The 55,037-nt window shown below is 37.8% G+C and carries 37 protein-coding genes and 1 tRNA gene; 15 read left to right on the top strand and 23 right to left on the bottom strand.

Translation table 11 applies throughout. From position 1 onward, the window contains the following. The first annotated feature begins 248 nt into the window (after positions 1–248). A complete protein-coding gene (gene lnt, locus BM141_RS17445; RefSeq protein WP_091548753.1) occupies positions 249–1,919 on the top strand; it encodes an apolipoprotein N-acyltransferase in 1,671 nt (556 codons plus the stop codon). Between the two features lie 44 nt (positions 1,920–1,963). Here the strand turns inward: lnt and BM141_RS23070 are convergent, their stop codons facing one another. Beyond that, positions 1,964–2,125 carry a hypothetical protein gene (locus BM141_RS23070; protein ID WP_177217436.1) on the bottom strand — a complete coding sequence of 54 codons (162 nt, stop codon included), beginning with the start codon at positions 2,123–2,125 and terminating at the stop codon, positions 1,964–1,966. 456 nt (positions 2,126–2,581) lie between these two features. Between BM141_RS23070 and BM141_RS17440 the strand changes: the two genes are divergently transcribed. Continuing rightward, a complete protein-coding gene (locus BM141_RS17440) occupies positions 2,582–3,646 on the top strand; it encodes an SGNH/GDSL hydrolase family protein (RefSeq protein WP_091548752.1) in 1,065 nt (354 codons plus the stop codon). A gap of 52 nt (positions 3,647–3,698) precedes the next feature. Here the strand turns inward: BM141_RS17440 and BM141_RS17435 are convergent, their stop codons facing one another. The 4 genes from BM141_RS17435 to BM141_RS17420 form a co-directional block, all read right to left on the bottom strand. Then, positions 3,699–4,928, bottom strand: a complete 1,230-nt coding sequence (locus tag BM141_RS17435; RefSeq protein WP_091548751.1) for a DHHW family protein — start codon at positions 4,926–4,928, stop codon at positions 3,699–3,701. Between the two features lie 12 nt (positions 4,929–4,940). Then, entirely contained in the window at positions 4,941–6,326 is a 1,386-nt protein-coding gene (locus BM141_RS17430; protein WP_091548750.1) for an MBOAT family O-acyltransferase, read from the bottom strand. A gap of 269 nt (positions 6,327–6,595) precedes the next feature. Continuing rightward, a complete protein-coding gene (gene hisD / locus BM141_RS17425; protein ID WP_091548749.1) occupies positions 6,596–7,900 on the bottom strand; it encodes a histidinol dehydrogenase in 1,305 nt (434 codons plus the stop codon). A 205-nt stretch (positions 7,901–8,105) separates the two neighbouring features. After that, positions 8,106–8,753 carry an MBL fold metallo-hydrolase gene (locus BM141_RS17420; protein ID WP_091548748.1) on the bottom strand — a complete coding sequence of 216 codons (648 nt, stop codon included), beginning with the start codon at positions 8,751–8,753 and terminating at the stop codon, positions 8,106–8,108. A gap of 518 nt (positions 8,754–9,271) precedes the next feature. Here BM141_RS17420 and BM141_RS17415 point away from each other — a divergent pair. Together BM141_RS17415 and BM141_RS17410 are read left to right on the top strand one after the other, a co-directional pair. Next, positions 9,272–10,471, top strand: a complete 1,200-nt coding sequence (locus BM141_RS17415; RefSeq protein ID WP_177217435.1) for a hypothetical protein — start codon at positions 9,272–9,274, stop codon at positions 10,469–10,471. Between the two features lie 234 nt (positions 10,472–10,705). Then, positions 10,706–12,961, top strand: a complete 2,256-nt coding sequence (locus BM141_RS17410; protein ID WP_091548746.1) for a TonB-dependent receptor — start codon at positions 10,706–10,708, stop codon at positions 12,959–12,961. A gap of 153 nt (positions 12,962–13,114) precedes the next feature. Here BM141_RS17410 and greA read toward each other — a convergent pair whose 3' ends face one another. Next, on the bottom strand, positions 13,115–13,585 hold the full coding sequence (greA, locus tag BM141_RS17405; RefSeq protein WP_091548745.1) for a transcription elongation factor GreA: 471 nt from the start codon (positions 13,583–13,585) through the stop codon (positions 13,115–13,117). 499 nt (positions 13,586–14,084) lie between these two features. On the opposite strand from greA, the gene BM141_RS17400 reads away from it, so the two are divergent. The 4 genes from BM141_RS17400 (at position 14,085) to BM141_RS17385 (ending at position 18,122) form a co-directional block, all read left to right on the top strand. Next, positions 14,085–15,314: a bifunctional 3,4-dihydroxy-2-butanone-4-phosphate synthase/GTP cyclohydrolase II gene (locus BM141_RS17400; protein WP_091548744.1), complete on the top strand. Its 1,230-nt coding sequence runs from the start codon at positions 14,085–14,087 to the stop codon at positions 15,312–15,314. Between the two features lie 83 nt (positions 15,315–15,397). Further along, positions 15,398–15,472 (top strand) — tRNA-Val (locus tag BM141_RS17395). A 489-nt stretch (positions 15,473–15,961) separates the two neighbouring features. Further along, positions 15,962–17,242 (top strand): adenylosuccinate synthase, encoded by a 1,281-nt coding sequence (locus BM141_RS17390; protein ID WP_091548743.1) that lies wholly within the window; start codon positions 15,962–15,964, stop codon positions 17,240–17,242. 46 nt (positions 17,243–17,288) lie between these two features. Beyond that, positions 17,289–18,122 carry a hypothetical protein gene (locus BM141_RS17385; protein ID WP_091548742.1) on the top strand — a complete coding sequence of 278 codons (834 nt, stop codon included), beginning with the start codon at positions 17,289–17,291 and terminating at the stop codon, positions 18,120–18,122. Between the two features lie 97 nt (positions 18,123–18,219). Here the strand turns inward: BM141_RS17385 and BM141_RS17380 are convergent, their stop codons facing one another. Beyond that, on the bottom strand, positions 18,220–20,673 hold the full coding sequence (locus BM141_RS17380; RefSeq protein ID WP_091548741.1) for a hypothetical protein: 2,454 nt from the start codon (positions 20,671–20,673) through the stop codon (positions 18,220–18,222). 332 nt (positions 20,674–21,005) lie between these two features. Here BM141_RS17380 and BM141_RS17375 point away from each other — a divergent pair, with 332 nt between their 5' ends. The 3 genes from BM141_RS17375 to BM141_RS17365 all read left to right on the top strand — a co-directional run bounded on the left by BM141_RS17375 (position 21,006) and on the right by BM141_RS17365 (position 27,549). After that, complete coding sequence (locus tag BM141_RS17375; RefSeq protein WP_091548756.1) at positions 21,006–23,954, top strand: SusC/RagA family TonB-linked outer membrane protein; 2,949 nt, start codon at positions 21,006–21,008, stop codon at positions 23,952–23,954. A gap of 12 nt (positions 23,955–23,966) precedes the next feature. Further along, a complete protein-coding gene (locus tag BM141_RS17370) occupies positions 23,967–25,652 on the top strand; it encodes a RagB/SusD family nutrient uptake outer membrane protein (protein ID WP_091548740.1) in 1,686 nt (561 codons plus the stop codon). 82 nt (positions 25,653–25,734) lie between these two features. Next, a complete protein-coding gene (locus BM141_RS17365; protein WP_143090974.1) occupies positions 25,735–27,549 on the top strand; it encodes an alkaline phosphatase in 1,815 nt (604 codons plus the stop codon). Positions 27,550–27,572: 23 nt separating this feature from the next. Here the strand turns inward: BM141_RS17365 and BM141_RS17360 are convergent, their stop codons facing one another. The 4 genes from BM141_RS17360 to BM141_RS17345 all read right to left on the bottom strand — a co-directional run bounded on the left by BM141_RS17360 (position 27,573) and on the right by BM141_RS17345 (position 31,333). Further along, a complete protein-coding gene (locus BM141_RS17360) occupies positions 27,573–28,925 on the bottom strand; it encodes a DUF4270 family protein (protein ID WP_177217434.1) in 1,353 nt (450 codons plus the stop codon). A gap of 120 nt (positions 28,926–29,045) precedes the next feature. Further along, a complete protein-coding gene (locus tag BM141_RS17355) occupies positions 29,046–29,864 on the bottom strand; it encodes a glycogen/starch synthase (protein WP_091548737.1) in 819 nt (272 codons plus the stop codon). A gap of 132 nt (positions 29,865–29,996) precedes the next feature. Next, complete coding sequence (locus BM141_RS17350; protein WP_091548736.1) at positions 29,997–30,488, bottom strand: hypothetical protein; 492 nt, start codon at positions 30,486–30,488, stop codon at positions 29,997–29,999. Next, on the bottom strand, positions 30,488–31,333 hold the full coding sequence (locus BM141_RS17345; protein ID WP_143090973.1) for a hypothetical protein: 846 nt from the start codon (positions 31,331–31,333) through the stop codon (positions 30,488–30,490). The genes BM141_RS17350 and BM141_RS17345 overlap by 1 nt, the downstream gene beginning before the upstream one ends. Before the next feature lie 159 nt (positions 31,334–31,492). Here BM141_RS17345 and BM141_RS17340 point away from each other — a divergent pair, with 159 nt between their 5' ends. Beyond that, the gene (locus tag BM141_RS17340) at positions 31,493–33,442 is read left to right on the top strand and encodes an ABC-F family ATP-binding cassette domain-containing protein (protein ID WP_091548734.1); all 1,950 of its coding nucleotides are present in this window, start codon (positions 31,493–31,495) and stop codon (positions 33,440–33,442) included. 52 nt (positions 33,443–33,494) lie between these two features. On the opposite strand, the gene bioD is transcribed toward BM141_RS17340, so the two are convergent. The 3 genes from bioD to BM141_RS17325 are packed head-to-tail and all read right to left on the bottom strand — an operon-like array spanning position 33,495 to position 37,221. After that, positions 33,495–34,121: a dethiobiotin synthase gene (gene bioD, locus BM141_RS17335; RefSeq protein ID WP_177217433.1), complete on the bottom strand. Its 627-nt coding sequence runs from the start codon at positions 34,119–34,121 to the stop codon at positions 33,495–33,497. 19 nt (positions 34,122–34,140) lie between these two features. Continuing rightward, positions 34,141–34,734, bottom strand: coding sequence for a hypothetical protein (locus BM141_RS17330; RefSeq protein ID WP_091548733.1), 594 nt, complete (start codon positions 34,732–34,734; stop codon positions 34,141–34,143). 30 nt (positions 34,735–34,764) lie between these two features. Further along, positions 34,765–37,221 (bottom strand): penicillin acylase family protein, encoded by a 2,457-nt coding sequence (locus BM141_RS17325; RefSeq protein ID WP_091548732.1) that lies wholly within the window; start codon positions 37,219–37,221, stop codon positions 34,765–34,767. Positions 37,222–37,603: 382 nt separating this feature from the next. On the opposite strand from BM141_RS17325, the gene BM141_RS17320 reads away from it, so the two are divergent. Next, entirely contained in the window at positions 37,604–38,053 is a 450-nt protein-coding gene (locus BM141_RS17320; protein WP_091548731.1) for a hypothetical protein, read from the top strand. On the opposite strand, the gene BM141_RS17315 is transcribed toward BM141_RS17320, so the two are convergent. After that, entirely contained in the window at positions 38,050–38,262 is a 213-nt protein-coding gene (locus BM141_RS17315) for a hypothetical protein (RefSeq protein WP_143090972.1), read from the bottom strand. The genes BM141_RS17320 and BM141_RS17315 overlap by 4 nt on opposite strands. A gap of 142 nt (positions 38,263–38,404) precedes the next feature. Here BM141_RS17315 and BM141_RS23455 point away from each other — a divergent pair, with 142 nt between their 5' ends. Then, positions 38,405–39,685: a M28 family metallopeptidase gene (locus BM141_RS23455; protein ID WP_221407703.1), complete on the top strand. Its 1,281-nt coding sequence runs from the start codon at positions 38,405–38,407 to the stop codon at positions 39,683–39,685. A 130-nt stretch (positions 39,686–39,815) separates the two neighbouring features. Then, positions 39,816–43,727, top strand: a complete 3,912-nt coding sequence (locus BM141_RS17305) for a T9SS type B sorting domain-containing protein (protein ID WP_177217432.1) — start codon at positions 39,816–39,818, stop codon at positions 43,725–43,727. A 91-nt stretch (positions 43,728–43,818) separates the two neighbouring features. On the opposite strand, the gene gcvP is transcribed toward BM141_RS17305, so the two are convergent. The 8 genes from gcvP to BM141_RS17265 form a co-directional block, all read right to left on the bottom strand. Beyond that, positions 43,819–46,719, bottom strand: a complete 2,901-nt coding sequence (gcvP, locus tag BM141_RS17300) for an aminomethyl-transferring glycine dehydrogenase (RefSeq protein WP_091548728.1) — start codon at positions 46,717–46,719, stop codon at positions 43,819–43,821. A gap of 184 nt (positions 46,720–46,903) precedes the next feature. Then, positions 46,904–48,871, bottom strand: coding sequence for a DUF3352 domain-containing protein (locus tag BM141_RS17295; protein WP_091548727.1), 1,968 nt, complete (start codon positions 48,869–48,871; stop codon positions 46,904–46,906). Positions 48,872–48,964: 93 nt separating this feature from the next. Further along, on the bottom strand, positions 48,965–49,429 hold the full coding sequence (locus BM141_RS17290; protein ID WP_177217431.1) for an acyltransferase: 465 nt from the start codon (positions 49,427–49,429) through the stop codon (positions 48,965–48,967). Between the two features lie 158 nt (positions 49,430–49,587). Next, the gene (locus BM141_RS17285) at positions 49,588–50,727 is read right to left on the bottom strand and encodes a glycosyltransferase family 4 protein (protein ID WP_091548725.1); all 1,140 of its coding nucleotides are present in this window, start codon (positions 50,725–50,727) and stop codon (positions 49,588–49,590) included. Between the two features lie 96 nt (positions 50,728–50,823). Then, positions 50,824–51,843 (bottom strand): polysaccharide pyruvyl transferase family protein, encoded by a 1,020-nt coding sequence (locus BM141_RS17280; RefSeq protein ID WP_091548724.1) that lies wholly within the window; start codon positions 51,841–51,843, stop codon positions 50,824–50,826. Between the two features lie 183 nt (positions 51,844–52,026). Further along, positions 52,027–53,058, bottom strand: a complete 1,032-nt coding sequence (locus BM141_RS17275) for a glycosyltransferase family protein (RefSeq protein ID WP_091548723.1) — start codon at positions 53,056–53,058, stop codon at positions 52,027–52,029. A gap of 26 nt (positions 53,059–53,084) precedes the next feature. After that, a complete protein-coding gene (locus BM141_RS17270; RefSeq protein ID WP_091548722.1) occupies positions 53,085–54,581 on the bottom strand; it encodes a lipopolysaccharide biosynthesis protein in 1,497 nt (498 codons plus the stop codon). 141 nt (positions 54,582–54,722) lie between these two features. After that, the coding region (locus tag BM141_RS17265) for a transposase (RefSeq protein WP_177217245.1) at positions 54,723–55,037 on the bottom strand (315 nt) is incomplete at its 5' end.

Raw genomic sequence — 55,037 nt, 5'->3', positions numbered from 1 at the left:
TGATGGTATTTTATCTACTGTTATCAATTTGATGAGAAAAGTGTTTTTTTGAATAAAAATCTGTGTTTATCAGCCAAATCCGTATTATCGGTGTTCTATTTTGGAACACTGATGAAACAGATTGTACCGATGAGAACGGATTTTTTTAAACACATAAAATTATCATACATTTGAAAGCACCACCTTGAATTAAAGCATACTTATTTATTTTATTTTTTAATTTTGCCCTGCCTAATCCAACAATCAAAATGAGAAACATTTTTGAGCATCTTTCAAATAAACCCTATTACTTACTCTTTTTATCTCTCAGCAGTGGGTTATTAGCGGGCTTGTCTTGGTACAAATATACCTTTTGGTTCATTTTTCTTGCTTTTATCCCTCTTTTAGCCTTAGAAAAACACATCTCAGAAAATAGCGAAAAGTACAAAAGACCTACTTGGAAACTATGGCAATTCACTTATCTATCTATGCTGATTTGGAATATTACCTCTACTTGGTGGATTTGGAACTCCACACAGGGAGGAAGCATTGCGGCTTTTACAGCTAATGCGGCTCTGATGACGCTTCCTATGCTATTTTTTCATTGGACAAAAAAATATTCCAAAGATAAGTTTGGTTACTTGGCATTTTTAGTATGTTGGATAGCTTTTGAATATGTGCATCTGCATTGGGCTTTGTCTTGGGTTTGGCTACTTATAGGTAATCCTTTTGGCTTTATGCCTGCATGGGTGCAGTGGTACGAATACACAGGGATTTTTGGAGGAGCAGTTTGGGTACTATTGGTTAATATTTTGATTTTTAATTTCTTTTTCAAGAAAAAAAATATTATTCCTGCCTTCATTGTTTTTTTACTGCCGATTATTTTTTCCTACGTTTTGTATTTCTCTCACAAGGAAAAAGGCGAAGAGGTAGAAATCGTAGTGGTACAGCCCAATTTAGATTGTTACGAAGAAAAATTTACTTATAATGCCAGAACAGGACAAGACAATGCCAAGACCTTTGTGCCTTATCATGAACAAGTCAATCGCTATTTCCAACTTTCTCAACCACAAATCACAGAAAAAACTGCCTTAGTTGCTTTCCCTGAAACCTCTCTGCATGAGGCATTTAATGAAGCTGACGTATTAAGAGTAGAGGCAGTGCAAAGAATGATGCAGCTGCAAAGTAGCTATCCTGCACTTTCTTTTTTATCAGGAGCAGATTCCTACGTTTTGTACGACAAACCCGATGCTACACCTACGACCAGAAACTCCAATGGCGTTTACTACGACTATTTTAACATGGCTATTTTTGTAGGCAACCAAGAAAAACTTTATCAGGAGCCTGTTTTCAAAGGAGATAACGAAAAAATAGCGCTTTATCACAAGTCAAAATTGGTGATTGGGGTGGAAACCAATCCTTTGCGAGATATTTTCAAGCTATTTGGCAGGGCTTTTATGATTAACTTAGGAGGAATAGCGGGTGATTTGGGCATACAAGAAGAAAGAGAGGCTTTTTTTAATAAAGAAGGTATTGGTTTTGCCCCTGTGATTTGCTACGAGTCTATTTATGGAGAATTTGTAACGGAATATATACAAAAGGGTGCAAATATTATCTGTATCATTACCAACGACGGATGGTGGGGCAATACCTCGGGACACGTGCAACACCTTGCTCATGCAAGTCTAAGAGCCATAGAAACGCGTAGGAGTGTAGCAAGAGCGGCAAATACAGGTATATCGGGTTTTGTTAATCAAAGGGGAGAGATTATCCAAGCCTCCAAATATGATGAGATGATAGCTTTGCGAGGAACGATAAAAGCAAACAAAGAAATGACCTTTTATGCTCAATCAGGGGACTATATCGCCAGAGTCTGTGCTTTTTTGGCATTTTTCATGTTTATAGCTGCTTTGGTGAAGGATAGGCTTCTGAAAAAGTAAAGGCAAATAAAAAATGCGTAGCTTTTTATCACCACGCATTTTGTTTAGTTTGTTGCTGCTTTTTTCTCTTCAAAAGACTTTTTAATCGCTTCTACGTCAATGTTTTTGATGACAGGTTTTGCAGTTAGTAATTTTATTTTGGCTACTCTTGCATTGGCGCGATTAGAGTTTTTTCTGTCTTTTCTTTTTAATCTCGTGATGCCCATGATGATATTTGTTAGATAATAAAAAACTAATTTAGATTTTCCTCTCAATATCTCACATTCAGACTTGTAAGTAATTGATAATAAATACAAACTTAAAAGTGGAATAGTGAGAAACTTCCTCAATAACTTTTTTGGGAGTGCAAAATTACAAATTTTAATGAAAATCCAAACTAAATCTCACTGATTATTTGCTTTACTTTCTTGCAAATGTCTTAGTCTATCTATATAGAGATTACTTGTTCTCGCAATATAAGTCGTAAATCACTTTTCTGCCTAAAAGTCATTTATTACTAAGCATTCTGTTTTTTTAGGTAAGTGTTGCTATTTTATGGTTATGTAGAATTTCATTCAAAAAACTAATTAAGAGGTATTTACTCATTTCAGAGGCTGTTTGGATTTTGAAGTATTGCTTAGGTTTTTAACTTTGTACTACCACTCATAAAATTTAAGAAAAAGATGAGAAAATATACATTTTTTTTGCTATTGTGTTTTTATTTAGAAGCTCTCGGACAGGATACACTGTGGGTAAATGCCAATACTTTGGAGATAGAAGGTAAAGGTTTCAGCAATACTGAAAATGACTACGACCGACTTCCTGCCACTGCCAAAGGCTTAGTACGCGATCCTGTATGGGAGTTAGGGCAGCACTCGGCAGGGATTTTGGTGCGTTTTTACACCAATGCTTTACAGTTTTATATACGCTGGGAGCTTACGAGTACTATGCTGGCAATGCCTCACATGCCTGCCACAGGAGTAAGCGGCGTAGATGTATATGTGCTAAATAACAAAAAAGAATACCTATTTTTAGGAACGGGTATTCCTAAGAATGTCAAAAATTTGGCGGTTTTCAATACAAATACCCAACAAAATCATTTGTCTTCGTACTTGCTCTACTTGCCGCTGTACAATGGCACAAAATTGTTGGAAATTGGTGTGCCTATGGGCTATGTTATTCAGAAAGATACTATTTTTCATGCTGTTGTGCATAAACCTATTCTGTTTTACGGCACGTCTATTTTGCAAGGGGCGTGTGCGTCGCGAGCGGGCATGGCGTACCCGTCCATTTTGGGAAGAAAACTGGGAGTACACATTATCAACTTAGGCTTCTCGGGCAATGCCAAACTCGAACCTGAGATGCAAGAACTGATAAGCGAGGTCGAAGCAGCGGTGTATGTGATTGACTGCCACCACAACACTACCAAAGATGAAACCCAAACCCGTACTGAACCCGCCATCAGAAAAATAAGAGCAAAGCGTCCCTACGCACCTATTGTGCTTATAGAAGGCTCGAACCCCAAGCGTGATTTCCCAACGGAGGAGGGGCTTATTACCCAAGAAATTGTGAAAAAATTGAAAAAAGAAGGTTTTAAAAACTTGTATTACATTAAGGGCAATGGTCTGCTTGGTCAAGATACCGAAGCCACAGTCGACTTAGTACATCATAGCGACTTGGGCATGCAGCGTCAGGCTGAGTTTCTGTATCCGATTTTTAAAAAGATACTTCGGAAAATAAAACAGTAAGTTGCAGACTTCAAACTTTGTCAGGGCTGCAAGACCTCACAAGGAGGGCATGTCATCTCAAAATTTTCTTAATTTTTTTAATGTGCGTAGGTTCGTTGGCGGCAAATATGCCACCCATAAAAATTATATCATCTACCTTGTATTGTTGAAAAATCTCTAAAAGATTTCCTTTGAAATATCGGTAGTCGACTACCCAAACTTGTTCGTAGTTAGCAGTGAGGTATAGCACAAAAGGGTTTCCGTAAGAGTTTTTGATGACCAAAGCCGTTTTTTTGTTTTTCACATTCTTTGAGAAAAGCCTCATAAGCCCCTCGTCTCCACCTAAAAATACCAAATAGCGATTTTTTTCAATATTGTTTACTTTCAGGGAGGGTGTGGGCTGCATTTCACCGTTGCTCCATTTTTGTGCTATCTCTTCAACGGGAGGTATCCAATAAAAGACGGTATCGGGTGTAGCTTTTAGCGAAGCATCGTTGGTTTTGAGAAAATGTGTTCCTAAAAATGCTCCCTCTACTGCTCGTTTGGGCATGGCTGCTAAGTCGATAGGTTGGAGTTGTGCCTGCTCGCAAAACGCTACGTAAGCGTAGTAAGCCCCTAAACCTGTCCAGTGGTGGTCGGTTCGGTAAAAAATATACTCGTTGGCGTGGCTTCGCAATATACTATCTACCTCAACTCCTTTTATTTTTCGCAATTTTTGATAAATCTCCCGAATGTTCTCGCTCTCTTTGGTAGCATAAGCGGCATACTCATCAGGCATTTTGTAACTACCGACCGTAGGTGCAATCACACAAAAAAAGCGACTACTTTTTATTTTGACGGGGTACAAGTTTAGTACTGCGGCGAAATCGGAGGCAAGGGACTGCTCGTTGGTAAACACATGAAAAGCCTGCCCTCTTGCTACTACTAGTCCTTTGGTATTGCGTACCTGTTCGGTGTCTTTAAAAGTTTGCAAGCTATCGTCTTCATCTGCAAGGGCATCTACACTGGGTAGGCTGGTGTACACTTTTTTACTTTCTTGCTGTATGCCACGCAAACTTTTGAGCGAGTCCGAAATCGTTAAAAAGAAATCTCTTGCAGGAAAGTGGTCTGCTGTAAAAGCGTCGAGGCTGTCCATGTACAGACCTGTGGCAAGCGTATTAAAATTAAAAGCAGGCAGTTGGGTTAGTATTCGCTTTTCTCTTTCGCTGATATTTTTTTTGGGTAGCCCCCATAGCAACACTCCCAAAACGGTAAGGAGCATTCCAAACAAAAAACTGTGTATCAACTGAGCATATTTTTTCATCGGTATCTGTTTTTAGAAACGAAAGTATAGAAAAGGATTGAAGGTATTACCTACTAACATGGCAGTAGCCAATAGTAAAAACACAAAACTGAGTGCCATTTCCACATAGGCAAACCTCTGCTTGAGATATTGCTTGAACCACATATAAACAGGCATAGAAAACAATATTGCGAAAAGTAGCCAAAAAACATGATTCATTAGAACGATATTGAGGTCAGGGGCGTGCCATGGGTTTGTTGAAAAACCAAACAAAATTTTCAAAAACCAGAGTGTTTTAGATAATTCAGTGAAATAGAAAAATACCCACCCCACCAGCATTGCCAAAAGCAGGTAGAAATGTCCGACAAAACGAGGCAGGTACGCCAAAACTCTCCCTAAAAATAGTCGTTCTAACATAATGAGCAAGCCCCAAAATAGTCCCCACAAAATAAAGTTCCAGCTCGCTCCATGCCACAAACCCGTTAGAAACCATACAATTAATAGGTTGCGATAAAGCCCTTGCTTATTGCCTCCCAAAGGAATATATACATAGTCGCGGAAAAAAGAGCTTAAAGAAATATGCCACCTTCGCCAAAAGTCGATGGCAGATTTGGCAGTATAAGGGTAATTGAAGTTTTCGTGATAGTGGAAACCAAACATTTTTCCCAAACCAATTGCCATGTCCGAATAACCCGAGAAATCAAAATAAATTTGAAAAGCATATACCGTAATACCAAACCAAGCCTCGGTTACTGCCAAACTTGCCATGTTGGTGTCCAGATAAGTCGTTGCAAGCTCGCCTGCTACATTGGCAATACCTACTTTTTTGAATAGACCAATACAAAAGCGACTAATACCTTGACTAAGGTCTGCTAATCGATGCTCTCTGTTGTTTATTTCGTGTGCAATGTGTGCATACCGCACAATAGGACCTGCTACCAGTTGATGGTAAAGACTTACAAACATCACAAATTTCATAAAACTCTTTTGAGCTTGTATCTCGCCTCTGTGTACATCAATTACGTACGATATGGTTTGAAAAGTGTAAAATGAAATACCAATAGGTAAACTAAACGCAGGGACGGGCAGCGAAAGTCCCGTGAGGGCATTCAAGTTTTCGGTGATAAAGCCTGAGTATTTAAAAGAACCCAAAAGCGAGAGGTTTAGCACCAGCGATGAGATAAGCGGGAGTTTTTGGTAGGGAGTCCCGAGATACTTTTCAATCAAAATACCGTGAAAATAATCAATGGTTGCCGAGAAAATAAGTAAACTAACCCATACAGGCTCGCCCCAAGCATAGAATACAAAACTCATGAGCGTAAGCACTATGTTGCGGTAGTTTTGGTTACTCCAACTGTAATAAAGCATTAAGTTGAGAGGCAGGAAAAAATACAAGAAGTTTAGGCTAGCAAATACCATTTTTATTACATGTTTAACGAACTAAAATAGGTGTTTTAATATGAATTTTCTATTGCATAGAATTTTAAAAATTTTGATGAATTTGCCTCGGCTTAACAAGTATTTCACCCTCAAACGGTTTAGCAAGAATTATCTTAGTAAATCAGCATAAGTTTTACATTTTGTTCTAAGATTAAGATAAATAAATGTTAAAGAATTTGCTTTATTTCTTTATTGGTGCTTTTTATTTATACTGCAAAGCACTAATATAAAGTAGCAAAAACTAAATCTCACTGATTATTTGCTTTACTTTCTTGCAAATGTCTTAGTCTAATAGATATGGCTTCTTTGTGGGCAATAAGCATTTCTGCTTCTGCCATTTTCTCCACTATGCCTCCTATATTTTGCAGTCCTTCCTCTGTAATGTGCTGGAAAGTTATTTTTTTCATAAAACTATCTAAAGAAACCCCCGAATAGGCTTTGGCAAAACCATTGGTAGGTAAGGTATGATTAGTCCCTGAGGCATAATCTCCTGCCGCTTCTGGGGTATAATTACCCAAAAATACAGAACCCGCATTGATGACTCTTTCTGCCAATACTTTGGCATCTTGGGTAGCGATGATTAGGTGTTCTGGTGCATATTCGTTGAGCAGGTCTAAGGCTTCTTCGTGGTTACGCACTAAAAAACAGCGACTATTGGTCATGGAAATCCTTGCCATTTCTTTTCTTGGCAATTTTTCTATTTGGGCAACCAATTCTATGGCTACTTTTTGGATAATCTCCTCGTTGGTAGTTACCAAAAGCGTTTGGCTATCTATGCCATGCTCGGCTTGCGAGAGTAGGTCTGCGGCAATGAAGGCAGGATTAGCGGTATCATCAGCCAAAATAGCCACTTCGGAAGGACCCGCAGGCATATCTATAGCTACTCCTTGCTTAGCCACTAATTGCTTGGCGGCAGTAACAAATTGATTGCCAGGTCCGAAGATTTTATATACTCTGGGGGTCTGCGAAGTGCCATACGCCAAAGCCCCAATAGCTTGCGCCCCGCCTGACTTAATGATTTTGCTCACTCCTACTAAATCTGCCGTATAGAGAATAGCAGGGTGTACTTTTCCTTCTCTATTAGGCGGCGTGGTCATAATTACCTGCTCACAACCCGCAATTTTAGCAGGGATTCCAAGCATCAGCACAGTAGAAAAAAGTGGTGCTGTACCTCCCGGTATGTAGAACCCTACACGCTGAATAGGTACGCTTTTTCTCCAACAAGTTACGCCTGTCATGGTACTGACAGGTTTAAATTTTTCTTGCTGGGCTAAGTGAAACTTCTCTATATTTTTATAAGCTTTGGCTATCGCCTGCTTCAAAGGTCTGCTGACTTGCTTTTTGGCTTCTTCTATCTCCTCTTGGCTCACCAACAAATCAGTCAAAACTGCTTTGTCAAGTTCTAAAGCATAATAGAGCAAAGCCTTATCTCCTTTCTTCTTTACTTTTTTTAAAATAGGTTTTACTTTTTTTTCAATTTCTTTGAGTCGTGCCGTGGGGCGAGTCAGTAAGTTTGCCCAAGTTTCTTTTTCAGGATATTTAATAATTTGCATAAATACTTAGTAAATAAAAATTTTGAAATTGTTTACCACAAGAACACAAATAGCACAAGTTTCTTTATTTTTTCTTGTGAACTTGTGGTAGGAATCTTGTTGGAATAAGTTTTAAGAATACCTAAAAAGTTACAAGACATAGGATTTAAAATACGAATATATCAGTAAAACAAGGTTTTTCCTTAGAAATTACCAAATTTTTTGCTCAGACTTCTATCGCACAAAATGGATTAAATTTTTTTTCTTTGCCAATAGTGGTAGGGTCGCCATGCCCACAATAGACTACAGTATCGTCCGGAAGTGCATACATCGTATTAAAAATGCTATTCATCAATATATTATAATTCCCACCGGGCAGGTCGGTTCTTCCGATACTCCCATTGAAAAGTACATCTCCATTAATACAGAACTTATCTTTCGCACTGTAAAAAGCCAAATGCCCTATAGAATGTCCAGGCACAAACAAGACTTGCAAAGAAGATTCCCCAAAATAAATTGCGTCCTTTTCGCTGATAAAATGGTCTGGCTCGGCTGGCTCATACTCTGGCATACCATAGATAGGTGCGTACACCTGCACTGAACGCAGAGGGGCTTCCTCTAAGGCATGAATCCACAGTGGTACTTTATAGGTATTTTTAATAAATTGATTACCAAGCACATGGTCTATGTGGCAATGCGTATTGAGCAATAGTTTTACTTTCAGGTCTTTTTCCTCAATAAACTTTTTCAAGCTATTTTTTTCTCTCTCAGCAAAGCAGCCTGGGTCTATGATGACACATTCTTTGGTATGGTCTGCTAAAATATAAGTATTTTCACTAAAAGCGTTGAAGGTAAAATAGTGTACTTGAATCATGTAAAATATGGTTTATATATATGTCTATCAAATATACTAATTTTAGCTAAAAGTGTTTACTACACTTCTTTCAAAATCTTGATACTGTTCAGTTGGAAATACACATTGTGCATCATTGATATTAGAATTGTTACCTATTTATAATCAATAAGTTAAATATATAGTTTTTTAGATAATAATTTTAGAACACAGATTTTGCAGATTTGGATAGATTTTCACTGATGAATTACTCAAAAAATCTGTGTTTTATTCGTAAAATTAGTATTATCCGTGTTCCATAAATAGTCAGTAGCAATTTAGATGAATGAACCATGTATGATTGGAAAAGTAGTCTATTGAAAATCAGAGAGTAAAAACTCTAATAATTTTGTAAATACTTGATTTTTAAGTAGTAGTAAGTCTATTGATTAAAAACATAAAAAATCTAAATTTTTTAACATTTAATATTTGCAACAATGTTGCGTATTGTTATAAATTTGCAACATTGTTGCATTTTTTATTTTAATCTCTTAAATGTTATGTTAAAAAAACTACTTTATGCACTTGTCTTTATAGCTTTTTTGACTGCTTGCTCAAAAAACAATGACATCGGACCTGATGACAACAAGGAATATAAATTCATCAGGGTATTAGTGAGTGATGAAAACACCAAACAAATTTCCTTAGTGAATCCTCGTAGTGGCACTACCCAGAACTTTGAAGCAAATTTCGCTAAATCTACAATTTACACCACTCAGTCAGGTCGTTGGGCGGTATTAGTACATCGAGCAGACAATATGGTAGAAACATTTGACGTGGGCTTTGAAAATCATGGCGACCATGCAGATGTAAAAGGAACCCCCAAGTTTGGAGCGATAGTGGGTGATGGTAAAATGCCTACTCACTTTAAAACTTATGGAAGTGAAATTGCTATTTTTAATGACGGGGACGGTACGCTTGACATTGCTAATGAAAATAATTTTCATGTGGTTGGCTCGAGAATGAAAAGAATCAATGCAGGAAATGTCGCACATCACGGTGCCATGGCGAAGTTTGACAATGGCAACTATGCAATCACAGAAAAAGATGGCTCTATAGCTGGCACGCTTCCCGAGAGAGTAAAAATTATAGACATTAGTGGGAAAACTATTTTTGCCTCTACTGTCCAAACCAAGGGTATTCACGGAAACGCAACAGACGGAAAAACTGCTGCTTTTGGCTCAGCAAGCGGTATTTTGGTCGTAAGTCCAAATGGTAATCAGAAACTTATTAGCCATCCTGCTGACTTTGGTACAGCTTGGTTTGGAACTATTTTAGAAGCCAAAGGTACAGGAAAGTTTGTAGGTTACACTTCTGCTAAAGGGGCTTATCTAATTGATATTACCACAGAGAAGATAACACCAATTATAGAAAATACGGATATTATGCAGTGCAAGACCGACTTCTCAGGAGAAAATTTAATAGTATTATTGCATAGTGGCGAAGTAAGTATTTACAATCTGCAAACAGGGGCATTAAAAGTAAAAGCTAACGTAATCAGCAAAGTTGAGCGTACAGAAACTCAAAAACCACAGCTTGTAGCTACTAAAAAGTATATATACATTACACAGCCCAAGTCTGGCGAAATTGTACAAGTAGAAGTAGCTAATCCAAGTAATATTACTAAAATCAAGGTCAGTGGCACTCCTTACCGCTTGACTGTATTGGGTATGGAAACAAGCAAAGGGCATGATGATTAATTGATGCAGAATCTTATCTTATTGAAAACTTAAAAAAATCAGCAGAAAATCTCAATGGGTTTTCTGCTTTTTGTTTTGATTTTAACAAAAAAGGTCATTCCTGCGGAACTTTTAATTATACAAAGTCTTTTTGCATATAGTAAAAAAATATTTTAGACTAAACTAAATTTTATTTTAAAAAATAAATATAGTTATTTAGTTTTGTATAAACATTAATCAAGAATTGCTTAAAATATGGGAAAAATTATATGTATTATTACTATCCTATTGTTTGTTAGTGTATTATCATTTGCTCAGGGAAGCATCAAAGGGAAGGTGATTTCAGAAGGGAAGCCACTACCGTTTATCAATATTGCCTTGCTCAATACCAACTTAGGCACTATTTCAGATTCTTTGGGAAATTATTGGCTTAAAAATGTTCCTTGGGGGACTTACCAAATCCAATTTTCTGGAGTAGGTTTTAAACCGTTTAAAGTAAGCGTCAGTGTAAATAAGGATAAAATCGCTACGCTCAATGCTAACTTAGAAGAAGATTTGTCAGAATTACAAGCAGTAGTAGTTACAGGGACGATGAAAGAAAGTTTTATCATTCAAAGTCCTGTGCATGTAGAGGTTTTTACCCCTCATTTTTTCAAAAAAAACCCTACCCAATGCCTTTTTGATGCTTTGCAAATAGTCAATGGAGTGCGTCCACAAATGAGCTGTAATGTGTGTAATGCGGGAGATATTTGGATAAATGGCATGCCGGGTGCTTATACGATGGTATTGATAGACGGAATGCCCATAGTCAGTGCTTTATCAACGGTTTATGGGTTGAGTGGAATCCCTAACAGCATCATAGAACGCATAGAGGTAGTCAAAGGTCCCGCCTCGACTTTGTATGGCTCAGAGGCAGTCGCAGGACTGATAAATATCATCACCAAATCTCCCACTAAAGCCCCTCAGTTCTCCTTAGATGCCTTTGGAACAGGCTACGGGGAGTACAATCTCGACTTAGCAGGGAAATTCAGCATCAACAAGACTCAATCTCTTATTAGTGCTAACTACTTCAATTTTAATCAAATATCGGATAAAAATGGTGATGGATTTACCGATGTAACTTTGCAAAATCGCATTTCTATTTTTAATAAATGGAGTGTGGAAAGAAAAAATAGTCGCTTGATGAACCTTGCTTGGCGATATATGTACGAAGACCGTTGGGGCGGGCAAACCTCTTGGGAGCGAAAGTTTAGAGGGACAGATTCTATTTATGGAGAAAGTATTTTTACAAAGCGTTTTGAACTGATAGGAAATTACCAACTACCGTTTGACAAAGAAAAAATTGTACTCAATTATTCTTTCAATAGCCATATCCAAGATTCCCAATATGGCACTACGAGCTATTTGGCTGACCAAAAAATAAGTTTTGCACAATTGCTTTGGGATAAAAAAATTGGCAAGCACGACTTGCTACTTGGCTCGACTTTGCGATATACTCATTATGATGACAATACGCCTGCCACTGCCAAAGAAAATACAGAAAATCAACCTAATAAAACTACTTTGTTTGGCATTTTTGCCCAAGATGAAATTCGTTTATTCAAAAAGCAAAAACTATTGTTAGGATTGCGCTATGACAAGCACCCCGTGCATGGCAATGTATGGTCGCCAAGAGCCAACTACCAATGGTCTATGAATGAAAATAACACATTGAGAGTAAGTTATGGAAATGGATTTAGGGTAGTGAATCTGTTTACCGAAGACCACGCCGCACTCACAGGGGCAAGAAGGGTCGAAATCCGAGAAGCATTACAACCTGAGCGTTCTTGGAATATCAATGCCAATTATCAAAAGCACATACATACGGAAATCGGGGAGTTTGACGTAGATGTGAGTGGATTTTATACTTATTTTACTAATAGAATCATTGCGGATTATTTTACCGACCCTGACAAAATTATTTATGAGAACTTGCGGGGTCATGCAGTTTCCAAAGGGCTTGCGTTGAATACTGATTTTTCTTTTCGTTTCCCTCTAAAAATCAATGCAGGCGTTACTCTAATGGACGTGTATCAGAAAGAAGACGATGGTACAGGTAGCTTAGTCAAACTTCCTCAAATCCAAACTTCTCCATTTTCAGGTACTTTTGCCCTAAGTTATACATTGAGGAAACCACAAATTACTTTGGATTGGACAGGGAATTTTTTTAGCCCCATGCACCTGCCTGTAGTGCCTAATGATTATCGTCCAGAAAAATCGCCTTGGTATAGTATCCAAAACCTGCAACTTACCAAAACTTTTGGGAATGGCTTGCAAATCTATGGAGGGGTGAAAAACTTGCTCAATTTTATGCCTAAAGGCGATGTAATTTTGCGGGCATTTGACCCTTTTGACAAAACGGCGAATGACCCTGTGAGCAACCCAAACGGTTATACTTTTGACCCTACCTATATTTACGCACCTATGCAAGGAATGAGGGCTTTTGTAGGGGTGAGGTATGCGATTTTTTAAATTAATAGTTAAAAATTTTTGTGAACGTGGTTTTGATTTTCCAAATCAGAGATGCCAGACTTGGGAAGTCAGACCTACAAGGAAACTACTTGCTGAAGATTAAGCATATAAAAGTAACCTTGATAATCTCACATCAAGGTTACTTTTCAGTACTTATCGCGAAATCTCTAAAATTTCAAAAGTCATTTTGCCTCTTGGCGTGGTGATTTCTGCCTTCTCTCCTACTTTTTTCCCAAGCAAGCCGCTACCAATTGGTGACTTTACTGAGATTTTATTTTGTTTCAAGTCAGCCTCTTCCTCAGCAACTAAGGTATAGGTTACTTCCATTTTATTGGCTGTATTTCTAATTTTCACATTAGAAAGAATAGAAACTTTGGAAATATCGATATTAGACTCATCTAAAATTCGTGCATTGGCTATTAGTTCCTCTAACTTAGAGATTTCTAATTCCAACAATCCTTGTGCATCTTTGGCGGCATCGTACTCAGCGTTCTCACTCAAATCGCCTTTATCTCTCGCTTCTGCAATTTGTCGCGCGATTTCTGCCCTGCCTTTAGTTCTTAATTCTTGGAGTTTTTCCTTTAACCGATTGAAACCCTCCTGTGTGTAATAAGATACTGCCATAGTGTTAGTAAATTATGTTTGGTTAAATAATAAATTTTACTCTCCATCCTTATTTGATATTTCTTACAGATTCATTATAAGTTTTATAAAGAAAGAAAAAACTTGCAAAGTCATTTGTTTCGCAACAAATATCTTCACTTACTTATTAAAATCTTAGAATTAATTTGAAGAATAGAATCTTAAAAAAGGACTTCCTAAAAAACAGCAAAAAATAACGGCTTACGTACTGGTGTAAACCGTTGTTTTTTATTTGTAATGAGTATAACTACAAATTAACACAAAATGTTCCAAAACTCCAAGTTTTATGGTGCTTATTTTCCTATTTCTACCTGATTTAGCAAAGGTAAACTATTTTTCTTATTCATTAGTTTTTAATATAAAGACAAAACAAAATTGATTAGTTTTGTAAAAAATTTAATAAAATATTTTAAGCAGTGAAATAACTTATTTATTATCAATAAGTTTGTTGAATTAATCGCTGTTTATCCCATCCAAAATTATGTTAGAAATTAATCATGCTAATCCAATTAGATTAGACACTATAGAGGAGGCAATTGAGGCGATACGCCAAGGAGAAGTGGTCATTGTAGTAGATGACGAAGACCGAGAAAACGAAGGTGATTTTATTTGTTCTGCGGAATTACTCACTACTGAAAAACTTAATTTTATCTTAAAAGGCAGGGGAACGCTTTGCGTAGCATTGACAGAAGCACGCTGCGAAGAGCTTGAACTTGACATGATGGTTAATAACAATACAGCGACTTTTGAAACTCCTTTTACGGTTACAGTGGATTTAATAGGGCAGGGCGTAACTACAGGAATTTCTGTATCAGACCGTTGGAAAACTATTAGAGCCTTAGTCCATGCAGAAACTAAACCTGAGGATTTAGCTCGTCCGGGTCATATCAATCCGCTTAAAGCTAAAAATGGAGGCGTACTAAGACGTACAGGACATACAGAGGCAAGCGTGGACTTGGCAAGATTAGCAGGTCTGTACCCAGCAGGAGTGCTGATAGAGGTGCTAAACGAACACGGAGAAGCAGCAAGACTTCCTGAACTTCGCAAAATCGCAGATGAAAACGGGCTTAAACTTGTATCTATCAAAGACCTAATAGCCTATCGCTTGAGAAAAGAATCTTTGATAAAAAGAGAAGAAACTGTACAAATGCCTACTACTTATGGCGATTTCCAATTGGTGGCTTATCAGCAAACCAATACAGGCGATTTACACTTAGCTTTGGTCAAGGGAGAATGGAAAAAAGATGAGCCTATCATGGTACGCGTTCATTCTTCTTGTATGACGGGCGATATTTTTGGTTCGTGTCGTTGTGATTGTGGCAATCAGTTACATAATGCTATGCGTATGGTAGAGAATGAGGGAAAGGGTGTAGTGCTTTACATGAACCAAGAAGGTAGGGGAATAGGCTTACTTAATAAGTTGAAAGCCTATAAGTTACAAGAGCAAGGATACGATACAGTAGAAGCAAATCTTGCATTAGGCTTTCAAATGGACGAGAGGGATTATGGGGTAGGAGCGCAGATTCTAAGGGACTTAGGAGTAAGCAAAATTCGCTTGATTTCTAATAACCCAAAGAAAAGAGCAGGATTGATAGGCTATGGATTGGAGATAGTAGAAACTTTGCCCATAGAAATAGCCCCTAATCCGCACAATGAGAAATACTTACAAACTAAAAGAGATAAGTTAGGGCATTTGATTTTGCAAAGATAAAATCAAGTTTAGCTGGTTTTAGCTTAGAAAGTTTTGGAAGTTTGCAAGTTGTTTATTAATTTTGCTATCCTTTCAGTCAAAACGGAACATTAGCTCAGTTGGTTTAGAGCATCGCCTTGACAGGGCGGGGGTCGTGGGTTCGAATCCCTCATGTTCCATTTTTTTCTATCTTATTTATTTTCATTTATTTAAGAGAATATATTTTTATGCTCTACGAAAGAATTAATTGCTCTCCTTTGAAACTTTCCCTTGCATATAAGATGACAATATTTTTTGCTTTTTCAAATATTAATTTTTATAATAATCCATAGCCATAAATAAAATAAATGCCTTCGGGCATGGGGTATTGATAGAAAATAAGTGATACCATACCCCAAAACCTCGAGATGGTAATGTATTTCGCTCCTACGGTGCTTTTTTAAATTTACTTCTACGCTAAAAAGTCAGAAGAACCTCCCATCAGAGAAAGGAACTTTAGTATTAGGGTTTTTTGAAAGCCATTTTTATTTCACAATACTTCTACTGAACAAAATTAAATTTTTCCTCAATTTTTGAAAGTACCTAAATAGTTGCGTAATTTGTGAGTTTGGAGTTGCTGTTTAATGACTAAATAGACTCCATAAACTTTTATGTGATTAATTTTTCATTTGAATATGGATATATTACTTGGTTTGCAATGGGGAGATGAAGGCAAGGGCAAGATTGTAGATTTTTTAGCACCAAAATATGAGGTGGTTGCGCGTTTTCAAGGGGGACCTAATGCGGGGCATACTCTCAACTTTGATGGTATTAAACACGTACTTCATCAGATTCCTTCAGGTATTTTTCACCCAACAATCAAAAATATCATTGGGAATGGTGTAGTGTTAGACTTAGTTACTTTGAAAAGAGAGCTACTTGCCTTAGAAAACGTCAATGTTTTTCCCAAAAACTCTTTATTTATCTCCAAAAAGGCACATTTGATTTTACCTACTCATCGCTTGCTTGATGCGGCTTATGAAACCTTAAAAGGAGATAAAAAAATAGGCTCTACGCTGAGAGGTATCAGCCCTGCCTATACAGACAAAATGCGTAGGGAAGGAATCAGAGTCGGCGATTTGTTTGATGTTCATTTTGCAGACAAATACAATGAAGCCAAAAAGCGTCATTTGGATATTCTTCACTATCTTCATTATCCTTGTGATAATTTAAAGGAGTTGGAACTGGATTTCTTTGAAGCAGTGGAATTTGTTAAAAATTATCAGACTTGCAATAGTGAATACCTCATCAATGAAGAGATAAGCAAAGGAAAAAAAGTGCTTGCGGAAGGAGCGCAAGGTTCGCTTTTAGACATAGATTTTGGCTCTTATCCTTTTGTAACGAGTTCCAATACCACAGTAGCAGGGGCTTGCACTGGTCTGGGCGTTTCTCCGCGTCGCGTAGGAGAAGTTTTTGGTATTTTTAAGGCGTACTGCACCAGAGTAGGCAGTGGACCCTTCCCAACTGAGCTTCATGACCGAGTAGGCGAGATAATCAGGCAGTTAGGGGCAGAGTTTGGAGCAACTACGGGCAGACCTCGCCGCTGTGGCTGGTTGGATATTCCTGCTTTGCGTTATGCGGTCATGCTCAATGGGGTTACGCAGCTCTTTATGATGAAGACCGATGTATTGAATAGCTTTGAGGAAATTAAGGTTTGCACACATTACGAACTTCCTAATGGAGAACTTACCACGGAAGTCCCTTATGATTTTGCACAAACCCCTGTCAAACCTGTTTACCAAACACTCAAAGGTTGGAAATGTAAACTTAAAAATCTTCAGGATTTTGACCGCTTGCCAGAGGCTTTGCATAACTACATTCAGTTTATTGAAAGCCAACTTCATGTACCGATTACCTTAGTTTCTTATAGTCCAGACAGAAAAGATACTTTGATGAAGGGAAACTGGTAGGAAGGTATAGAACATTAAGTAACCACAAAACCTGTTTATAAGTGGTATGAAAGTTTCTTCTCTTATTATTGGTTTATGGCTAATCTACGGCTTTGCTCACGCACAAGTTCGTACTTTAGGCATAGGCAGTGCTACAGGTTTAGCCAATGCCGCAGTTACACTCAACGATTACTGGTCAATATTCAATAACATAGGGGGGCTGGCATGGATAGATAAAACCTTTGCGATGACTTCTTTTGACAATCGCTTTGGCATGATAGGCTTCAATACAGTTTCTGCGGGCATAGTAGGTATAAATAAGTGGGGAATAGCCAACGGACTTACTATCTCACAGTTTGGTAGCGAGCAGTATAGGGAAACTAACTTTTCGCTTGGGCTAAGCCACAAACTGGGCAATGTAAGCATAGGGCTGAGAGCCAACTACTTCCAAATGGCTATAGAGGGACTTGGGACAAGACGCAGGATAATCTTAGAGTTTGGGGGAGTAATGCAGCTAACTTCTTCCCTTTGGCTGGGAGCGCATATCTACAACTTTAACCAAGCAAGAGTAGCAGATTTCCAAGATGAAAGACTGCCCGTAGTAATGAAAGCAGGGGTTTCTTATCGCCCAACAGAAAAACTCATGCTCAACATAGAAACAGAAAAAGACATAGATTTTCCACAAACATTCAAAGCAGGTTTAGCATACAAAATACTACCTCCTCTGACTATTCGCACAGGGATTAGTACCCAACCCTTTATCAGTAGCTATGGGGTAGAATTTACTTACTATGCCTTTGGATTTCTCTATACACTTAGTACGCACCCTCAGCTACTACCTTCACATCATATCGGATTGACCTATCAGTTTAGAAAAATCCAAAAGAAAAAAGAAAAGTGAGTGCATAATAACCATTATGCGGTCTTACCCTCAAAAGTCAAGATGTAGATAGGAGGCAGAAAATAAGAATATTCAGAATTGTTGAATTACTTATTTTTCATTGTTTCAAAAAGGCATATTCATAAACTTTGGGTTCAATTTTTTGAGCTAAAAGTTTCAATGCCTTCCGCAAGTCAGCCATGAACTGATGGTAGGTCTCATCAGCACTTTTATTGTTCATTTTCCCTGCTTCATTTCTGCCTTGAAAATACACTCTAATATCGTAAAGGGAAGCATTTACATCACAGTTTTCTTGTCTATGGTAGTATTTCCACAGCTCAAGACCTGCATTAAAAACCGATGTAGCTTCTGGTGAAAAGTCTAAGGGGGTTGTCCTTATTTTTTCAGGCTCTAATAAAGTTCCATTGCCGTTAGGTTTCAATTTCCCTTTGATATACTTGCTCATAAAGTTGCTTTCAAACATCGCTCTGGCATTTACCTCCTGTTCGGTGAAGGGTATCCAGTGGTTAGTTCCCTCTTTGCTTGAAATGCGATTTTGACTGTGAAACAAAGTAAAAGCCAAGCAATCGTTCTGAAACTCTATATCTTTCTGCCAACCATCGTTGGGGTGCAAAAATTGGTCGCGGTCGTTGAGCCAAGTAGCTTCTATGCAATGCCGAACAGCAAAAGATATGGCTACTTTATGCAAGTTTTTTGATGATATTAAAATATGTACGCCGCCACCTTTCCACTGCTTGGTTATATTATCAATAAAAACAGCGTTCTGATTTTGAAAATCATTTCCTCTTGCCGCAAAATGCCCGATATACTCAGTATTTCCGTTTCCATTGGGTTCTTCTTTTCCAAAAGAACTTAGTGGGATAAAGCGGTTGAGGCTAAATACCGATTTAACGCCAATTTTCTTACCAAATGTATCAAATACATCGGCTTCTATTTCTTGAAACTCCTCCGAGTACATACCGTCCCACACAAAAAATCCGATAGGAAACTTTCCGCTTACATTGTCAAAGGTATGGGATGGGACAAGAAAAATCTTTTTCAGTTTAAAGCGAAAAACCTCTCTGAACTGCGAGAAATTTGCTGATTGAAGGATTTTTATTTTTGAAAAATTGCCAATCTTACAGTTAGGAATTTCTTGGGAAATTCTAATTAAAAATTGTGCAAAAAGCTCATTTGATGCTTTGCTAATTAGCTCTTTGTATCGCTGATACACCTTATTTTCAACGGTAAGTTTCCTTTTGTTTTTGCCCGTTCCTGCTCTTTGTTTTGTAGAACCAGCTTCGGCATAGGGCGGATTGATGTAAATAACTAACTTTTTTCTTTTTTCAGGGTGAGAAATAATATTGTACAAGTTATCGGGCATTTTCCCGCCTTTGGATTTTGGGGCAAACTCATCATTGAGGAAGTCAAATTGGAAAACGTTGTCTTGAAGAAGATTTGCCCCATTTTGGATACGGTCTTTCATCACCTCTACGTCTTGTTTGTCAAGCGTAGATGCCCAAATATGATACTTATTTGTGAGTCCTGCAAGCAGATTGCCTGTTCCTGCGGCGCAGTCCCAAATATAATACTCATCCTGCCAATCCACCCCCAAGACATCAGCAAGGTATTTTTGAGAAAGTTCTACCCAGATTTGAGGAGTGAAAAAACTCCCCTTGCGTTCTCTTACGTCTTGCGGTACAAGTAAATCTCTGCGTTCTACTATGTAATCCCAATATTCTTCTTTGGGAGGCCGTTCGTATCTGTTCCAAAACTGCGTATGGGCTACTTGATTATCTTTGAACTTGGTATAAATAATATCAAACATACCCATATCGTTGAGCCTTTTATCTAACTCATAAATATCCTTTTTGAGTATGACAAATAATTTTTCTTTAAGCGTTTGATTTTCTGATGAAATCAAGTCTGCAAGATAAAAATCGGCTTCTATGATACTTTTTTGCTTTGCCATTTCCCAATTCATAATGATAGTGGGTTTGACTATTTGAAGCCATTTGTTAAATACTGAAATGAAATTGTTTTTATCAATTTTGGTCTTGGTCAAGCCAAATTTACTGACCGTAAAATTGTTCTTAATAAACTTTTTAATTTCTTGGTCGTCTTTGAGGAAATTAAAGAGTAGTGCTTGATTGTCAATGACTGTTTTCACCTTTTCATGTATGAGTTTAAACTCTTTGGTGTCGTAATTTGAAGGTGTAACATTCCAGTTGAAGTCATTGAGGTAAAAAATCTCTTGAATGTCATTGTAAGGAATAAAAGCAATTTTCTCAGCATCAAAAGCACCTAAAAAAGTGGGAGGTAAGTATTTGTCAAAAGTTCTTGCCTTTCCAATAGTCAAGATGAGTTGAACAATAGATTTATAAATGTCTGACGAGCCTTTTTTTGCCTCTGCCCAAAGTAAAGATTCTTGTTCAGCTAATCCTTTTTGACTTTGGTGCATACCTACACAAAAATCTATGTTCCCAATTTCTTTTGTACAGTCATAAATCCAAAAGTAGTCTTGTGCTACTTTGTTCTTTATCTCACCTTCTCTTACGTTTTGATACTTCATTAGCCGTCTATATTGTTCTGTGATAAATTGGTGCTAAAAAGCAGAGTGTACCTTCTATTTTGATTATCCCTTCAAATATAAGGTATTTTTCTGGAAAAAAACGTCTCAGATGTTTCTATTCATTACTGCAATTTTAAATAAATATTAATTAATCAAAAGTTATAGAAAGGCATGCTTTATTTAATTATGAATTGTGCATGAGTGGCTTTTATTTGACTTACCTACCAAGTTAATTTGTAGGTGTTTACTTTTTTAAACTAACAAATTTCAAAATGCAAAAAAACTTACTTTTTCCAAAGAAAAGAGGTTTGTTTCTAACAACCTTTATGATGATGTTTCTGCTTGTTTGGAGTTTTGATACCCAAGCAGGGGAAGTAAAACGCAGGGACTTTAATGTCTCAGGGCGTGTTTTTGATGCCAGTACCAACGAGCCTCTGCTCGGCTGTGCAGTGGTAATTAAAGGCACTAACACGGGTACTACCACAGATGCTAACGGCAACTACTCACTAAGAGTACCTGATGAAAAAGCAATTTTAGTCTTTAGCTTTATTGGCTACGAAAAACAAGAGATAGTAGTAGAGAGCAAGCGTGAGATTAATGTGGCATTGAAGCCTTCAGTAGCGGAATTGGCTCAGGTAGTAGTAGTTGGCTATGGCAGTACGACCAAGAAAGACATGACTGGCGCAGCAAAGTCTATCAAAGAAACTGATTTTAACAGAGGAATTATTACCTCACCTGAGCAAATGCTACAAGGGAAAGTTTCTGGGGTAAACGTGGTTTCTGCAAGTGGGGAGCCTGGTAGCACGCAAAATATTACAATTAGAGGACCTGGAGGCGTTCGTACAGGAAGTACACCTTTGTTTGTATTAGATGGTTTTGCCTTAGACAACTCCAGTACAGGGGGAGCTATCAATCCTTTGACCTTCTTGAACCCACAAGACATTGAATCCATAGATGTACTCAAAGATGCCTCTGCCACTGCTATTTATGGGGCGAGAGGGGCAAACGGGGTCGTATTGATTACCACTAAAAAAGGAAAAGCAGGCTTCTCTTCGGTAAACTTCTCTTCTAATGTAGGTATTTCTAACATGGCTCGTCCTATCGAGGTATTTTCTGCTGACCAATACCGCCAAGAGGTTCGCAATATTGGAGGCAGATTAGAAGACTTGGGAGCGAATACTGATTGGCAAAAAGAAATTAGCAGAACTGCTATTACACAAAACTACAACGTTTCACTCAATGGTGGAGCTAATAACCTTTCTTACTATGCTTCGGTAGGTATGCAAAAGCAAGAAGGTATATTGAAAAACAGCCAGTTGGATATTTACACAGGAAGGATTAATGTAAGCCAGAAGCTATGGGAAGGGAAGTTAAGCATAGACTTAAACCTCAATGCGACAAGTACAAGTAATGTAAGACCTCCCATTGGGAGTTTGGTAGGTGGCGCACTCTCTGGCAACCCGACTTATCCTGCTTATGGTTCTGATGGGCAACCTTTCCAGTTTGTCAGTGGCACGAATCCACTCACTACCTTGCGTTTGGAAAAAGACCAAACGACTATCAATAGAATCATCGGCAATATCTCACCTTCGCTTACTCTCGTTAAAGGTTTGGTCTATAAACTCAATTTTGGTATAGATAATTCTAATTCTGCCAGAGATTTGCAATCGTTGGCTAATGCTGTCCCTCGCCAAGATGGACGTTTGGAAACCAGGAATACCTACAATAGAAACAGACTGATTGAGAACTACTTGACCTATTCTTGGTCAAATACTGACCACAACTTAGTGGCTTTGGCAGGTCATTCTTACCAAAGAATTTTTGTGCAAGGAAGAACCTACAGCGTCAATAGATTTCCTATTACAGACATAGAGCCTATTTATAACCCTGGACTTGGGCAGGAACTCACTTTGGCAAATAATAAACCCACAGGCTATGCACTTATCAATGAACTGCAATCTTTCTTTTCCAGAGTAAACTATCAGTTCAAAGATAAGTATTTGCTTACTGCTACGGTAAGGGCAGACGGTTCTTCTAAATTTGGAGCAAACAATAAATACGGTATATTCCCTTCTATTTCTGCAGGTTGGAGAATTTCAGAAGAGAATTTCCTGAAAAATTCCTTCCTCACAGACCTCAAACTAAGAGCAGGCTGGGGACAAACAGGGAATCAGGAAATTCCTGCGAAAATTACACAAGCTCTATTTACTTCTCAGGTTTCTGCTACGACAAGCTATCCCTTGGACAATACCTCCAACTATCCTGCTGGTACATCTTACTCTCGCTTGGCAAACCCTGATATTCAGTGGGAAGTTTCTACGCAAACAGACATTGGACTTGACTTTGCATTTTTAGGAGGTGCTTTGAGCGGTACTTTAGACTTTTTCAACAAAGTTTCCAATAATATTTTGTTAGAAGTTATCCCTGCTGACCCTGTTCAGCCTGCGGGAACGTTTTGGACAAACGTAAAAGACATGACCATCACCAATAGAGGCTTGGAAGTAGAATTGACTTACAAACGCAAAAGTGAAAGCGGTTTTAGCTATGAAATCGGTGGAAATGCTACTTTTATCAGTAATGTGGTCAAAAATTCACCTTATTCAGTGATTCCTTCGGGTTCTGCCTCTGGCTCCGGACTTACTTCGGCTACTATCAATGGTTATATCAATAACCAACCTATAGGTACATTTTTTATGAGGGAGTTTACGGGCTTTGATGAAAAGGGACTAAGTACTTTCAGAGATTTGGACGGTGATGGAATCATTACAGACAAAGATAGGGTTGCCTTGGGAAGTGCCTTGCCTACTATGCAGTATAACTTTAATCTAAATCTTGCCTATAAGGTATTGGATTTGACCGCTAACTTGAATGGTGTATCTGGCAATAAGATATACGACAATACTGCCAACGCTATTTTCTATAAGCTCAATTTGTCAAGAGGTATTAATACTACAGCTGAGGCTATAGCCTTCCCCAACGAATCGGTCAGTAATGCTGCACCTGTTTCCTCTCGCTATTTGAAAGATGGCTCATTTTTAAGGCTCAACAACCTAATACTTGGCTATGACTTAAATCCTAAAATCATTAGTTTGGATAGGTGGGTCTCTCGCATTAGATTGTCTTTGACAGGTCAAAACCTTTTTGTCATTACCAAATACAATGGTTATGACCCAGAAGTAAACATCGACAGAACCATTAATGGAGTGCTTTCTTATGGGATAGACTACTTGGCTTATCCTAAGGCAAAATCTTTCATCTTTGGACTAAATGTAATTTTCTAAAATCCTAAAAAAATGAAAAAAACACTATATACATTATTGATAGCAAGCATCTTACTTACAACTAATGCTTGTACTAAACTGAATGAAACTATTTTAGACGAAACCTCTGCCACAGGGCTAACAGAGCGTCAAATCGCTGATGGCATCATTGCGCCTGTTTATGCACTTTTACCTAATATTTTCCTGCATACCAACTATTTTGCCTTGCAAGAAATTTCTACTGATGAGGCAATTTTACCTTACAGAGGGGGTACAGATTGGGGAGATAACGGGATTTATATTGCTATGCACACGCATACCTACACCAGTACTGACCCTAACATTAGAAATACTTGGAATTTAATTTTGCAAAGTATATCAAGAGCAGTTACAGCAATAGATGTATTGAAAACAAGCAAAGATGAGCAGTCAAAAGTTTATTTGGCAGAGGCAAAAGCAATGAAAGCTTACTACAATCTACTTTTATTGGATATGTTCGGATTGAGCTTTGTAAAAGAAAATTTGGGCGAAACTTCTAAAATCATCAGAGGTGAAGAGGCTGTAAACTATATTAAAAATGAACTATTAGCTGCTGAGGGAGATTTACTGACCAATGTGGGACCTGGTAGAATGACCAAAGGAGCAGTTTGGGGCTTGTTGGCAAGACTTCACCTCAACGCCGCCGTTTATCGCAATGTCTATGGAAACAGCTTTGACTTTAAAACAGAAGACATGGACAAGGTGATAGAATACTGTGATAAAATCATTAACTCAGGTCAATACCAACTTTCAAGAGATTATTTCGCCATTTTTAACTCTGATAACCATGATAATAAGGAGTTAATCTTCGCAGTCGACCAACGTGCTGAATTAAACGGACACAACCGTATGGCGTATTTTTCGCTCTCTGGCGACCAATTCCCACTTCCCGCCTTCCCAGCCGCAAATGGCACAGACGGACCGGGTATTACGCCAGACTATTACCGAACTTGGGTAAATGCCTATGCTCCCCAAGACCCTACTGTCGACCCAAGATTTTACAGACAAAATCTCTCTATCTACTCTAATCCTGCAGACTCTTGCGTATCAGAAGCCAATTTCAACATGAATCGTGGTATTCTTAGAGGGCAACAATACGGACTGATTCGCAGAAATGGCGTTTTTGTTAGATGTGGTAATGGTAGTTTCAAAGTAGGCAGACTTTTTCATGACACGCGTAATAGACCTACGCTGCCTGTGGATTTTACCGAACAGATAGACTTTACAGTAGCCGGTAGCAACTACAACACAGGCTATAGAGTGCTAAAATACGAGTTTAGCAGAAAATCCTCCTCAGGTAGAAATTTGGGAGATGCAGACATCATCATTCTCCGCTTAGCAGATATTTATTTGATGAGAGCAGAAGCTAAGTTGAGAAAAAGTAATGATGCGGCTGGGGCTTTGACCGATGTAAATACATTAAGAGCCTCTCGTAGCTTAACAACTCCTCCGCCTCCGCTGAATACTATGTCTTTGGAATTGCTTTACAGAGAAAGAGGCTTTGAATTGTATTGGGAAATGGTACGCCGTACAGATATGATTCGCTTTGGGAAATACGAAGACAGATGGACTGAGAAAACAAACTCAGACAAAAACAAACGCATTTTCCCGATTCCACAAACTGCCATAGACGGAGCATCCAATATTCCTAATTATTTGGTGCAGAATCCTGGGTACTAAGTTTTTGTGAAAATATGATAGTAAAATGTTGTAATACAACGTTCCACTATCATATTTTTGTACTATAAATCCAATTAAAACAGTGAAAAATAATACCCTATTATACTTTTATTGCTATCCGTTCAGGTTAGTGCGTAGGTCTATGTGTATTTTTTTGTGTTGTTTTTTTCTCTTTCTGACCTATCAAACAGCCCAATCACAAATACCACTTCCTAATGCCTTTGCCCACAACGACTACGAGCATGAGCGTCCTTTGTTCGATGCACTACAACAAGGCTTTACTAACATAGAAGCGGATATTCATTTGGTCAATGGAGAATTGTATGTTTCTCACGATAGACCTAAAAGTAGTGCCTCTCTACTTAAAGATTTATATCTCAAGCCCTTACAGCAAATCTTAAAGAAAAATCAAGGGCGTATTTATCCTGATTGGAATGGGACATTCTTGCTAATGATTGATATTAAAACTGAGGCTTCTCGTACTTATCAGGTGCTGAAGGAGCAGCTCAAACAATTTCCTGAATTGCTTAACAATCCTTATTTTAAAATTTTTATTTCAGGAAATCGCCCTTTTGAGGAAATTAGAAATGAAGCACTTAGATATGCAGGTATTGACGGCAGACCAGAGGACTTAGGCAAGGATTATTCTTACAATTTTATGCCTGTGATTAGCGATAGGTTCTCGGCTGTTTGTAATTGGAATGGAAAAGGCGAAATACCTGCAAGTGAATGGCAAAAAATTAAAAACTTAGCAGATAAAGTGCATTTAGAAGGCAAAAAATTAAGGTTTTGGGCAATCCCCGACCAAGCCAATGTTTGGAATACATTGCTCAAGGCAGGCGTAGATTTCATCAATACAGATAGACTCTCTGCTTTAAGTGCCTTTTTGAATAAAAAACCGACTAAAGTAATCCTAATGATAGGAGATGGCATGGGAACAGCTCAAATATTTGCAGGATTGACGGCTAATCATGGGCAACTGAATCTGATGCGTTGTCAGCAATTTGGATTTCATCTGTCCCAACCAGCCCCTGTTTCAGGCTTCATTACTGATTCAGCAGCAGGAGCAACCGCTTTTTCCACAGGGCAAAAAACTTACAACAAAGCAATAGGCGTAGATACTTTAAAGCAACCACTTGCTACTTTGATAGAAATTGCTGAAAAATACAACCTTGCCACAGGATTGGTTGCCTCCTGTGCCATTACTGAGGCTACATTAGCCGCTTTTTATGCACATCAGCCTTATCGAGAAATGGAAGAGGAAATTGCGCTGGATTTTTTGAAAAGCAATATAGACGTGGCAATTGGTGGAGGGAAAAAGCGTTTCACCAATAGAAAAGACGGAAAAAATTTATTAACACAATTAAAAGAACAAAAATATCAAATTGCAGATTTGAATGATGATTTTACTCAATATTCCAAAGGTAAATTGGTAGCTTTCACTGCTGAGGAACATCCTAAAAGTATCAAAGACGGCAGAGATAACCAACTCAGCCAAGGCACGCAAACCGCCATTCAAATACTTAATCAGAATGAAGAAGGTTTCTTTTTGGTAGTAGAAGGCTCACAAATAGATTGGGGCGGACACTTCAACGATGCCGAGTACATTGCCAAAGAAATGGTCGATTTTGACCAAGCAATAGGTATAGCCTTAGATTTTGCAGAAAAAGATGGGAATACTTTGGTTGTCATTACTGCTGACCACGAAACAGGAGGTCTAACAATTAATGATGGTAATTTCGAGAAAGGGACTTTTGAAGGTAAATTTACCACCAAGCAACATACAGCAGTAATGATTCCTGTATTTGCATACGGTTGTGGAGCAGAGAATTTTGCGGGAATTTACCCCAATACAGCCATTTTTGATAAAATTGTAAAGGTGCTATTTAACCGATAAAAAGAGGATGAAACCCTTATTTTTTACCTTGTAATTACGGTGTAATACACCAGCAATTTCATCTTATTAGGAGCTTTGCTATCTCCAAAACTTGCATAATCAATAGAAGAAAGCAAGCGTTCTGGAATAATAAATAGCCCTGTATCTTCGATAGTTTTGTTCATCAAAGCCTGCACATAAGAGGTGATAATCACAGGCTGATACGACCTGCCGTTACTGATATAAGGCATAGTTAAAATGCTTTGTGAACTGAAGCTACTGGCAGTTTCAAAAAGCAAGAAACGCGGAATAGTTGTATTGGGATAGGTATCAAACAAACCCGCTTTGTTAGCTACTATGAACCTAAGATTGGGAAGCGTCTGATTGGTAAGAAGGTTTTGAAAATTTTGTTGCGAAGGCTCTATGACTAACTCCGCTCTATTGACAATGATATTTTTATCTTTACTAAATCCATACAAAGAAGGGAACTTGATAAGCGTAGCTATACCTATGCCTCCCATGACGTAACATTGATTATCCAAGAGAGAAGTAGGCACAGGAGCGTTTACTCTCAAATTTTTTAAGTGTGGAGTTTGCGAAAAATCATACTGCATACTGCTGAAGATAATACCTACTCCATTTAATCCAGAGAAAAATAAATTGCGTACTTTGGCAGAGGCATCAGAGGTATTATTTTTAAAGGTAATCGTCATACGAGTAGAATTATTGCGGTCATTGGGGTCAAAGGCAAAAATGAGATTTGCTGAGCCTTCCATAGAAATACGTAGTCCTTTAAAAAATTGCTCAAAGCCTTCTTGGGTTTTTAAAGCATCTGTATCATTTTTACCAATAATTTCTTTTGCAAAACTTTGGGCTAACTTGATTTCTATGGTAGTTCCTGCCTTTACTTTGGTTTGAGTACTTCCTAATAATCTTGCTATTGGAAATTTATCTCTGCTATGATAGTTAAACTTTTTGGAGGAGAGGGCTTCAGTTATCTGATGTACATTGATAGTTACTGCTTTGGAGGTATCTCCATAACTGCTACTTATGAACAAATAAAGGGCAATAGTGGCGGAATCAGCTAATACTGTCGGATTCTGGGCATCTGTGAAGCTAAGACCATTGGTAGGAACGAGAAAACTACCAAAGACGGAAGAAGTAATTTTTCCAAAGTTTTTATCGTTCAATGAGCCTACGATGGCTCTCCCAGAAGCATCATTGATAGTAGTATTGATAGTATCAAATAATTTGACACTGGACTCTATCGTAAATGTATCTGTAAAAAAGGCACTAATACGCTGGTCTTCTCTTTGTAAGTCAAGTCCTAATTTTATAGGGTCATCACAAGCAAATAAAATCAGGATTACTGCAAGCAATAATCCTGATGTGGTCATATTTCTAATCATTAGAATTTTCAATCTATTGGTATATTGCGTACAAATTTCTTTTTTAAAAGAAGATTTGACAAGAAATCTGTGTTAATCTGTGTTAAGTTAGAAGCGAAATAATCACAACTAACAGCTAACTAATTCATTATAGATGTGATAATGCCTTTCAGAAAACTCATCAGAATCATCATCTTCTAATGACGCAAATTTGGTATGCCCCGTTGCAGGAAGTACATCATCAGAGCGACTACTATTGCCATTATTTATCTTAATCACGGTATCTGCATAAGCTGCTCCAATATTGATAAATCCGCTGTAATCTGCGGTTTGCAAAGGAGAGAGTGCCTCATCGTCTATATCGAGCATTTTAGCTTTCCAAAGTAAACTTTGGTCAAACTTATAATTAAAGTCATTATCAAAATAAGTAAATACAGTCTTTGCATCTTTGAAAACAGGGTCATTCTTATAAGTAGTTTTCAAATACATAGGAATCAAACTTGTCATCCAATCGTTGCAGTGAACTATGTCAGGCGACCAGCCCAATTTTTTGATAGTTTCTATCACTCCTTTGCAGAAGAAAATAGCACGCTCATCATTGTCTTCGTAAAATTTGTTGTCTTTGTCGGTAAATACAGATTTGCGGTGAAAATAATCTTCGTTGTCTATGAAATATACTTGGAGTTTGGCATTGGGAATGGAAGCTACTTTAATAATCAAGGGTTTCTCTTCATCTCCTACGGTAATATTGATTCCTGAAAGTCTAACTACTTCATGCAGTCGGTTTTTCCGCTCATTGATTAGTCCAAATCTCGGCACTAATATTCTGATTTCCATACCTTTTTCTTGCATTGCTTGTGGCAGTTTGCGCACATAGTCAGACACGTATGTTGTTTTCAGGAAAGGGTCTATTTCACTGGAAACATAGAGAATCTTGTACTTTGACATATTCTTTATATGGATTTATTTGTGGAAATTTCAAATACGGTGCAAAATTACAAATTTTTTTTCAATAAATCAATAGGAATTAGCATATTAATATTAATATTGCAACGATTTTGGGCAAATCATTGCCTTTCTTCAAGGAAACTCTTTGGCTAATCTGCTAAAAATCAAATTTAGTTTATCTACTAATTGGAAAGGACTCTTGCCTTCGCAGTTCAATACAAGGGGAAATTCGTACCTAATTGTTTTATTTTTATTTCTTTCTTTGAGGGTAATAGAAAACTCTTTTTTGGTATTACTGTTACAGCGATGTTTTTTCTTGTGAAACTCTCCTACTCCACATAGCCACTCCAAATCACTCATATTCATTTTTCTAATCAAATTGACTACTTCAAGATTGGTAGTAATGTCTATTTTGGCTCTGCCTGCTTTCTTTACTTGTGCCTCAGTCCCATATTCGCATCGCAAGTAATAATATTTTCCATTTTCATAACGAATGCCTTTCGAACAAGGAATCTTACCTAATTCATAAAAAATAATGTGTACTTCTTTGAATAAAACGTCATTTTGGGCATAAACAATATTAGAAAACAGCACAAAAAGTAGCAGGCGCGGGATTTTTCCCATTACCAGTCAGGTTTGTTTTTATTTGTTTTTTTCGTTGGCTTTTTCTTATTCTGCTGAAGGTATTGCACTTCGTTATTTTTCATAGCTTCTAAAATCATTTTGGCTTGCTCCTCTGTGAGGTTCATTTGTTGCAAGCGTTGAGCGCGTCTTTCCATTGCTTCTTTTTCTTCTTCTTTGCCTTTTTTGTCGCTCTCGTCATCTTTTTCCCCTTGCTCTTTTTTCCCATCAGCTTTGTCATCTTTTCCGTCTTTTTCCTGCTTATCGCCCTTGTCTTTCTGCTCGCCTTTTTCGTCTTGCTCTTTCTTTTGCTGTTGTTCTTTTGGTTGCTGTTGCTTTTGTTGTTGCTCTTTGTCCTGCTGTTGTTTATCCTTATTCTGCTGGTTTTGTTTGTCTTGCTGTTGTTGCTTTCTTTGTTCTTCTAAGAGTTTCTTGGTCAGTTCGTAGTTATGCCTTGCTTCTTCGTTGTTGGGTTCGGCTTTCAAAGATTCCTTAAAAAATTTCAGGGCTTCTTCGTATTTTTTCCCATTAGCTTTGATGACGCCCATTTGCTGATAAGCTACTGATTTGATATGATTATCCTTAGAAAGCATCAATTTGCTATAAGCATTGATAGCTGTGGTGTCCTTGTTCATAAAATAAGCATGAGCGAGATTGAGCAGTACAGGCTCATCATTTACCCCCATATCTACCAACTGCTTGTATCGATTAATCGCTACATTATACTGTCCGCTTTTGTAGGCTGCCTCAGCCTCCTCTTTTAACCGATTAATTTTAGCTATTTTCCCAATATCAAAGTCGGCTTCTGCCCACAATAGCACGCATACATACAAAAGTATTTTCATCATCTTTCTTGTCTTTTACCAAATCAACCTCAAATATAATACAAAAAGCACTTTTGTCAAGCAAAAAAAAGTTAAAGGCTTTGGACAATCAATTTGTCAAATACTCAATACTTTCATTTTATCTTTTTTTAAAAATATGGATTTTTGCCTTACCTTTGCGGCATGATTGCGATAAATAACATCTCGTTTTATTTTGGTAGCCGAGTGATGTACGAAGAGGCTTCCTTGCACATTAAGCCCAAAGACAAAATAGGGCTGATTGGGGCGAACGGCACAGGCAAATCTACACTTTTGCGACTAATCATGGGTGAGTACCAACCCGATGCGGGTAGTATTTCCAAAGCCAACGATTGTACGATAGGCTTCTTGAACCAAGACTTGCTTTCTTATGATACAGGGGATAGCATTCTCTCGGTGGCAATGGAGGCTTTTGCTCGCCAAAATGAGTTACAGCATCAAATAGATAGTATTTTACATCAGATAGAAACAAACTATGATGACAAACTCATAGAAAAATTAGGCAAGTTGCAAGAGGAGTTTGAGCATTTGGGAGGGTACACAATTCAGTCAGAGGCAGAAGCTATTTTAGAAGGTTTGGGTTTTGCGACCAAAGATTTGCAGAGACCTTTGAGGGAGTTTTCGGGAGGGTGGCGTATGCGCGTAATGCTGGCTAAGTTGCTCCTGATGAAGCCCTCTTTGCTCATGCTTGACGAGCCTACTAACCACTTAGACCTGCCCTCTATTCAGTGGATTGAAGAGTATTTGCAAACCTATGAGGGAGCATATATTGTAGTTTCCCACGATAGGGAGTTTTTAGACAATGTAGCAAAAACTACTGTCGAGGTTTCGCAAGGCAAGCTAAATGTCTATGCAGGGAACTATTCTTTTTACTTAGAAGAGAGAGCTTTGCGGAGAGAAATTCAGCAAAATGCCTATGAAAATCAGCAACAGCAAATCCGCCAAATGGAGCGTTTCATAGAGCGTTTCAAGGCAAAAGCATCTAAGGCGACTCAGGCGCAATCAAGAGTAAAAGCCTTAGAGAAAATGGAATTAATTGAGGCGGTGGAAGATGAGAACGCTACCGTGCATTTTCGCTTTACTTTTGACCAACAACCGGGGCGCAGATTATTTGAAGTCAAAAACCTATCAAAGTCTTACGGAGATTTGCACTTATTGAAAAACACGGATTTGGTCATCGAGAGAGGGGACAAAATTGCTTTGATAGGAGCAAACGGCAGAGGAAAATCTACTCTCCTTCGGATTATTAACGGGACAGAGCAATTTGAGGGAGAAAGCAAACTTGGCTACAATGTAAAAATTGCTATGTACGCTCAGCATCAGTTAGAAGTCTTGAATTTAGAAAATACAATTATAGATGAACTCAAAGAATCTGGTACGCAACGTACAGAGACAGAGTTAAGGACTATCTTAGGTTGCTTTCTTTTCACTGGTGAAGATGTTTTCAAAAAAATCAAGGTGCTTTCAGGTGGAGAAAAGTCGCGTGTGGCTTTGGCTTTGACCTTGATTTCTGCCTCCAATTTCTTGCTCTTAGATGAACCTACCAACCACTTGGATATGCAATCTGTCAATATCTTAGTCCAAGCCTTACAGCAGTACGAAGGCTCTTTTGTGGTAGTTTCTCACGATAGGCACTTTGTTTCTCAAATAGCCAATAAAATTTGGTGGATTGAAAATCAAGAGTTGAAAGAATATTTAGGGACTTATGAGGAGTTCAAGTATTGGGATAGCCAACGTCAAAAAAATATCATCAACTCTCCCAAAGATAACAAGCCTGAAACCCAAGTGAAAACCCAGCAGAATAATAGTACAAGTAAAAATGGGGCGGCTAATAACAACACCTCAGATGAGGTAAAAAAAGAACTAAAGAAGGTGCAAAAGCAATTAGAAGATATTGAGAATCAAATCAGTGCATTAGAAGAAGAAAAGAAAAATTTAGAGTTGGATATGACTAAGCCTGAGATTTTTAACGATGGGAAAAAATTAGCCAGTACCAATGAAAAGTTTAAGCAAACTTCTCAGCAGTTAGAAAAACTCAGCGGCGAATGGGAGAAAGTCATGCTACACATAGAGGAGTTGAACATGAAAGCATGAATTTTCTAAAAGCCTATATTTAGCTACTCAGGACTTGGGCAAAAGTTTTAGCTTACTTACCAAAAATATTTTTTATCTGGCTTGCATACCTGCTTACTACCTCTTTGTCAATTTTCTCCTCCTTTTTTACACTAAACAAAAGAGGAAAAGGACAGTGCTTCAATATAATACTCTCTGAGGCTGCGACAGGCGATTGATTGAATACTATGCCCTTGATGCTAAATTTTTGGTATGATGCTCTACGAGTTAGCTCATTGATAGACAACAAAGTGTGATTGATGCTACCTAAGTAAAGATTGGCAACCAAAACTACCTCTGCCTCAAACTTGTCGGCTAAATCTATCACAAAGTCCTGCTCATTCAGGGGGACTAACAAACCTCCTGCTCCTTCTATGACTAAATGATTATTGGTTTCAGGAAGATGAATGTGTGAAAGCGTAATCCTTACTCCGTCAATATCAGCAGAAGCATGAGGGGACAGAGGTTGCGTAAGACAGTAAGCCTCTTTGTGAAAGTAGGAACGAGGATTGCTTACCAAAGAACGAACAGTATCTGTATCTCTCGGAAGTCCTGACTGCACAGGCTTCCAATAATCTGCCTGCAGTGCTTCTGTAATGATAGCACTCACAAGACTTTTGCCGCTGTCTGTTCCTATTGCTGTGATAAAAAGTCGCATCATTGATAAAATTAAACTGTTACTAAGCAAATATGCTACTTCTTACAGTAAGGTCGTATTGGATTCCGTATTGAGCGAAAAGGTCTGCAAAACCATCTAAAAAATTTTCCTTATCCACTAACTGCTTATGCAGTTTATTTTCATGTCTATATGAAAGCAAGCTATTCTCAGTAGTAAAAACAATAAAAATCTTGGTTTGTGGACTAAGCGTAAATTCAAAATTTACTTCATGCAAAAATTCTTCTACATGAATGACTAACTTAGGGGCTTGGTAATGCAAGGAAAAAATTTGTATAAATAAGTCTGCAAACTGACGCAAAAATGATTGGCTAATGGAGATAACATTGTTGAGATGAGGCGAAGTAAGCACTATCTTTTCCAAATCAACTATATGTTTTTGAATAAATTGCTGAAAAGAAATCGTATTGATAGAAGCATCATCTATATTTTTTGCAAAAAGAGAAACAGGATATAAGCCATCATAGGCGATGTTGTTAATAGCACTATGGAAAAAACTGACCTGATTTCCGATAATACTTGGCAAATAGTTGCTTTGTGTCTGTCTATAAAACGAAGGAGAACTGCTCACCTCTTTAATGTTATTTGCGCCTTTCATTATATTCAAGATAGTCTAAGTCTTATAACTCTATTTTTTAGGTTCTAAGGACTGCGTAAAAATTAATCTTTTGTGTTTTTCCGAAGGTGATTTTAGGAAAAGCAAGGGATAGTATTCTCCTCTTTCCCAATAGTCGACCATGTTGTCGTAGTAAAAACTGCCTGCATTGCCCGACTGCCCACCGGGATACACTCCGTAGCCTTTTACTCCGCTTTTATCCATTTCCACTATCATTCGCCAAGAAGGTCCATTTCGGCTACTTGTGGCATTGACTATGCCTGCATTCCCTCCATTCAAAGCCACTTTATCAAAAGAGTTAAATTGAGGAACAAGGTGTTTGATAGTAGTTTTTTTGAAATAAGTCCATTGCATAGGCACGTTAGGGTTGGCTTTTTTCCAGTTGGCTATGCTGTCAAGAGCTTGCTTGAAAGAGAGTTGGATAAGTTCTTTAGCTGTTTCTTTCTCAGGTGTATCTTTGATGTCCATGAACTCAAAAGTAGGCTTTTCTTTCAACAATTTAATGGAGTTGAAATTATCAGGGAGATTGAGCATAATGTCTTTTCTCTGCATCTCGTCCCAAATCAAGGGTTTGAGTTTTCGCCACCATACCTCATAATACACAGGGGCAGAAAGCATAGGGTCATTATAAAAGTTCCATTCTAAAAGGATTTTGTAAGCCTCTTTGCCTTCGGGAGTAAGGGTTTCGGGATTTAGCTGTGTTAAAAAATAAGGTAAACTTTCTGAGGCTTGCAGGTTATAATTATCGTTTTGCAAGCGTTTCATGTCATCTACGGTAATATTTTTCAAACTGTCTAATACTTTGTTAATGCGGCGATTGCGGTAATGCTCAAAATTGGAGGCATTGACATAGTACGGATAAGTACTATCCGCAGGGTGTTGATTTGCCGAGCTAACAAAACCGCGAGGTGGGTTGTACTGGTTTACATTATGCTTAGTAGGGATAAAACCCTGCCATGCTTGCGAGGACTGCGTACCGTCCAGAGGAAATTTGCCTTGCCCTTTCCATTTGAGCGGGTATTTGCCTTGAATAGACATAGCTACCTCCCCTTTGACAGAAGCAAAAGCAAAATTTTGGGCTGGGGAACTATAATATTGCAAAGCGTCTAAAAAGTCAGCATAATTTTTTGCTCTATTTAGCTTGTAAAAAGTCAGCAGTTCCGCAGACGGGTCATGGGCAATCCAACGCATAGCAAAAGGAATTTTTTGGTTTTTAGAGCCAAATTTGTCATCATACGTTACAGGTCCCCAGACTGTATAACATACGGTATCTATCAAACTTGCTTTCCCTCTAATTTTTATTTCTTCTACTACTTTTTTGGTTTGGACGTACTTGTCATCAAGCACGTACTCGTTTTTCGTATTATCTCGGAATTTGATTTGATACCAGTCCACCAAATCTCTTTGGGCATTGGTAACACCCCAAGCGATAGAATCGGTAAAGCCAATGATGACCGAAGGGGCACCCGGCAAGGTAACACCATAAACATTCATAGTTGGGCTTTGCAGCTGCATCTCGTACCAAATAGAGGGCAGGCTCAGTGCTAAGTGAGGGTCATCGCAGAGAATAGCGTTGCCCGAAGCCGTTTTTGTACCTGCTACTGCCCAGTTGTTGCTCCCCACCCCTTTTTCTGGACGTGTATTGTAGCGTTGTTGGATATATTCCCCAATGATGTTAGGGCTAAGTTTAGGTGTTTGCACAGGCACAGGCGTAAAATTCCACTGTTTAGGTTGATTGACTATGGGGTCTTGTTCGGGTTGCATATCAGGGTAAAGTACATCTATAAACTGCTTCCCGAAAAGCCTAAGTGCATTTGCCATCTCAAAATCTGCCTCGCCTCTGTTTAGCGTGAGTGCCATATTTTTAAGTAATAAAGCACTTTTAATAGGTGTCCACTCCTCAGGAGCATAGTCTAAAATTTTATATTCTACAGGGAAATCTTTGTAAGTCAGAGTTTTAATGTAGGCATTTACTCCTCTATTGTATGCTTCACCAACGGCTTTCATTTGAGGCAGCGTATCTAAGGCTTTCAAAAAGTTTTGCGCCCCATAGACCATGCCTATTCTCCTTCTTTCTCGGTCAAACTCTACGGCAAGTTCTCCTACAATTTCGCTTACCCGCCCTGCCGCTGCATGAGTTTGGAACTCCATTTGCCAAAGGCGGTGCTGAGCGGTAACGTAACCCTGCAAAAAATAAATGTCCTCATCGTTTTCAGCAAAAATATGAGGAACTAATTTGTCGTCATATACTATGGTCGCCCTCCCCTTCAATCCTTCTAAGGACAAGTTTTGAGTGGGGTTGTCCTTAGCAAAATTTTTTGGTTCGGAATTATGCCAAAAGCCTGCAAAAGGGTCAAGCAACTTACCAAGTGGGGGGACGGGTATATTACTTGCTACTTGGCGGTTATCAAGCAAATAAATTAGGGTAACAGTCAGAGCTAAAAAAAAGAAAAATCGGATAAATTTCATTGGTTATGGATAGTTTGTAGAATAACATAAAAAATCAGTAAATAAATAAGCCTCTCTAAACAAGATATTTACAGAAAACTGCTGTGAAATTAGTATTTAGAACGAAAAGAGAAAAGAAAAATTAGGTTTTTGTAAGGAAAAATGTAAAAGAAAAAAGCTTATTCTTAATTTTGATGAAAAGAAAGGCTCGTTTCATCTAACTTTCTGAAATAGACAAATTTTGACCTAATTTTTTGAACTGGTTGCAAAATATAAATTTACTTCTAAATTTGTAGTCTAATATTTGCAGAGTTTTAGCTGATTTGCAGAGTAAAATTTTAGACTGAATTACTCCCAAAAAATTACATTTTTCCTACTGTTTTTGATTAAAGTCCCGAGCATTATGAGCAACCAAGAAGTTGAGCTATTATACGAAAATTACCAAAAACACAGTAATACTAAACTTAGTCAAGATAAGTTTATTACGCTTCTAACTTTTTTCCCTGCTGTTCAGGTACTTACTGCTGACGGAGAAATAGACAGGGAAGAGTGGGTTTACGTTCAGTATATTGCCAAATCTATGGCAGAAACCTACAAAGATGAACTTCCAAATAGGTACGAACTTATAGACTTGCAACATACCTACGAGGAGGAACTTTCTTTTATCTTGAAAAATATGGACAGGTGGTCTGAAAAATTTACGATAGGACTGAAAAGTTATCTTAAAGAGATGCCTGAAGTCAAAGAAATAGTTTTTGATGTAATGTATATGTTTGCTGATGCTTCTAATGATATATCCAAAGCAGAAAAAGAAATGATAGATAACCTAAAAGCAGAATTAGAACTTGCTTAGTCTATGCCCCCCAATATCCATATCAGCAACAAGCAAATTACTACAATGATGAAAGCTAAAGTTTTCCTATCTCTGTACCACATCTTCCTAATGCCCTCTGGTGTATGAAGTTGGTGATAGGTTGTAATAAATCTATTAAAATTCTTATACTTTTGTATCGTCTGAACATCAGGGTCAGGTTGCTCTATGTTTACTTTTATTTTTGACACTTGCTTTAAATCTAATTTTAACAATTTTGAAACACTCAAAAATAAGTATTAGTTTGTCAAAACTATTCCTCTATATGCTTTTAACAGTTTTTAATGCAAATTTACTTGGTGTGTTTGTTTGTATGTAATTATCTTAAATCCTATGAAAAAATACAGAGAAATTCTTTTTATCCTATTTTATACCTTGCTTTTGTTAGCTAATGATGCCTCTGCTCAAGACATGCAAAGAGCAAAGCAAACGGTAGCAGACCTCTGTTCTCCACAAATGTATGGAAGAGGCTACCTTGCCAATGGAGATAAAATCGCTGCTAAGTATATTGCCAATCGCTTGGAAAAGGCTGGTGCAAAAAAGTTTAACGATAGCTATTTTCAAAATTTCTCTTTGAATATCAATACTTTCCCTGACAAGGTGCAGTTAGAGATAGATGGGAAAAAACTTGATTTAGGAGCAGAGTTCATTGTTAGCCCTATTTCTACCTCAGGTTCTGGAAGTGGTCAGGCTTACTTTTTGGACAGTTTGATTTTTACTGAAAACGTAGAGGCAAGACAAGCCTTTTTAAAAGAAGATTTAACCAACAGAATTATTATTTTTAATGGGAAAGACTACCCTAAAATAGCAGACCTACCTACTTCTTTGGTCAGGAAATTTTACGAAGCGAAGGCTTTTATCAGCATAGAAAACAAACTCACTATGTCTTTAGCCAATACGCAACTTTCCAAACCTACTTTTTCTGTTTTAGAGAGTAAGTTGCCTTCTAACGCAAAGAAGATAAAGTTTGCCTTAGAAGCTAAGTTAGTAGAAAACTATATTACTCAAAATGTAATCGGCTATTGGGAAGGAACAGCAAAGGCAGATTCCTTTATTGTCTTTACAGCACATTATGACCACTTAGGGGGGATAGGAAAGAAAATATACTTTGCAGGGGCAAACGACAATGCCAGTGGAATTGCTTTGTTATTGGAATTATTGGAGTATTACAAGCAAAACAGACCAACTTATTCTGTAGCTTTCTTATTTTTTGGAGCCGAAGAAGCAGGTTTGCTTGGCTCAAAGTTTTATACTGAAAACCCTCTGTTTCCGCTTTCTCAGATTAAGTTCTTAATTAACTTGGACTTGGTGGGGACAGGAATAGAAGGGATTACCATAGTCAATGCTACCGTTTTTTCTCAAGAGTTCTCCATTTTAGAGCAAATCAATCAGGAGAAAAATCTTTTTTCACAAGTACGAAAGCGGGGAAAAGCGGCAAACTCAGACCATTATTTTTTTACAGAAAAGGGAGTAAAATCTTTTTTTATATACACTTTGGGAGGCATACAAGCCTATCACGACATTTATGATAAGGCAGAAGCCTTACCTTTGAGCCATTATGAAAACTTATTTCAGTTATTGACAGTGTTTGTTGAGAGGTTTGCTTTTAAGTAAACATGTATAACCTATTTGATTATTAACACTTCTAATTTTGATTGCAGACATTCCTGTTTTATCTTTATCTTATCAAACGTCTGTTTAACAATATCTAATGAAAATGAAAAAATCTTTACAACAATGCTGTTTGATCTTCAGCATCTTATTACTTGCTCAACAAACAAACTTTGCCCAAAACTATCTTTTTGCTACGCTCAAAGGTACGCCTATGAACACCAATGGCTGGAATCTGGCGGGAGCTACAAGAATCGGAAGAACTCCCATAGGAACAGCGGAGAGTAGTGAACTGATACTAACTGACCCTATTACCAACCAAAGTGGTGCTGCCTTTTTTCGCCAACCTGTGAACATTTCCGAGTGTCAGCGTTGGGTAGCAGATTTTGAATACAGAATTTTTGATTACGTTCCTGCTCCCGGAAATATTGGCTTGGCTGATGGCTTGGCTTTTTGCTTTTTGCAAGACCCTCCCACAGGTTTTGTTACAGGGGGAGGCATTGGTATCCCGAGAAATGCCAGAGGGTTAATGGTAGTAGTGGATACTTGGAATAATGAAGGGTGCGGCATAATGCCCCAATTGCAAATTCGCTACAATAGCGATGGCTCAGGCTATCGGGAATGTGTAGCTTCCCAACCTACTGCTTTTGGGCAGTTCGATTTGCGACAAAATAACTATGTGAGAATGAGAATAGAATACAATTTTGGCAATATTCGTGTTTTTGTCAATAATATGCTCCGCTTATCTGGCTTTTTTAGGATTACTTTTCCCGGATACTTTGGTTTTACGGCGGGAACGGGCGGTGGAGTAGATAGACATTCTATCCGCGATTTTTCCCTTTATACTTTCAAGCCAATCGTTTCTCCACCTAATGCAGGGTCTGATAGAGTGGTATGCAGTGGACAAGAAGTAGAGATTGGCGTACCTCCTGTGCCTAATGACCCTTATGTTTACTCTTGGTTTCCTACCACGGGATTGAGCAATCCAAGGATTCCTAACCCTAAAATCCGTTTGGTGAATAATTCTTTTACTCCTCAAACTTTTCAATACTTTGTTACTAAGGATTCTTTGGTAAACGATACGCTTTGTGCTTATTCAGATGAGGTAAGAATTACCGTGTTGGGGCGTACAGCCTTTGCGGGAGATGACCTCAATATTTGCTCAGGACAGGAAGTGAACTTGGGTTTTGCAGGCATTGGAGGCGTTACGTATGCTTGGTCGCCTGCCACGGGGCTGAGCAACCCCAATATCCCTAATCCAAGATTGCAACTCTCCAATAATGACACGATTCCTTTGGTAAGACAATACATAGTAACTGCCACTACGGTTTCTTCGGGTTGCATAGACAGAGATACAGTGAAGATTACTGTAGCCCCCTCGGGACGGCGGTCAGCTAATCGGAATTTGAGGGTTTGTAGTGGGGACAGAGTTCCCATAGGATATGCACCCTTACAAGGTTTTACTTATCGGTGGAGTCCTACGGAAAACCTAAACTTAGGTATTATTCCAAATTCTAATGCTACCTTCAACGCTCCAAATGTAGAGAGAGATTCCTTGCGATTCCGCTATGTACTAAGTAGCATACAAGGAAATTGTTTAGTTTTAGACACTTTCAATATCACTGTTTTCCCAAGAATTAGGGCAAATGCAGGGCGAGATACTACACTTTGTTCTGGAGATAGGGCAAGACTTGGCACTAACCCAGTAGCCAATGCAACTTATGCTTGGTCGCCCAGCAGAGGACTTTCCAATGCAAATATTGCTAATCCCGAGTTTTTGCTTACCAACGAATCGGATACGGTGGCTCATTATACTTATTTTTTAACTGTAAGAAATTCAGCAAATTGTGTAAGTAGAGATACAGTAGTGGTCAGCGTAACACCTCGTTTTAGCTTCAAAGGAGCAAAACAAATTTTGGTATGTTCTGGGGAGAAAGTAAACATCGGAACGCCTCCTATTGCAGGCAATCGCTACTCGTGGAGTCCTGCTACAGGGCTTTCTAATCCTAATGTTTCCAATCCTGAACTAAATTTGGAAGCCAAAGATTCTACCTTTTCTGCTACCTATCTTCTCACTACGCTCTCGGGAAGTTGCAGAAGCATAGACACGGTAAGAGTGCGAGTTTTTCAAAAATTGGATATTCCACAAATAGTGGGGACGGCTTCGGTATGTCCAAACGTGCAAGGTATTACTTATCGAATCAATAATCCGAGAGCAGGTCTGCGATATACTTGGACGGTAGCAGGCGGAACGATTGCAAGCGTACAGGGAAGTTCCTCTATTACAGTAAATTGGGGAAATACTAACCCCAATGCCAGCGTAAAAGTAAGCGTAAGCGATGCTTCGCCTTGTGCTAAGTTAGATGCCGAGTTGAAAGTAAATATAGAAGTGATTTTAAAAACGCAAAAACCCAATAGCCCACAACACGCAGATACGCTTTGCTTAGAAAAAGCAAGCAACATCGTCTATGAAACTCCTTTTGCCAATGGCTCTATCTATACTTGGGGAATTTCTAATCATGGAAGGATTGTTTCAGGACAGGGAACAAGCAGAATTACAGTAAATTGGCTCAATGCAGGCATAGGCAAAGTATGGATTGCCGAACGCACAAATACAAGTTCTAATATATGCTCAGGCGCATCAGATACGCTTTTTGTATTGATTGCTCCACCACCTAATATCAACAAAATTAATGGCAAATTTGAGGTTTGCGAGTTAGAAAATAATTTGACTTATACCTATCAAGGATTTAATCAATCTAAGTACGAGTGGAAGGTCATAGGTGGAGAAATTATTAGTAATCAAGGGAATAGCATTACTGTTAATTGGGGAAGAACAGATAACGGAAAAGTCTTACAGGGCAGAATTTCAGTCAAGGAAACCACTGTTTTTGGGTGCGAAGGCAAGGTAATAGATTCTTTGGTAAATATATACCCTACACCTAATCCTAAAATTGCCCACAGTGATTCAGTAATATGCCAATTTTCTCCCAACAATCTAAGATACGCTGTATCGGGTTTTCCTAACTCGAGATATACTTGGGCGGTAGTAGGGGGAAGTATAGTTTCTCCAAGTGTGGATAGTGCTACTATTTTTGTGAATTGGAATCCACAAGCCCCTGTAAAACAGCTATTTGTAATAGAAAAAACGCCTATTGGTTGCCTAAGCAAGCCCTTAAATTTTCCAATTTACTACGACGGTACAAATATTACTCTAAGGAGCGTAAGCGTACAGCCTACCAATGAACGCAATATCAACGTAAGTTTTCGCATCAGCAATACGCCTAACTTACCACAAACGTTTACCATTAGCCGTAGGAATTTTCTACCTACGCAAAGTGCTTGGCAATCCTTAGGGACTGTGAATAAAAATGATACCTTGTTTGTAGATAATCAATTAGACACTGATAATATTTCATTTCAGTATAAAATAGAAGGAGGCAGGCAAAATACTGACTGCTCAGTAAGCTCTATGGAACATAACTCTATTGTGATGAGAGGTATAGGCAATGAAGAGCAAAGTCTAATTCAACTTAGTTGGAATGAATATAAGGACTGGGCGAGTGGAGTAAGACGTTACGAGGTTTGGCGAAAAATAGATAATGAATCTGATTTTAAACTTTTTACTAATAATACCAATGCTCTTACTTTCAGTAGTAACTCTGCCAAAGATGGTTTTAGGCATTGCTTTAAAATCAGAGCAGTAGAAAATAATGCTTTGCCAAGTGTTTCATGGTCAAATGAGATTTGCATAGATTTCAAGCACGACATCACGATACCTAACGTCATTACCCCTAACAATGACGGCAAAAATGACAACTTTATCATTAGCAACTTATCGCTATATCCTAAGCATGAGCTGGTGATTTACAATCGCTTAGGCAGTGAAGTTTTCAAAACGAATAACTATCAACAAAATTGGCAGGCAAGCAATCTACCCACAGGTACATATTTTTACTATCTCTATACCGAACGCTTAGATGCCGTTTCAGGACAAACACTGACTAACCAGCTAAAAGGTTGGGTGCAGGTATTGAGGGATTAAAGATAAAAAATTAAATAAGTTACATAAAGAGCCTATGAGTTTGAAATACATGGATTATCAGCATAAAACCCATAGGCTTTTGTTTTATATTTTAGGCATTGATAGCTTCATATTCCTCTATCGGGGCGCAAGAGCAAACCAAATTTCTATCTCCATAAGCTCCGTCTATGCGGCTTACTGTTGCCCAGACCTTATTGCGACGCAAGCAAGGAAGAGGATATGCCGCTTTTTCTCGGCTATAGGGTCTGTCCCAAGTATCTGCAATCACTACATTTTGAGTATGTGGGGCGTGTTTGAGAACGTTGTTGTTTTTGTCGTAAATGCCTTGCTCTATTTCTCTGATTTCCTCACGAATCTGAATCATCGCATCGCAGAAGCGGTCAAGTTCCTCTTTGGTTTCGCTTTCAGTAGGTTCTATCATCAGTGTCCCTGCTACGGGGAAGGAAACTGTAGGGGCATGAAAGCCGTAATCCATTAGTCGCTTGGCAATATCTTCCACTTCTATACCTGCACTTTGCTTAAATTGGCGGCAGTCGACTATCATCTCATGGGCGCAACGTCCATTTTTCCCTACATACAAAATAGGATAATGCTCTTTTAATCTATCTTTGATATAGTTAGCATTGAGAATCGCCATTTTAGTCGCATTAGTAAGCCCTTCCGCCCCCATCATCGCAATATAAGCATAGGAAATAGCAAGGATACTTGCACTGCCATAAGGAGCAGCACTCACTGGCGTAATTCCTTGACTTCCTCCTACTTCTACTAAGGGGTGCTTGGGCAAGAAAGGAACTAACTTTTCCACTACGCCAATAGGTCCCATGCCAGGTCCCCCGCCACCATGAGGAATACAAAAAGTTTTGTGTAAGTTTAGGTGGCACACGTCAGCCCCAATATTGGCTGGGCTTGTCAATCCCACTTGGGCATTCATGTTTGCACCGTCCATATAGACCAAGCCTCCATTTTCATGGATTAGTTGGCAAATTTCGGTGATAGCTTCCTCAAAAACCCCATGCGTAGAAGGGTAAGTAACCATGAGGCAAGCCAAATCGTCTTTGTGTGCTATTGCCTTTGCTTTCAAATCATCTAAATCCACATTGCCATTTTCATCACATCTCACTACTACGACTTTCATACCTGCCATGACCGCACTTGCAGGATTCGTACCGTGTGCTGAGGAAGGAATTAAGGCAATATTTCTATGCCCATTGCCGTTTGCCAGGTGATAGGCACGAATGACCATAAGCCCTGCATACTCACCCTGCGCCCCTGAATTAGGCTGTAAAGAAACCCCTGCAAAGCCAGTAATTTCACTTAACCATTTTTCTAAGTTAGTAAATAATTCTTGATAGCCGAGAGCTTGTTCCTTAGGTGCAAAAGGGTGCAAATTGCCAAACTCTGCCCAAGTTACGGGAATCATCTCCGTGGTGGCGTTTAGCTTCATGGTGCAAGAACCCAAAGAAATCATAGAATGAACCAAAGAAATGTCCTTATTTTCTAAGTATTTGAGGTAGCGGAGCATTTCGTGTTCGGAATGATGCGTATTGAAAACAGGGTGAGTAAGATAAGGCGTTTTTCTCTGCAAGTTTTCAGGAATCAAGTTTTCAATATTTTCTGCTAATTCATCAACATCAAAAGCAATAGTTTTTTGCATAGCTAATGCAAAAATTGCCAAAATTTGGCTTACATCTACTATAGTAGTAGTTTCATTTAACGAAATACCAATGTATTTCTCTCCTTCATAAAGGAAGTTAATTTCTTGGGAAAGGGCTAATTTTTGGACTTTCTGTTGGACTTCTTTATTTTCTACTTCAATAGTTAAAGTATCAAAATAAGTGGTATTTTTTGTTTTGAATCCTAAAATTTTAAGCCCTTTTTCTAATAATTGCGTCATTCCATAGACTCTTTCCCCAATTTTCTTTAAGCCTTCTGCTCCATGATAAACTGCATACGCTCCTGCCATAACAGCCAAAAGCACCTGAGCCGTGCAAATATTGGAAGTAGCTTTTTCCCTGCGAATGTGCTGCTCTCTGGTTTGCAAAGCCATGCGGTAGGCATTGTTGCCTTGTGCATCTTTGGAAAGCCCAATGATGCGACCCGGCATTTGTCTTTTGAACTCATCTTTGGTGGCAAAAAATGCTGCATGAGGTCCTCCATAGCCCATAGGCACGCCAAAACGCTGTGCCGAACCTACCACTACATCTGCCCCCATTTCGCCTGGAGCTTTTAAAACTGTCAAAGAAAGCAAGTCAGCAGCCACCACTACTTTTACCTCATGCTCATGCGCTGCCTCTATAAAATTTGTATAATCAATTACTTCCCCATCTTTGGCAGGATATTGCAACAATACACCAAACAAATTAGGATTAGTAATATCTATGGTCAAGTGGTCGCCAACAACTAACTCTACTCCTAACGGAGCAGTACGAGTACGAAGTAAATCAATAGTCTGAGGTAAACAACGATTTGAAACAAAAAATTGGTTGGCATCTTTCTTTGCTTTGCTCTTTACTGCCAAAAGTAGGTGCATTGCCTCTGCGGCGGCAGTTGCTTCGTCCAGCAAGGAAGCATTAGCAATTTCCATTTGTGTCAAATCTATAATCATGGTTTGGAAATTGATAACTGCCTCCAGCCTTCCCTGAGAAATTTCTGCTTGGTAAGGCGTATAAGCGGTGTACCACCCTGGGTTTTCCAAGATATTTCTCAAAATCACAGGAGGTGTAATACAAGGGTGATAGCCCAAACCTATGTACGATTTGAAAACCTTATTTTTCTGTGCCAAAGCCTTAAAGTTTTTCAAAAATTCGTATTCCCCTTGTGCTGATGGCAGGTTCAGGGATTTGCTTAAACGAATATTTGCTGGTATAGTCTGCTCGATGAGTTCATCAATAGAATTGGCTTGAACAGTACGTAGCATTGCATCGATTTGTGCCTCATCTGCACTGATGTGGCGGTTTTCAAATTTTTCAGTGTTGTTTACGTTGATTTTCATTGATTTATCTTTCTCGCTTATTGTTCCTTGTTTATGGTTTATGATTCTTTGTTATTTGTTTATTGCTTGCAACTCAGCACAAGCAACAAGCCATGCGGCACCAAGTTGCATTTTTCAAATTTTCTGCAAAGATAGCAAAGTAACTGCATGATTTACAATTTTGTTTTGTGGGAAAAGTTTGTATCTAAAACAGTTCCTGCCCCCGCTTGAATCTACGTTTTTTGGTGAGTTTTCCCTTCTCGTCATAGTATCGCCAAGTCCCATCTTGTAGGTCTTTATAGTATTCTCCTTTGATTTTTATTTCTCCATTGGGGTAGTATTCTTTATAAGTGCCATGCTTTAATCCATTTTTTATCTCTGCCTCTACTTTTATCTTGCCGTTAGCATACTTCTCAGTATATTTTTTTATGTCCAAATCGCTTAATATAATTTCTAAGGGGGCTTCTATATCTATCAAACTATCAACGACTTGTATATTCCTTTCATAAAATTTTGCAAAATATTCAGGATAAAGGACAGGATTAGTGAAAGTAGAAAGTAAATTAGTTTCAAAGATTTGCCCATTACCGATGAGTTGGAAGCCTATCTGGTCAAAACACTGAATATAATTGCGATTGGTTTGCATAGCTTGCCAAGTGGTAGGTTGTAGCAAAGGTCTGATAGTTTGCTGTAAAACAGGCGTTTGGCAATAAATAAAAATACTGCCAGCTGAGGAGAACTCCTCAAAAAATCTATCAAAACGTTCTGATTTGGCTAATGTTTTTCGCTCATTATAGTCATTGATGATGTCTTTAAGTGTTTGGGGGTGATTGCTAAAGATAACATGCTCGCCAATGATGGTATAATAGGGTTTTTCTAATTTTTCAAAGAATTTGCCTAAGAATAAACGAAAGAAACCCTTGACTGCCATGTACTTAATCGTAAAGCCTCCGTATTCTACCTCTCTAAACTTGACTGGGGAACGCTTGCGAATCTGCTCGCTGATAAAGTCCAGATTGCCTTTGGCTTCTCCAATATCTTGGGCGGTGATAATTACGGCTATTTCACTGTCCCTACCCAAACCTTTGGGTTGCGTTTGCACAAAGCATATTTCTTCTCCAATCCAAGAAAAAAAGTTTTTTTCCAAACTGATTTTTAAAAAACTTTCTACTTTTAAAATATCAGCTTCGTATTCTGCCCACTTTTCAGGATTGTCTTTTTGATACACTTCTTTCCATTGTTGAAAGAATTTGGAAAAATCCGAAAACCCCAAACTCATGCTAAAAGCACTCCGCTGAGGAATAACATTAAAAGCAGAAAAGCGTCCCTTCCCTGCTTGGGCGAGTGCTTGCAAGTATGAGGCTACGGAATCATTAATATTGGTATAACCTTTCATTTGGATAAGGCTGTCCTCTATGACGTTACAGTCCAAACCCGTATATAAAATAGTTTCGCTAAGGTCTTGGACGTACTCATTGTCTTCTTCCATGTAGCAACGCATAAACTCGTCTAAATACGCATATTGCAAATACAGCCGAAATATACCTCTCTCACTCACTTTTTCGCTAATGGCAGTAAAATGAGGATTCTTCCCTATTTCAGGTGATTCAAATTGTGTGAGGGCATCTTCCACTAACTTTGCTTTCCAACTGCCAATCAGTGCGTTATTGACAAAAGCCAGATGTAAAGTTTCTTTGCTTGCTTTGTCTTGGAGTTCGTGAATAGTAAATTTGCTGAGTGTGCGCCTGCTGTACTTGTACTGCTGCATGGGTAAAGCACCCAAGTAGTTTTCTAAGAAAGTTAGCACGGCGGCATGCTGAAGGTCTGCCACAAAGAGAAAATCATAGTCTTTGGCTTTGTATAGATGTGCGGAAACCATCACTTTGCGACTGCCCAAAAGGTCAAAAATTTCTTTGTTTTGCTTGATGAGCGAGTCTAAGGAATTGGCACTTTTAGTAAGCTCGGCAAAAGTAGCTTGGGATTGCAGATGCTTCCAGACGGCACTACTGCTTAGCTTTTCCCAAGTTTTGATAGGCTCGTCAGTTTCTAAAATATAAATGGCATCTTTGGGAATAAAGTAAATCAGTCTTGTATAGCCTAACTGCTTAGTGAAATAGAGGAAACCAGCAATAAGGATTAGGCAAATCAGGATAAAAAAAAGAAACTTTCTCATAGTAAGGGGGATAAAAATTTCTTTTTAGGAAAGAATTTTTACAAATAATTATATTAAATCTCATATAGCTAAATAGATAGCTGTACATAAGAACTATGACTTAATTTCTTTGACAAACTTAGCAGGCACACCAGCCCAGATTTGATTGGGTGGTATATCTGTAGCTACTACACTTCCTGCGCCAACAATGGAGTTCTTGCCTATAGTAACACCTTTCAGAACAATCACATTCATTCCTAAAAACACATTATCTTCTATAGTTACTTTCTTTGTTCCTACTCCTTCCCTGCTTCTTCGCCGATTCTCCGGGCCAACCGGATGGAAATCCGTATCTGTAATAAAGGAATTAGCTCCAAGCATTACATCATTTCCTATTTCTACCTCTGTTTGCACGCAAATTCCTCCTCCACTGATACCAACATTATTACCTACAGTGAGTTTAGCATTTTTATTCATTAGCCTAATCATGACGGGGTGATTGATACCCGGTTCGCTAAAGTAGCTATCAGAAATAAGCCTAATTCCTGTACCAAACTTTACCTCGGCTCCCTTAGGCATGAAAATAAAAGGGAATCCAAATATTTGTAGTTTATTCCCTAATCTCTTTTTATACAAAAAATTGAACCAAGTGTTTTCTATTTTTAATTGTATAGTTCTGAGACCCCACCAACGGTAAAACATAGTTGTATTCTATTTTTTAGTAACAAACTTAATCGCTATACATGATTTTTCATAATAGTTTGATAAATATTAAGTGTTATTTGAGCTATTTCGTTTGAATCATGCCGCTTTTGTGCCAAAATACGTGCTTTTTCTGAGATAGCTTTTCTCAAATTAGTATTATGATATAATAATTTGATATTTTCAGCAATTTCTTCTGGGTGCAGACTTGTTAAAAGACCTGTTTCCATGTGGTCAATTAAGGAACTTACTCCTCCTACATTACTGGCAATTACGGGCAGACCTGCTAATTGGGCTTCACAGACTGAGTTTGGACTATTGTCAATGTAAGTAGGGTGTACTAAACAAAAGCAATTGGTATATACTTCCAACATTTGTTCTGCATTACGAAAACCAGCAACTTCTACGTCTCCTTCATTAATGTTATACAAATTTCCTTTTTCAATAATTTCTTTTACTGTACTATACTTACAACTTCCCATGACTATCAACTTAGAAGGTAATTCGTTTTTTACTAAATTGAATGCAATAAGCAACTCTCGCAATCCTTTGATAGGATTATCTCCACCGACAAAGGCTATATTAAGAGCTTGCGAATGATATATATAAGTCTGGAACGGCTCGCGCAGTGGTTCCCAGTTATGAAATATATTGGCTTTAGGATTAATCTTTTTTACAAATTGTTTATCCCAGTGTGTACGACAAATAAAATTTTTTATTTTAGTCAAGTATCTTCTTTCATAATATGCTCCTAAGTTCCATCTTGTTACACGCCAATCAGAAAAAATATGTTCATTATTGAGTACTTTTCTACACTCATCTAAAATACCTTGTATAGATAATACTTGTGGTATATCAAGATGGTAAGAACTCACGTGAAACTCATGTTCTGAACCATGTATATGAATTAAATCATACTCCTTATAAATTTTATTCAAATACGATTTTATAATATTTATTCTAATCCAAAAGAAACTTAATAAATCCATTTTTTTTGAGGGGACTTTTAATGTGATATAGCGAATTCCGTTTTTCATCTCTTCGACTACTTCTTCCTTTTGGCTATAACTATATTCTAAAATAGTCAAATTAATATTAGTAATCTCTAATAATTTTTTGGCTAAGCTATCAATCCAAGGTGCACTTTTATTAGGGGATAACCACAATATGTTCATAAGGTAGAAAATGTATAAGTGAGTATGGATAACATTTTTAAAGAATCTGAAAAAAGAAGATTGTCCTTATCTTCGGAGCATATTAGTATTGATTTTCTATTTAAATTGAGATTTCCATTGTTCAATAGAAGAAATGGGTATATTCAATTGGCAATCCATTGGATAGAGTATTTGACTTTTTAAAGTTTGAATATCTCCTCTATTCACTACAGGAAGTTTAATGTCTTTTGCCATTTCTTTAGCTCTATTATCGATTCCAATAATAATAGAGCGTTTGCCGCGATGAAGAGCTCTAATTCCTCCATGTAAGCGAGTCCCTACATAATCTAAGGATTCCAAATTTGATAATAGTTTATCATAAGATTTAAGAAGTGGAGGTACTATTTCTATATTTGGGAAATCTTGCCGAAAGTTCTTAAAATATTCAATATCACTAATTCCCTGAGGCCAGAAATACACGGTTTGATAATGCTCGACTAACAGACGAATCATTTCTTTATCATTTGCCTTGTCCTTATTGTAGTCTGTTAGCGTAAAAACTACAGAATCTCCTTTTGTTGAAGGAATTGTACTACAAAAATCTGGGGTAAGTTCCCATGTGGTAGGGCAGCCTGTATTAATAACATTTTTAATCCCTATAGATAGTAATTGTTGCCGAGTGTACTCATCTCTCACTGAGTGTAGAATCTCTTTGTGCAAAACCCTTTTCAGAATAGTTGCCGTATATAAGTTTGGTTTTTTTTGATATTGCCACCAACCTACCCCCATTAAAACCACGTCATTACCTCTTAACGCATCTTTAATGCCTAACTGCCATTGCTTATATTTTAAAAAGTTTGAGGATAGAATATTGGTACCTCCTACAAAGGAGTACTTAGTTTTTTTCATTCTCTTATATACTTTTTTTGTGAGGCTAAGAGTTGTAGGAAAATCTATGAAAAAATGCATAGGAAACATCTTGTTGAGTTCACGATATACTGCATCTGAAATAATTTGGTCTCCAAGATTAGAAGTTGTGATAGCAGGATTTAATACCCCTATCAAAGGTGTCTTATTGATATTTGATTTACTATCCAGTAAATCTATGTCAAACTTTACATCACTCTCTTTTACCATAAAATTAATGAATTTTTGTTTATAATACTAATTCAAATATACAATATTTTACTAACTTTTGATATTGTTGATTAATGAAGGTATCTAATAGACTTCTTGCGAAAGTGTTTTTTTATTGCCTCACCCATGCCCCTCTCCTTCTGAGAGGCTTTATATGGAATTTTTGAGTTTCAAAAGCCTGAATTAAAAGAAAACCTCTTTTACCTTATTGATAATATTACTATATACTATGTTTGCCTCTAAGTGCTTGAATACAAACTCTTTGCCTTTATGCCCTTCCTCTATCAAAAACTCCTTAGGTTGGCTCAGTAAATATCGGGCTATTTCTATTGCTTCATCTACTGTTTTTGCAGCGTAAAGTCCTCCCTTACACTCTTTAAAAACGATATCATACCCTGGATGCCATGAGGTAATATGAGGCACACCTGCGGCTAAGGATATGGGTAAGCGATTTGAGAAATAAAATGGTTCCTTATCAAAATGGTCCCAATTAATACTTATCCAAGCAGAACGTATGGCATTTTCTTGTTGATTAAAAGGGAGTAAACCTCTTGATGCTTCTAAACCATCCCATCCTTTGCCGTAAAGGGCAAAACGTTTACCAAAAATCATGCTCAGTTTTTTGCCTAACTCTTTGCGACGCTGGCTACCCGGGAAATAACGTCCGGGTATTCGGACATAGCCTTGAGCGTTAGCAATCATTACTATATCATTTTCTCTTTGTAAGGTAGGTTCCCAATCAGTCCCAAAACGAATACTATCAAAAACATGAGGAGAGAAATAGACTCTTTTTGCACCTGCCTCTATTGCCAAATTAGCAAAAGAACCCGCTCCTACCATAAATACTGCATCTGAATTACGAAACATAATTCGCATGTTGTTATTAATGACTTTTATGTATTTAGAGTAAGGGTCAGCCTCATGATAAATTATTTTAGGTTGAGATGTGCTCTTTTTGAGCTTATGTATGAAGTCATCAGAAATATCAAATCTGTCTATATGCTGCCAGAAAATGACATCTGGCTGAAATTTCTCTACCAATTGAGTAATTTTTTCTCTTGTTAATTCCAATCCATATTGGATAGACTCATGCAAGAAAGAAAAAATTTCAAGAGCAGATAAATCGCCTCTATCTAATAGCCATTTGAACGCTTTTCTTGGTCCTATTTGCATCTTGTCTAAGGCCGCTTCATTAGGTAGATAAAGTAGTTTCATATATTTTGAATAAAATATAATATTTCTTATTTAATTAAAAATTTAAGCATACCCAAACCTGGCTTACCAGCAATGGGTCTTATGAGATTCTTTATTTCCAAAATGATTAACACTCGTGGCGAGCTGAGAAATCCTAAAAGGATACATAGTCCCCCAGCAAATATAAACAATATCAAAGAAATCAGATGCGCAATATCCCAATAATTTGTAAAAAAGCGAATTAGCAGAAAAATGGGTGTAAGATATAAAAGATTAATAAAAGCAGGTAGGTAAGTTTCAAACCATTGGCGAGTAGTATATTGCAAATACTTCTTAGTAATAAAAAGTAGTATGACGTATTTAACAAAATCAGCTATAACTATTGCAAAAGCCAATCCGATAGAACCCAGTCTATAAAAACTACCAATCCCGATGAGCATAATAGCAATATGAATAAGAGTAATTTTGATTTTTAACCCTACGCGATTAGTAGCATCAAGACTTGAGTTGCCAAAGATAGCCAAAAAGTTAAAAATAGGGGCAAACGCCAATACTTGAAAAATAGGAACGCTTGGTTCCCACCGGGTCCCTAAAAATACTAATATAAGTGGTTCTCCAGCAATACTCATGCCTACGCATGTAGGAATAATAGCAAAGGCTAAATACCCGCTTGAGGTGAGATACGCTTTTCTCAGTTTTTCAGTATCATGCTGTAGCTTGCTCATTGCGGGAAAAAGTACTTGTGAAATACTTTGAGTAAAATATTGGATAGGAAGTTGAGCCATATAGGAAGCTCGGTTGTAATAGCCTAATGCTTTACTACCCAATAGATTACCAATAAGAACTGTATTTAAATTATAGCTTAAAAAAATTAAGAAACTATTGATGCTTATTTTTAAACCAAAACCTAATAAAGGCTTATAATTCTTCCAAATAAAACTTAGCCTTATATCGTGCCTTACTATCAAGTATGCCCAAACTCCAGAAATCATACTTTGGGCAAGAGAAGAAACAACCAGACTCCATACACCATAGCCGAGATAAGCTAATGGTAATCCTATGCCAAAAGAAGCTATTAAGCCAGATATAACAGTAATTTTGGCTGTAATATTGAATTTTAGCTCTTTTCGGAGTAAAGCATTGGCAGTAAGGAACAGACTGCTTATCACAAAAGATAAAGCCATAGTACGAATAACAGGCACTAATTCTTCGACAGGAAAAATGTAAATAGAAAAAGGAGATAGAATCCAAAAGAGTGAGTACAAAAACAAACCAAGCATGATACTTGAAGTAAAGGCTGCACGAATGTCCTCTGTAGTCATATTTGCTTTTTGTACTAAGGCTTGGGATAATCCCATACCTGAAAAATAGCTTACAAACCTTAGGACAATATCTCCCATAGCCATTAATCCATAAGCAGACGGGTCTAACAGACGCCCCATAATAGACGTGTAGGCTATTTGAGAAAATACATTGATTAAAGTAGCTCCCGTAGTCCAAAAAAGGCTACTAATTACTTTACTTCTTATGCTTGATTTTGACATTATTTACGAAGCCTCATAAAGTTTTAGCTTGCTTCTCTATTTACTTTTAACCCAAATAGTAACCGAGTTAGCTGAAAGTGCTTAATAACACCTTCATATAGTAATGTAAATAGAAAAAACACAGAAAAAACAATAATATACTCAATAAAAATTGGTTTTGGTTTTAGGGATATGAAAATTCCAAGAAATTAAGGTTTCTAATTCCTGCTTATATTGGGCAATATGGGTAAAAAACTCACAGACCTTTTCCTTGAAATCTTGAAACTTCCTATAAAAACAAGTATCAATGACCTTTTTACGCATAAATTTCCATAATCTTTCAATCAAATTAAGATTAGGCGAGTAAGCAGGCAAGAAAAGCTGTTTTATCCTGCTACTTGCCAATTTTTCTTGTAAGTGCTTATTTTTGTAATATCGTGCATTATCACAAATCACATAAATCTTTTCCTTGTCAGG

Origin of the sequence: Thermoflexibacter ruber (genome assembly GCF_900113045.1) — a bacterium.
Taxonomy (GTDB): Bacteria; Bacteroidota; Bacteroidia; order Cytophagales; family Thermoflexibacteraceae; genus Thermoflexibacter; species Thermoflexibacter ruber.
This window is presented reverse-complemented; position numbering and strand designations above follow the sequence as displayed.

Bases quoted from the DNA above. Each gene is read 5' to 3' on its own strand.
- BM141_RS17385 (WP_091548742.1), top strand. From the start codon at position 17,289: ATGAAAGTTTCTTCTCTTATTATTGGTTTATGGCTAATCTACGGCTTT.
- BM141_RS17375 (WP_091548756.1), top strand. From the start codon at position 21,006: ATGTTTCTGCTTGTTTGGAGTTTTGATACCCAAGCAGGGGAAGTAAAA.
- BM141_RS17430 (WP_091548750.1), bottom strand. From the start codon at position 6,326: ATGGTATTTGCTAGCCTAAACTTCTTGTATTTTTTCCTGCCTCTCAAC.
- BM141_RS17290 (WP_177217431.1), bottom strand. From the start codon at position 49,429: ATGCCTAAGGGAGCCGAGGTAAAGTTTGGTACAGGAATTAGGCTTATT.
- BM141_RS17440 (WP_091548752.1), top strand. From the start codon at position 2,582: ATGAGAAAATATACATTTTTTTTGCTATTGTGTTTTTATTTAGAAGCT.
- BM141_RS17320 (WP_091548731.1), top strand. From the start codon at position 37,604: ATGAGCAACCAAGAAGTTGAGCTATTATACGAAAATTACCAAAAACAC.
- gcvP (WP_091548728.1), bottom strand. From the start codon at position 46,719: ATGAAAATCAACGTAAACAACACTGAAAAATTTGAAAACCGCCACATC.
- BM141_RS17355 (WP_091548737.1), bottom strand. From the start codon at position 29,864: ATGTCAAAGTACAAGATTCTCTATGTTTCCAGTGAAATAGACCCTTTC.
- BM141_RS17380 (WP_091548741.1), bottom strand. From the start codon at position 20,673: ATGAAGTATCAAAACGTAAGAGAAGGTGAGATAAAGAACAAAGTAGCA.
- bioD (WP_177217433.1), bottom strand. From the start codon at position 34,121: ATGATGCGACTTTTTATCACAGCAATAGGAACAGACAGCGGCAAAAGT.
- lnt (WP_091548753.1), top strand. From the start codon at position 249: ATGAGAAACATTTTTGAGCATCTTTCAAATAAACCCTATTACTTACTC.
- BM141_RS17280 (WP_091548724.1), bottom strand. From the start codon at position 51,843: ATGGTAAAAGAGAGTGATGTAAAGTTTGACATAGATTTACTGGATAGT.
- BM141_RS17340 (WP_091548734.1), top strand. From the start codon at position 31,493: ATGATTGCGATAAATAACATCTCGTTTTATTTTGGTAGCCGAGTGATG.
- BM141_RS17285 (WP_091548725.1), bottom strand. From the start codon at position 50,727: ATGAACATATTGTGGTTATCCCCTAATAAAAGTGCACCTTGGATTGAT.
- BM141_RS23070 (WP_177217436.1), bottom strand. From the start codon at position 2,125: ATGGGCATCACGAGATTAAAAAGAAAAGACAGAAAAAACTCTAATCGC.
- BM141_RS17350 (WP_091548736.1), bottom strand. From the start codon at position 30,488: ATGGGAAAAATCCCGCGCCTGCTACTTTTTGTGCTGTTTTCTAATATT.
- BM141_RS17270 (WP_091548722.1), bottom strand. From the start codon at position 54,581: ATGTCAAAATCAAGCATAAGAAGTAAAGTAATTAGTAGCCTTTTTTGG.
- BM141_RS17275 (WP_091548723.1), bottom strand. From the start codon at position 53,058: ATGAAACTACTTTATCTACCTAATGAAGCGGCCTTAGACAAGATGCAA.
- BM141_RS17420 (WP_091548748.1), bottom strand. From the start codon at position 8,753: ATGATTCAAGTACACTATTTTACCTTCAACGCTTTTAGTGAAAATACT.
- BM141_RS17410 (WP_091548746.1), top strand. From the start codon at position 10,706: ATGGGAAAAATTATATGTATTATTACTATCCTATTGTTTGTTAGTGTA.
- BM141_RS17345 (WP_143090973.1), bottom strand. From the start codon at position 31,333: ATGATGAAAATACTTTTGTATGTATGCGTGCTATTGTGGGCAGAAGCC.
- BM141_RS17330 (WP_091548733.1), bottom strand. From the start codon at position 34,734: ATGAAAGGCGCAAATAACATTAAAGAGGTGAGCAGTTCTCCTTCGTTT.
- BM141_RS17360 (WP_177217434.1), bottom strand. From the start codon at position 28,925: ATGACCACATCAGGATTATTGCTTGCAGTAATCCTGATTTTATTTGCT.
- BM141_RS17325 (WP_091548732.1), bottom strand. From the start codon at position 37,221: ATGAAATTTATCCGATTTTTCTTTTTTTTAGCTCTGACTGTTACCCTA.
- hisD (WP_091548749.1), bottom strand. From the start codon at position 7,900: ATGCAAATTATTAAATATCCTGAAAAAGAAACTTGGGCAAACTTACTG.
- BM141_RS17400 (WP_091548744.1), top strand. From the start codon at position 14,085: ATGTTAGAAATTAATCATGCTAATCCAATTAGATTAGACACTATAGAG.
- BM141_RS17295 (WP_091548727.1), bottom strand. From the start codon at position 48,871: ATGAGAAAGTTTCTTTTTTTTATCCTGATTTGCCTAATCCTTATTGCT.
- BM141_RS17435 (WP_091548751.1), bottom strand. From the start codon at position 4,928: ATGAAAAAATATGCTCAGTTGATACACAGTTTTTTGTTTGGAATGCTC.
- BM141_RS17370 (WP_091548740.1), top strand. From the start codon at position 23,967: ATGAAAAAAACACTATATACATTATTGATAGCAAGCATCTTACTTACA.
- greA (WP_091548745.1), bottom strand. From the start codon at position 13,585: ATGGCAGTATCTTATTACACACAGGAGGGTTTCAATCGGTTAAAGGAA.
- BM141_RS23455 (WP_221407703.1), top strand. From the start codon at position 38,405: ATGAAAAAATACAGAGAAATTCTTTTTATCCTATTTTATACCTTGCTT.
- BM141_RS17415 (WP_177217435.1), top strand. From the start codon at position 9,272: ATGTTAAAAAAACTACTTTATGCACTTGTCTTTATAGCTTTTTTGACT.